The sequence below is a fragment of the Sinorhizobium sp. CCBAU 05631 genome (genome assembly GCF_002288505.1).
Lineage (GTDB): Bacteria > Pseudomonadota > Alphaproteobacteria > Rhizobiales > Rhizobiaceae > Sinorhizobium > Sinorhizobium fredii_C.
The window spans coordinates 572822-627735 of sequence record NZ_CP023063.1 but is presented as its reverse complement, the minus strand read 5'-3'; the positions used below and the strand labels follow the sequence as shown (position 1 = coordinate 627735).

57 protein-coding genes and 1 riboswitch (2 of these 58 running past the window's edge) are annotated in these 54914 nt (G+C 63.3%); of the genes, 25 read left to right on the top strand and 32 right to left on the bottom strand.

All coding sequences use genetic code 11. The features are described 5' to 3' along the window. Window positions 1–288: the 3' portion of a sensor domain-containing phosphodiesterase gene (locus tag SS05631_RS02970; RefSeq protein WP_037413414.1), read on the top strand. 2625 nt of this gene lie to the left of the window's left edge; only the last 288 of its 2913 coding nucleotides appear in the window; its start codon lies beyond the left edge, outside the window; it ends in the stop codon at window positions 286–288. Between the two features lie 32 nt (window positions 289–320). Here SS05631_RS02970 and SS05631_RS02965 read toward each other — a convergent pair whose 3' ends face one another. Next, on the bottom strand, window positions 321–926 hold the full coding sequence (locus tag SS05631_RS02965; RefSeq protein WP_037413412.1) for a YqgE/AlgH family protein: 606 nt from the start codon (window positions 924–926) through the stop codon (window positions 321–323). Between the two features lie 272 nt (window positions 927–1198). Here SS05631_RS02965 and SS05631_RS02960 point away from each other — a divergent pair, with 272 nt between their 5' ends. After that, on the top strand, window positions 1199–2014 hold the full coding sequence (locus SS05631_RS02960; RefSeq protein ID WP_083853837.1) for a protein-disulfide reductase DsbD domain-containing protein: 816 nt from the start codon (window positions 1199–1201) through the stop codon (window positions 2012–2014). Window positions 2015–2086: 72 nt separating this feature from the next. Beyond that, on the top strand, window positions 2087–2572 hold the full coding sequence (locus SS05631_RS02955) for a peroxiredoxin (protein ID WP_037413410.1): 486 nt from the start codon (window positions 2087–2089) through the stop codon (window positions 2570–2572). A 184-nt stretch (window positions 2573–2756) separates the two neighbouring features. Here the strand turns inward: SS05631_RS02955 and rnhA are convergent, their stop codons facing one another. The 13 genes from rnhA to coxB form a co-directional block, all read right to left on the bottom strand. Next, entirely contained in the window at window positions 2757–3218 is a 462-nt protein-coding gene (gene rnhA, locus SS05631_RS02950; protein ID WP_037413409.1) for a ribonuclease HI, read from the bottom strand. Next, entirely contained in the window at window positions 3215–4195 is a 981-nt protein-coding gene (locus tag SS05631_RS02945) for a homoserine kinase (protein ID WP_037413408.1), read from the bottom strand. Before SS05631_RS02945 ends, rnhA begins: the two co-directional genes overlap by 4 nt. 61 nt (window positions 4196–4256) lie before the next feature. After that, window positions 4257–5267: a 4-hydroxy-3-methylbut-2-enyl diphosphate reductase gene (gene ispH, locus SS05631_RS02940; RefSeq protein WP_037413407.1), complete on the bottom strand. Its 1011-nt coding sequence runs from the start codon at window positions 5265–5267 to the stop codon at window positions 4257–4259. Between the two features lie 3 nt (window positions 5268–5270). Then, entirely contained in the window at window positions 5271–5636 is a 366-nt protein-coding gene (locus SS05631_RS02935; protein WP_037413405.1) for a DUF1304 domain-containing protein, read from the bottom strand. 13 nt (window positions 5637–5649) lie between these two features. Next, window positions 5650–6435 carry an SURF1 family protein gene (locus SS05631_RS02930; RefSeq protein WP_037413404.1) on the bottom strand — a complete coding sequence of 262 codons (786 nt, stop codon included), beginning with the start codon at window positions 6433–6435 and terminating at the stop codon, window positions 5650–5652. Continuing rightward, entirely contained in the window at window positions 6395–6787 is a 393-nt protein-coding gene (locus SS05631_RS02925) for a DUF983 domain-containing protein (RefSeq protein ID WP_037413742.1), read from the bottom strand. Before SS05631_RS02925 ends, SS05631_RS02930 begins: the two co-directional genes overlap by 41 nt. Further along, window positions 6784–7275, bottom strand: a complete 492-nt coding sequence (locus tag SS05631_RS02920) for a L,D-transpeptidase family protein (protein WP_037413403.1) — start codon at window positions 7273–7275, stop codon at window positions 6784–6786. The genes SS05631_RS02925 and SS05631_RS02920 overlap by 4 nt, the downstream gene beginning before the upstream one ends. 79 nt (window positions 7276–7354) lie before the next feature. Then, complete coding sequence (locus tag SS05631_RS02915) at window positions 7355–8233, bottom strand: cytochrome c oxidase subunit 3 (protein WP_037413402.1); 879 nt, start codon at window positions 8231–8233, stop codon at window positions 7355–7357. 62 nt (window positions 8234–8295) lie between these two features. Further along, the gene (locus SS05631_RS02910) at window positions 8296–8895 is read right to left on the bottom strand and encodes a cytochrome c oxidase assembly protein (RefSeq protein WP_037413401.1); all 600 of its coding nucleotides are present in this window, start codon (window positions 8893–8895) and stop codon (window positions 8296–8298) included. A 10-nt stretch (window positions 8896–8905) separates the two neighbouring features. Continuing rightward, window positions 8906–9046, bottom strand: a complete 141-nt coding sequence (locus SS05631_RS02905) for a hypothetical protein (RefSeq protein ID WP_037413400.1) — start codon at window positions 9044–9046, stop codon at window positions 8906–8908. After that, on the bottom strand, window positions 9046–10002 hold the full coding sequence (locus SS05631_RS02900) for a heme o synthase (protein ID WP_037413399.1): 957 nt from the start codon (window positions 10000–10002) through the stop codon (window positions 9046–9048). The genes SS05631_RS02905 and SS05631_RS02900 overlap by 1 nt, the downstream gene beginning before the upstream one ends. Window positions 10003–10100: 98 nt before the next feature. Beyond that, window positions 10101–11792 (bottom strand): cytochrome c oxidase subunit I, encoded by a 1692-nt coding sequence (ctaD, locus tag SS05631_RS02895; protein WP_037379304.1) that lies wholly within the window; start codon window positions 11790–11792, stop codon window positions 10101–10103. Between the two features lie 20 nt (window positions 11793–11812). After that, window positions 11813–12697 (bottom strand): cytochrome c oxidase subunit II, encoded by an 885-nt coding sequence (gene coxB / locus SS05631_RS02890; RefSeq protein ID WP_037413396.1) that lies wholly within the window; start codon window positions 12695–12697, stop codon window positions 11813–11815. Between the two features lie 369 nt (window positions 12698–13066). On the opposite strand from coxB, the gene SS05631_RS02885 reads away from it, so the two are divergent. Beyond that, complete coding sequence (locus SS05631_RS02885; RefSeq protein ID WP_037413395.1) at window positions 13067–13597, top strand: invasion associated locus B family protein; 531 nt, start codon at window positions 13067–13069, stop codon at window positions 13595–13597. 84 nt (window positions 13598–13681) lie between these two features. Here SS05631_RS02885 and ribB read toward each other — a convergent pair whose 3' ends face one another. Together ribB and aroC are read right to left on the bottom strand one after the other, a co-directional pair. Beyond that, window positions 13682–14782: a 3,4-dihydroxy-2-butanone-4-phosphate synthase gene (gene ribB / locus SS05631_RS02880; RefSeq protein WP_037413393.1), complete on the bottom strand. Its 1101-nt coding sequence runs from the start codon at window positions 14780–14782 to the stop codon at window positions 13682–13684. 19 nt (window positions 14783–14801) lie between these two features. Beyond that, window positions 14802–15899, bottom strand: coding sequence for a chorismate synthase (gene aroC / locus SS05631_RS02875; protein WP_037413392.1), 1098 nt, complete (start codon window positions 15897–15899; stop codon window positions 14802–14804). A 515-nt stretch (window positions 15900–16414) separates the two neighbouring features. Here aroC and SS05631_RS02870 point away from each other — a divergent pair. Beyond that, entirely contained in the window at window positions 16415–16675 is a 261-nt protein-coding gene (locus SS05631_RS02870; RefSeq protein WP_012707100.1) for a DUF1344 domain-containing protein, read from the top strand. Between the two features lie 45 nt (window positions 16676–16720). Here SS05631_RS02870 and SS05631_RS02865 read toward each other — a convergent pair whose 3' ends face one another. The 4 genes from SS05631_RS02865 to SS05631_RS02850 form a co-directional block, all read right to left on the bottom strand. Continuing rightward, window positions 16721–17305: a histidine phosphatase family protein gene (locus tag SS05631_RS02865; protein WP_037413391.1), complete on the bottom strand. Its 585-nt coding sequence runs from the start codon at window positions 17303–17305 to the stop codon at window positions 16721–16723. A gap of 142 nt (window positions 17306–17447) precedes the next feature. Continuing rightward, window positions 17448–18266, bottom strand: a complete 819-nt coding sequence (gene fabI, locus SS05631_RS02860; protein ID WP_037379294.1) for an enoyl-ACP reductase FabI — start codon at window positions 18264–18266, stop codon at window positions 17448–17450. A gap of 204 nt (window positions 18267–18470) precedes the next feature. After that, window positions 18471–19520, bottom strand: a complete 1050-nt coding sequence (locus SS05631_RS02855) for a DnaJ C-terminal domain-containing protein (RefSeq protein WP_037413390.1) — start codon at window positions 19518–19520, stop codon at window positions 18471–18473. 210 nt (window positions 19521–19730) lie between these two features. Continuing rightward, window positions 19731–20183, bottom strand: a complete 453-nt coding sequence (locus tag SS05631_RS02850) for an RT0821/Lpp0805 family surface protein (protein ID WP_037413388.1) — start codon at window positions 20181–20183, stop codon at window positions 19731–19733. Between the two features lie 138 nt (window positions 20184–20321). Here SS05631_RS02850 and pdxH point away from each other — a divergent pair, with 138 nt between their 5' ends. Continuing rightward, entirely contained in the window at window positions 20322–20942 is a 621-nt protein-coding gene (gene pdxH / locus SS05631_RS02845) for a pyridoxamine 5'-phosphate oxidase (protein WP_037413386.1), read from the top strand. A gap of 110 nt (window positions 20943–21052) precedes the next feature. On the opposite strand, the gene SS05631_RS02840 is transcribed toward pdxH, so the two are convergent. Next, window positions 21053–22105: a polysaccharide deacetylase family protein gene (locus SS05631_RS02840; RefSeq protein WP_095677921.1), complete on the bottom strand. Its 1053-nt coding sequence runs from the start codon at window positions 22103–22105 to the stop codon at window positions 21053–21055. A 244-nt stretch (window positions 22106–22349) separates the two neighbouring features. Here SS05631_RS02840 and SS05631_RS02835 point away from each other — a divergent pair, with 244 nt between their 5' ends. Continuing rightward, a complete protein-coding gene (locus SS05631_RS02835) occupies window positions 22350–23603 on the top strand; it encodes a D-alanyl-D-alanine carboxypeptidase family protein (RefSeq protein WP_050988152.1) in 1254 nt (417 codons plus the stop codon). On the opposite strand, the gene SS05631_RS02830 is transcribed toward SS05631_RS02835, so the two are convergent. Next, window positions 23600–24241, bottom strand: a complete 642-nt coding sequence (locus SS05631_RS02830) for a TetR/AcrR family transcriptional regulator (protein WP_037413381.1) — start codon at window positions 24239–24241, stop codon at window positions 23600–23602. The two genes, SS05631_RS02835 and SS05631_RS02830, sit on opposite strands and share 4 nt — an antisense overlap. Window positions 24242–24398: 157 nt before the next feature. On the opposite strand from SS05631_RS02830, the gene SS05631_RS02825 reads away from it, so the two are divergent. Then, a complete protein-coding gene (locus tag SS05631_RS02825; RefSeq protein ID WP_037413380.1) occupies window positions 24399–24797 on the top strand; it encodes a RidA family protein in 399 nt (132 codons plus the stop codon). Window positions 24798–24825: 28 nt separating this feature from the next. Here SS05631_RS02825 and SS05631_RS02820 read toward each other — a convergent pair whose 3' ends face one another. The 3 genes from SS05631_RS02820 to SS05631_RS02810 all read right to left on the bottom strand — a co-directional run bounded on the left by SS05631_RS02820 (window position 24826) and on the right by SS05631_RS02810 (window position 28025). Continuing rightward, on the bottom strand, window positions 24826–25329 hold the full coding sequence (locus SS05631_RS02820) for a GNAT family N-acetyltransferase (RefSeq protein ID WP_037413379.1): 504 nt from the start codon (window positions 25327–25329) through the stop codon (window positions 24826–24828). A 10-nt stretch (window positions 25330–25339) separates the two neighbouring features. Then, window positions 25340–26755 carry a metalloprotease TldD gene (tldD, locus tag SS05631_RS02815; RefSeq protein WP_037413378.1) on the bottom strand — a complete coding sequence of 472 codons (1416 nt, stop codon included), beginning with the start codon at window positions 26753–26755 and terminating at the stop codon, window positions 25340–25342. 70 nt (window positions 26756–26825) lie between these two features. Next, window positions 26826–28025: a winged helix-turn-helix domain-containing protein gene (locus SS05631_RS02810; protein WP_095677920.1), complete on the bottom strand. Its 1200-nt coding sequence runs from the start codon at window positions 28023–28025 to the stop codon at window positions 26826–26828. A gap of 236 nt (window positions 28026–28261) precedes the next feature. Between SS05631_RS02810 and SS05631_RS02805 the strand changes: the two genes are divergently transcribed. The 5 genes from SS05631_RS02805 to SS05631_RS02785 are packed head-to-tail and all read left to right on the top strand — an operon-like array spanning window position 28262 to window position 32814. Beyond that, entirely contained in the window at window positions 28262–28942 is a 681-nt protein-coding gene (locus tag SS05631_RS02805) for an energy-coupling factor ABC transporter ATP-binding protein (protein WP_037413363.1), read from the top strand. Beyond that, a complete protein-coding gene (locus SS05631_RS02800) occupies window positions 28936–29541 on the top strand; it encodes an energy-coupling factor transporter transmembrane protein EcfT (protein ID WP_037413362.1) in 606 nt (201 codons plus the stop codon). The genes SS05631_RS02805 and SS05631_RS02800 overlap by 7 nt, the downstream gene beginning before the upstream one ends. A 31-nt stretch (window positions 29542–29572) precedes the next feature. Beyond that, the gene (locus SS05631_RS02795; protein WP_037413361.1) at window positions 29573–30136 is read left to right on the top strand and encodes a biotin transporter BioY; all 564 of its coding nucleotides are present in this window, start codon (window positions 29573–29575) and stop codon (window positions 30134–30136) included. Window positions 30137–30140: 4 nt separating this feature from the next. Beyond that, window positions 30141–31637 carry a class I adenylate-forming enzyme family protein gene (locus SS05631_RS02790; RefSeq protein WP_037413360.1) on the top strand — a complete coding sequence of 499 codons (1497 nt, stop codon included), beginning with the start codon at window positions 30141–30143 and terminating at the stop codon, window positions 31635–31637. After that, on the top strand, window positions 31621–32814 hold the full coding sequence (locus tag SS05631_RS02785; RefSeq protein WP_037413359.1) for a thiolase family protein: 1194 nt from the start codon (window positions 31621–31623) through the stop codon (window positions 32812–32814). The genes SS05631_RS02790 and SS05631_RS02785 overlap by 17 nt, the downstream gene beginning before the upstream one ends. Here the strand turns inward: SS05631_RS02785 and SS05631_RS02780 are convergent. Next, entirely contained in the window at window positions 32802–33203 is a 402-nt protein-coding gene (locus SS05631_RS02780; RefSeq protein ID WP_095677919.1) for a thioesterase family protein, read from the bottom strand. The genes SS05631_RS02785 and SS05631_RS02780 overlap by 13 nt on opposite strands. Before the next feature lie 14 nt (window positions 33204–33217). Between SS05631_RS02780 and SS05631_RS02775 the strand changes: the two genes are divergently transcribed. From SS05631_RS02775 to SS05631_RS02745, 7 genes are all read left to right on the top strand, one after another. Beyond that, window positions 33218–34186 (top strand): zinc-dependent alcohol dehydrogenase family protein, encoded by a 969-nt coding sequence (locus SS05631_RS02775; protein WP_037413357.1) that lies wholly within the window; start codon window positions 33218–33220, stop codon window positions 34184–34186. A 62-nt stretch (window positions 34187–34248) separates the two neighbouring features. Further along, window positions 34249–35178, top strand: coding sequence for a histone deacetylase family protein (locus tag SS05631_RS02770; RefSeq protein ID WP_037413356.1), 930 nt, complete (start codon window positions 34249–34251; stop codon window positions 35176–35178). 3 nt (window positions 35179–35181) lie between these two features. Continuing rightward, on the top strand, window positions 35182–35436 hold the full coding sequence (locus SS05631_RS02765; protein ID WP_037413353.1) for an exodeoxyribonuclease VII small subunit: 255 nt from the start codon (window positions 35182–35184) through the stop codon (window positions 35434–35436). Between the two features lie 248 nt (window positions 35437–35684). Then, entirely contained in the window at window positions 35685–36608 is a 924-nt protein-coding gene (locus tag SS05631_RS02760) for a pirin family protein (protein WP_037413351.1), read from the top strand. 137 nt (window positions 36609–36745) lie between these two features. Next, window positions 36746–38683 carry a 1-deoxy-D-xylulose-5-phosphate synthase gene (gene dxs, locus SS05631_RS02755; RefSeq protein ID WP_083853830.1) on the top strand — a complete coding sequence of 646 codons (1938 nt, stop codon included), beginning with the start codon at window positions 36746–36748 and terminating at the stop codon, window positions 38681–38683. A gap of 68 nt (window positions 38684–38751) precedes the next feature. Then, window positions 38752–39507 (top strand): TlyA family RNA methyltransferase, encoded by a 756-nt coding sequence (locus SS05631_RS02750; protein WP_037413348.1) that lies wholly within the window; start codon window positions 38752–38754, stop codon window positions 39505–39507. Next, the gene (locus SS05631_RS02745; RefSeq protein WP_037413347.1) at window positions 39504–40751 is read left to right on the top strand and encodes a class I SAM-dependent RNA methyltransferase; all 1248 of its coding nucleotides are present in this window, start codon (window positions 39504–39506) and stop codon (window positions 40749–40751) included. Before SS05631_RS02750 ends, SS05631_RS02745 begins: the two co-directional genes overlap by 4 nt. A gap of 54 nt (window positions 40752–40805) precedes the next feature. Here SS05631_RS02745 and SS05631_RS02740 read toward each other — a convergent pair whose 3' ends face one another. The 3 genes from SS05631_RS02740 to SS05631_RS02730 form a co-directional block, all read right to left on the bottom strand. Continuing rightward, entirely contained in the window at window positions 40806–41897 is a 1092-nt protein-coding gene (locus SS05631_RS02740) for a mechanosensitive ion channel family protein (protein ID WP_037413346.1), read from the bottom strand. A 342-nt stretch (window positions 41898–42239) separates the two neighbouring features. After that, complete coding sequence (locus SS05631_RS02735) at window positions 42240–42992, bottom strand: crotonase/enoyl-CoA hydratase family protein (RefSeq protein WP_037413345.1); 753 nt, start codon at window positions 42990–42992, stop codon at window positions 42240–42242. A gap of 21 nt (window positions 42993–43013) precedes the next feature. Continuing rightward, window positions 43014–44795: an acyl-CoA dehydrogenase gene (locus SS05631_RS02730; protein ID WP_095677918.1), complete on the bottom strand. Its 1782-nt coding sequence runs from the start codon at window positions 44793–44795 to the stop codon at window positions 43014–43016. Between the two features lie 181 nt (window positions 44796–44976). On the opposite strand from SS05631_RS02730, the gene SS05631_RS02725 reads away from it, so the two are divergent. Both SS05631_RS02725 and SS05631_RS02720 read left to right on the top strand, forming a co-directional pair. Beyond that, complete coding sequence (locus tag SS05631_RS02725) at window positions 44977–45966, top strand: transporter (RefSeq protein WP_037413342.1); 990 nt, start codon at window positions 44977–44979, stop codon at window positions 45964–45966. Between the two features lie 160 nt (window positions 45967–46126). Further along, entirely contained in the window at window positions 46127–47188 is a 1062-nt protein-coding gene (locus SS05631_RS02720; RefSeq protein ID WP_037413341.1) for a glycoside hydrolase family 25 protein, read from the top strand. Window positions 47189–47214: 26 nt separating this feature from the next. On the opposite strand, the gene SS05631_RS02715 is transcribed toward SS05631_RS02720, so the two are convergent. After that, window positions 47215–48315, bottom strand: coding sequence for a hybrid-cluster NAD(P)-dependent oxidoreductase (locus tag SS05631_RS02715; protein WP_037413340.1), 1101 nt, complete (start codon window positions 48313–48315; stop codon window positions 47215–47217). Next, a complete protein-coding gene (locus SS05631_RS02710) occupies window positions 48312–49556 on the bottom strand; it encodes an aromatic ring-hydroxylating dioxygenase subunit alpha (protein WP_037413339.1) in 1245 nt (414 codons plus the stop codon). Before SS05631_RS02710 ends, SS05631_RS02715 begins: the two co-directional genes overlap by 4 nt. Window positions 49557–49658: 102 nt before the next feature. After that, window positions 49659–49861, bottom strand: a riboswitch (cobalamin riboswitch). A 295-nt stretch (window positions 49862–50156) separates the two neighbouring features. On the opposite strand from SS05631_RS02710, the gene SS05631_RS02705 reads away from it, so the two are divergent. From SS05631_RS02705 to SS05631_RS02695, 3 genes are all read left to right on the top strand, one after another. After that, window positions 50157–50759: a DUF6656 family protein gene (locus tag SS05631_RS02705; protein WP_037413338.1), complete on the top strand. Its 603-nt coding sequence runs from the start codon at window positions 50157–50159 to the stop codon at window positions 50757–50759. 79 nt (window positions 50760–50838) lie between these two features. After that, a complete protein-coding gene (locus tag SS05631_RS02700; protein ID WP_037413337.1) occupies window positions 50839–51813 on the top strand; it encodes an L-threonylcarbamoyladenylate synthase in 975 nt (324 codons plus the stop codon). Between the two features lie 59 nt (window positions 51814–51872). After that, complete coding sequence (locus tag SS05631_RS02695) at window positions 51873–53306, top strand: FAD-binding oxidoreductase (protein WP_037413374.1); 1434 nt, start codon at window positions 51873–51875, stop codon at window positions 53304–53306. An 11-nt stretch (window positions 53307–53317) separates the two neighbouring features. Here the strand turns inward: SS05631_RS02695 and SS05631_RS02690 are convergent, their stop codons facing one another. After that, window positions 53318–54914, bottom strand: partial view of a DUF1217 domain-containing protein gene (locus SS05631_RS02690; RefSeq protein WP_037413335.1) — the 3' portion only. It continues 713 nt past the right edge of the window; the window shows 1597 of its 2310 coding nt (coding positions 714–2310); its start codon lies beyond the right edge, outside the window — the gene reads right to left on this strand; its stop codon occupies window positions 53318–53320.

The window sequence follows — 54914 nt, the reverse complement described above, 5'->3', positions numbered from 1 at the left end:
TCGCTTTCCTATCTAACCCGCTTCCCCTTCGACACGATCAAGATCGACAAGGCGCTGGTGCGCGATCCGAGCGATAAGCGCGGCGTCGTGCTGCGCTCGGTGATCGCCATGGCGCGCGAACTCGACATGCGGGTCGTCGCCGAAGGCATAGAATCGGAGGAGGATGCGATCCAGCTCGCGCAGATGGGCTGCGATTATGGCCAGAGCTTCCTGTTCGGCCCGCCCGTCGGCTCGGAATCGATCCTGCGGCTCCTGAAGGAGCGCTTTCCGCTCATGAAGAGAGCGTAATCGGGGAAAGAAGCAGGATACCGAGCCTTCGATTAGGCGTGGCCGGCATCGGGGGAAAGCATCGCCGAAGAGACGCCGATCAGCGCAAGCGCCTGATCGTATTTCTCGTCGAGGTCACGGCTGAAGATCAGCTCTTCACGCGCCGGGCATGTCAGCCAGCCGTTGTTGGCGATTTCGCTTTCGAGCTGCCCCGGTCCCCAGCCGGCATAGCCGAGCAGCATGGTGGCCTTGACGGGCCCCTCGCCGCGCGAAATGGCCTTGACGATGTCGAGCGTCGCCGTCAGGCAGATATCGTCGCTGACCGGAATGCTCGAGTCGCTCAGGTAATCGTCCGAATGCAGGACGAAACCACGACCGGTCTCGACCGGCCCGCCAGCCTGGATCTGGAACTCACGTGCCGCCGAAGGCAGCCGGATCGCTTCGTCCGGGTCGAGCAGTTGCAGATGCAGGAGCACGTCCGGGAAGGTCAGCCGCTGGGGCCGGTTCAACACGAAGCCCATCGCGCCGTCTTCCGAATGGGCGCAGACGAAGATCACCGTGCGGGCGAAATTGGCATCGAACATGCTGGGCATGGCGATCAGGAACTGACCGTCAAGGAAACCACGTTCGCGTATCTTTGGCTGCGCCGTTGTTGCCATAATGAAAGATAGCCTATCAATTCGGCACGAAATGAAAAGCGCCTCTACGTGGCGCGGGCCGAAATTTGCACGCACGACGCTCCTTCGCGTCGATCTCCAGCTCCAACGATGCAAAGACAAGCGAATTCCACAGTTGGAGCCCAGTACGGGCGAACCATTTACCCGGCATCGTCGATCAAGCAGATATGATCGGCGGCCTTTCGCGGCGGCTGGAGACGAATGCGGAAACGCGCTAGTGCTAGGTCATGACCAGATGCCGAACCAGGAAGAAGATGGCTCAGCGCCTCGCGAAGGCAAGCCTGCTCGTCGCTCTTTTTTTGCCGTACCAGTCCGAGGCCGCCAGCAGCGACTGGTTGGCCTCCCCCGGCGGGGCGATCCGCCTTGTCGCCTCGCAGCCAAGACCGGACGGCTCCATTCCAGCGGTGCTCGAAATCAAGCTCGAGCCCGGCTGGAAAACCTACTGGCGCGACCCCGGCGCGAGCGGAATACCGCCGCAGATCACCCTCGATCCGGAAGGCGGCGTCGCTCTGGAGGCGATCCGGTTTCCCGCACCGAAAACCTTCGGCGAGGGACCGGGACGCTATGTCGGTTACGACAGCTCGGTTGCCTTCCCGCTCACGCTGAAACGGGTAAGCGGCGAAAAGGACCTGACCGTCCGGGCTTCCGTTTTCCTGGGCGTTTGCGAAGACATCTGCATCCCGGTCCAAGGCACACTGGATCTGGCGCTGAAGGCCGGTGTCTTCGACAATCCACTGGACGGCGCGCGCATCGAGGAGGCCGTGGCGGCACTTCCGAAGCCGCCATCCGATCACTTCAGGGTCACGATGACAGACTTCGAAGAGGATGCCGGCATCATGCACCTCGATCTCCGGCTTCCGCAAGACGCGGGCGAACCGGAGATTTTCCTCGCCGCGCCGGCGGGTCTCTCCTTCGGAGCACCGGTCGTGGGCGACCTCTCCGGCGCCGAGCGCCGCGTGGACATTCCCGTGAAGTTCTCCGGCAAGGACCGAAAGATGGGCGGCAAGGCGATTGCGATTACCGTGCGTGCCGGCGATCTGAGCATGGAAACCACGCTTGCCTTTGACTGACGCGTTCCTATAGTCGCTCGCAGGCTCGGCAACCCCTTTGCCGGACCGCGAGTTGAATTCGAGGAGAGAACCGTGACCATTGCTGTCGGAGACAAGCTGCCCAACGCAACCTTCAAGGAAAAGACCGCCGACGGCCCGGTCGAGATCACCACCGACCAGCTCTTCAAGGGCAAGCGCGTCGTCCTTTTCGCCGTCCCGGGGGCGTTCACCCCGACCTGCTCGCTCAATCATCTTCCCGGCTATCTGGAGAACCGCGACGCGATCCTCGCGCGTGGCATCGACGATATCGCCGTCGTCGCCGTCAATGACCTGCATGTGATGAGCGCCTGGGCAACGGCATCCGGCGGCATGGGCAAGATCCATTTCCTATCCGACTGGAACGCTGCCTTCACCAAGGCGCTCGGCCTCGATATCGATCTGTCGGCCGGCACACTCGGCATCCGCTCGAAGCGCTACTCGATGCTCGTCGACGACGGCGTGGTCAAGTCGCTGAACGTCGAAGACTCCCCGGGCCAGGCGACCGTTTCCGGCGCGGCGGCAATGCTGGAACAGCTTTGATCGATAGGGATTGGCCTTAGTCTCAGCCCCTCATCCGCCTGCCGGCACCTTCTCCCCGCAAGCGGGGCGGGGGGACTCGCGGCGCACTCTGAAGTCCCCTCTCCACGCGGGCGGGGAGAGGGCTAGGGTGAGGGGCAATTGCCCGTCAATCAGGTATTCGAAAAGTGATACTGGGCGTGTGGCGCTACTTCGCCGCAGCCAGGCGGCCCGGCTTCTTAAACGGCTCCATTCCCTTGCGTGCCAGCTCGTCGGCGCGCTCGTTTTCCGGATGGCCGGCGTGGCCCTTGACCCAGTGCCAGGTCACTTGATGCCGGCCCCGCGCCTCATCGAGCGCCTGCCAGAGTTCGCCGTTCTTCACCGGTTTCCTGTCACCGGTCTTCCAGCCGTTGCGTTTCCAGCCGTGGATCCACTTCGAAATACCGTCCATGACATATTTGCTGTCGGTGTGCAGATCGACCTCGCAGGGCTGCTTCAGGGCGTTGAGCGCCGAGATAGCGGCCGTAAGTTCCATGCGATTGTTGGTCGTCTCCGCCTCGCCCCCGCACATCTCCTTTTCCACTTCGCCATAGCGCAGCACCGCTCCCCAGCCGCCCGGCCCCGGATTGCCCGAGCAGGCGCCGTCGGTAAAGATGTCGACATGCTTCATTGCAAAGCCTCGCCGCGCCGCAGGCCATATTCGGCGCTCGATACGACGGCGCGGTGGAAGCGGAGTTTCGTCAGATATTCGAGCGGGTCCTTCTTGACCACGAGGGCGCCAACCGGCGTCGTCAGCCAGTCGTAGAGGCGCGTCAGGAAGAAGCGCAGCGCCGAGCCTCGCGCCAACAACGGCAGCGCCGCTACCTCCTCCGCGGTCAGACTCCGTACGCTTTCGTAACCGGAGAGCAAGGCCATTCCCTTGGTGATGTTATAGGAGCCGTTCTTCTCGAAGCACCAGGAGTTCAGACAAACGGCGATGTCATAGGCGAGGAAGTCGTTGCAGGCGAAATAGAAATCGATCAATCCGGAAAGGCGATCGCCTAGGAAGAAGACGTTGTCGGGGAAGAGGTCGGCATGGATCACGCCGCCCGGCAGGCCCTTCGGCCAGTGCTCTTCGAGAAAAGCGAGTTCCGCCGCGATCTCGTCCTTCAAGCCGTCCTGCACCTCGTCGGCGCGCGCCTCGGAATTCCGCCAGAGCGGCCGCCAGCCACCCACCGAGAGCGCATTGGTTCGTTTCAACGGGAACCCTTCGCCCGCTTCGTGCATCGATGCCAGCGCCCGGCCAACTTCGCGGCAATGCTGCGCCTCGGGCTTCCTCAGCCACATGCCTTCGAGGAAGGAGATGACGGCGGCCGGCCGGCCGGACAGCGTGCCGAGCAGTTCGCCATCGGCACGCGGCAAGGGGAGCGGGCAGGAAAGCCCCCTTTCCGCGAGATGGTGCATCAGCCCCAGGAAGAACGGCAGGTCATCGGCATTCACCCGCTTTTCGTAGAGCGTGAGGATATAGGAGCCCTTGGTCGTATGGAGAAGGAAGTTCGAATTCTCGACGCCTTCGGCGATGCCCTTGTAGGAGGTCAGAACGCCCACGTCATAGGCGGCCAGAAAGCGGATTAGGTCGTCTTCCGTGATATCGGTGTAAACTGCCAAGGGTCGCTACTTTCGGAAAAGAATTCCATGGGATCGAAGCGGAAGCTTTATCGTCCCGCACCTATTCTCCATTGACGAAGGCCATGTCGGCGGCGGTCAACTCGACATGGCGGAGTTCGCGATTGACGAGGAAGTTCTCGTTCTCCTCGACCGTGTCGGCCAGTTCGACCGTCGCATCATAGCGCTCACGGAACGCCTCGATGATCTCGTTGACGATCACCTCCGGCGCCGAGGCGCCGGCCGAGAGGCCGACGGTTGAGATGTCGCCGATCGTTTCCCAGTCGATCTCCGAGGCACGCTGGACAAGCACAGATTTCTTTGCCCCCGCTCTCAGCGCCACTTCGACGAGCCGCTTGGAATTGGATGAGTTGGGGGCGCCGACGATCAGGAAGAGGTCGCAGCCGGGCGCCGCCTGCTTGACTGCCTCCTGCCGGTTGGTCGTAGCGTAGCAGATCGAATCGGCGGCCGGTGCCGTCAGGTTCGGGAAGCGCTCGTGCAGGCGCTTGATGACCCCCGCGGTGTCGTCGACCGACAACGTCGTCTGCGTCACGAAGCCGAGATTGTCGGGATCGGGCGGCAGATACAAATCTGCGTCCTCCACCGTCTCTATGAGCGAGACGGACCCTTCCGGCAATTGCCCCATCGTGCCGATGACCTCCGGATGCCCCGCATGGCCGATCAGCACCACATGCCGCCCCAGCCGGTGGTGCCGCATCGCCTGCTTGTGCACCTTCGAGACCAGCGGACAGGTGGCGTCGAGATAAAAGAGGTTGCGTTGATCGGCATCGGCGGGCACCGATTTCGGCACGCCATGGGCGGAGAAGACCACAGGCTGCTTGCGATGCTCCGGCGGAATTTCGTCGAGCTCCTCGACGAAGATCGCGCCCTTGGCCTCCAGCCCTTCGACGACATAGCGGTTATGCACGATCTCGTGGCGGACATAGACCGGAGCGCCGAACTCCTTGAGCGCCAGTACGACGATCTGGATCGCCCTGTCGACGCCGGCGCAGAAGCCGCGCGGTCCGCAAAGACGTATGGTGATCTGGGATTTTGCCGCCGTGGATGAGGCCATGAATCAGGACGCCAGTAGAACGAACAGGAGGGCGAGCATGGCCGGGCCGCCCTGCACGAGAAGAATGCGGGGCTTGACCGACCATGCGCCATATATAGCGGCAACGATCACGCACACAAGAAAGAACACCTTCAACTCAAAGGCAAAGGTCGGTTCGGGCTGGAGCAGCGACCAGAGGAGACCTGCGGCCAGGAAGCCGTTGTAGAGCCCCTGGTTGGCCGCCAGCACCCGCGTCGTCTCGGCCCGCTCCGCCGTCATGTGGAAGACCGCCCGCCCCTGCGGCTTCGTCCATAGAAACATCTCGAGCACCAGGAAGCCGACATGCAGCAATGCGGTGAGCGCAATCAGGATGGCGGCGAGAATAGCCATACGTTTCCCCGTTTCATTCGCCGGAATGATCTCTGCGTCGCTGACGATAGAGGTAAGCGCCACTCACCACGACCAGCGCCCCCGCAAGACCGTACCAGGTGAGCGCATATTGAAGATGGTTGTTCCGCAGGTCGAACCGGGTGACGCCGCCGACCGGCAAGCCGCCCGGGTTTTTTGCGGCATCCGCGTCGACGAAGAAGGGAACGACACGATCAGCGGCGATGCCGGCTGTCTGTGTCATCGCGCCAAGATCCTTCCAGTAGAAGATGTTCTTGGCGATATCGTTGTCAGGCACCAGCGACGAAGGCTTTTCGGAAAGCCGCGGCCGTGCCAGACCATTGATGGTCACGTTGCCGCCAACCTGCCCCTCGGCCCGCGTTGCGGCGTCCTTCTTCTCGAAGGGCACGAAGCCGCGGTTGACGAAAAGAGCGCGACCGTCCGCGAGCATGAGCGGCGTGAAGACGTAGTAACCGGTGCGGCCATCGTGCGTGGCAAAGAAATGCCGCTCCTTGCCGTGGTCGTACACGCCGGACACACTGATGGATCGATAGTCGATGTCCTCGCCGGCCGCAGCCAGCGCCTCTATCTCTCCGAGCGGCGCCGGCGGCGCCGAACGGCGCTCGGAGATCGCGGCGATCAGCGCCTCCTTCCAGTGCAGCCGCTCCAGCTGCCATGTACCGAGCGAGAGGAGCACGGCGAAGGCGATCGCGACGAGCACGATACCGCCAATCCGGCCGAGGCGCCCATGCGAGGCCGCCTTATGCATCTCGGCCACGGTCGATTTCACCCGGACGTGCATTGTTGCGGTACTGGATATTGATCAGCACGCCTTTCAACGTCCTCGTCAGCGCGAGGCTGAAAACCGTTGCCAGGGGTATCCACATCAGGAAATGCAGCCATAGCGGCGGATTGACATTGACCTCCATCCAGAGCGCCGCCCCAAGCACGACGAAGCCGACGATGAGGATGACGAAAACGACGGGACCGTCGCCGGAATCGGCAAAGCGATAGTCGAGCTCGCAGCTCTCGCAGGCCGGTCGAACTTTCAGGAAGCCGTCGAACAACCGGCCCTGGCCGCAGCGCGGGCAAAGCCCCTTGACGCCTGTCATGATCGGGTCAACCGGCGGGTACAACGCCTTGTCGTCGTTCATGGATTGATCTCGATCGCCGTGTTGTTCGGGACCATGTCCCAGATTTCGTCCATCTCGGCATTGGTAACGGCAATGCAGCCATCCGTCCAATCGAACATCTGCGTCAAAAAGGCCAGCCAGCCGAAATAGTTGGGCTGACCATGGATCATGATCATGCCGCCGGGATCGAGGCCCTTGGCAGCCGCGGCCCGCACATCCTCGGGTGCCGGATAGGAGATGTGGATGGAACGGTAGAAGCTGCTCGCGTCGTTGCGCCAGTCGAGTACGTAGCGCCCCTCCGGCGTCCGCCGGTCGCCTTCCTGCATCTTGTCTCCCACGGGATTGGCGCCGAGCGCGACCGAATATTCGCGCAGGAGGCGCTCGCCGGCAAACAATTGCAGCACGCGTCGTTCCTTGTAGACGACCACCTTGTCCGCAGTTTCGGCGGCGTTGACAGGCGGCTTTACGAAAACAGCTGCAGCCAGCAGCCACAAATACGCGTATTTCATCGCCCGATCATTGCTCCCAAACGAAATAGGGCGGCTGCATCGCCGCAGCCGCCCTTTGTCCTTCGTACCGCCCCCAGCCTCAGCCGTGAGCGATCGGCGCACCCCATCCGCCCCAAATATAGATGGAGAAGAACAGGAACAGCCAGACCACGTCAACGAAGTGCCAGTACCAGGCTGCCGCTTCGAAGCCGAAATGATGCTGCTGGCTGAAGCCGCCACCGAGCGCCCGGAAAAGGCAGACCAGCAGGAAGATGGTGCCGACGAGAACATGGAAGCCGTGGAAGCCGGTCGCCATGAAGAAGGTGGCGCCATAGATCGAATCGCGGAAGGCGAACGGCGCGTGCGCATATTCATAGCCCTGGACGAAGGAGAACAGAACGCCGAGGAGCACGGTAAGCGTCAGGCCGTAGATCAGGCCCTTGCGGTCGTCGTGCAGCAGCGCGTGGTGCGCCCAGGTGACGGTCGTGCCGGAGAGCAGCAGGATCACCGTGTTGTAGAGCGGCAGGTGCCAGGGGTCGAGGACCTCGATGCCCTTGGGCGGCCAGACGCCGCCGGTATAGGCGGCGCGAGCGGCCTGAATGGGCTCGCCGGCAAACAGGCTGGCATCGAAGAAGGCCCAGAACCAGGCGGCGAAGAACATCACCTCGGAAGCGATGAACATGATCATGCCGTAGCGCAGGTGCAGCGACACGACGCGTGTGTGGTGTCCCTCGCGGCCTTCCTTGATCGTATCCGACCACCAGCCGAACATCGTGTAGAAAACGATCGCCAGGCCGATCAGGAAGAGCCACGGGTTGGCAAGTTCCAGGCCGAACAGCTTGAACGAGCCGCCGGCGGCATAGCGCATGAGACCGACGCCGCCGAACGCCATGACGAAGGCGCCAATGGAGGCGAGCAAAGGCCACGGGCTCGGATCGATGATGTGGTAGTCGTGATTCTTCTGATGCGCTCCGGCCATGTCAGTAATCCCCGATAGTCCTCTCTTGTCGCCCGCACGGCATAGCCGAAACGGGCGTCCTGTCAAAGTCTGTTCTCAGTTTGCCCGTCCCTTGCCGCGGCGACCGGCTTGGACGGCTCGCGCGGATAGAAGGTGTAGGACAGCGTCAAGGTCTTGATGTCCTTGGTCTCGACCGGCCTGACGATCTCCGGATCGACGAAGAAGACGACAGGCATCTCCATTTCCTCGCCGGGCTTGAGCGTCGTTTCGGTGAAGCAGAAGCATTGCACCTTGTTGAAATAGGCGCCCGCCGCCATCGGCGTCACATTGAACGTCGCCTGGCCGGTCGTCGGCTTCGACGAGAGGTTCTTCGCGCGGTACATCACCTGCACCGTCTCGCCGATCCTGACGTCGATGTCCCGGTGAACCGGCTTGAAATCCCATGGCAGGCCGGGGCCGACATTGGCGTCGAAGGTCACCTTGACCGTCTCGTCGAGAATGACGTCGGACGCCTGCTCGACGCGCTGCGTCGTGCCGTTATAGCCCGTCACCCGGCAGAACATGTCGTAGAGCGGAACGGCCGCATAGGCCATACCGACCATGCCCGCCACGAAGGCGAGGCAGGCGCCGACGATGACGCCGTTGGCGCGTTGCTTCCCGGGTGTTTGCGGCGTATCCGTCATCGCATCACCTTCAATGGGCCATGCCGCCGCCGAACTTGATCAGCGTGACGACATAGAACAGCCCGACAAGACCGGCGAGCACGAGGCCAAGTGCGATATTGCGGCCGCGGCGGGATTTCTTCTGGGCTTCGCTGAGCTTCACGGTTTCCATCAGATGACACCCCCGGCCTTGAGCCAGACATTCACGATCACATAGTCCACAAGCAGGGCCGAGAAGATCGCGAAGAGATAGGCGATCGAAAAGGCGAAGAGCTTCTTGGCCGGCAGCATCCTGAGGTCGCTTTCCGGCATGCGCAGCACGGCGAGCGAATACCAGACGAAGCCCAAGCCAAGAGCAGTCGCGAAGGCTCCGTATCCAAGGCTCGCAAAACCGAGCAGCGTGGGACAGATGCCGCTCAGCGCGGTCAGGAGCGCGTACACCACGATCTGCCGCTTGGTCGTCGCCTGGCCGCAGACATTCGGCATCATCGGCACGCCGACGGCGCCGTAGTCGCCCATCTTGAAGAGCGCCAGCGCCCAGAAATGCGCCGGTGTCCAAAGGAAGATGATGAGGAAGAGCACGATGCTCTCGACCGACACGCCCCCGGTCACGCAGGCCCAGCCGATCATCGGCGGGAAGGCCCCGGCGGCACCACCGATCACGATGTTCTGCGGCGTCGAGCGCTTCAGCCACATCGTGTAGATCACTACATAGAAGAAGATCGTGAAGGCGAGCAACCCGGCTGCGAGCCAGTGAACGGCGAGCCCAAGGATGATCACGGAAAATGCCGACAGGGTGAGGCCGAAGGCGAGCGCTTCCTGCGGCAGGATCTTGCCGGCGGGGATGGGGCGCTTGGCGGTGCGGCTCATCACCGCATCGATATCGGCGTCGTACCACATGTTCAGCGCACCGGAGGCGCCGGCGCCGATGGCGATGCAGAGAATGGCGATGAAGCCGATGACCGGATTGATTTGTCCCGGCGCAAGGACAAGCCCGGCAAAGGCAGTAAAGACGACAAGCGACATGACGCGCGGCTTCAAGAGCTCGAAGTAATCGCGCGCAGAGGCTTCGGACAGGCGCGGTGCGCCTTCCATGCCGACTGCCTCGTGATTGTCGATGAGCGTCATGTCTCTTTCCTGAACTAGCTGCGACCGGATAGGCCGCATCATACCGGAAGGCCGGCGGGGAGAAGCCGCCGTCACCGGCGGCTTCTGTTCGTTGTCCGTCACTTGATCCGCGGGAGCTGCTCCCACTGGTGGAACGGCGGCGGAGAGGACAGCTGCCATTCGAGCGTGTTGGCGCCCTCGCCCCACGGATTGTCGCCCGCGACGCGCTTCTTCGAGAAAGCTTCGGCGACGCCGAAGAGGAAGATCAGCACACCGACGGCGGCGACATAGGAGCCGTAGGACGATACCATGTTCCAGCCGGCGAAGGCATCCGGATAGTCGATATAGCGGCGCGGCATGCCGGCGAGACCCAGGAAGTGCTGCGGGAAGAAGATGAGGTTCACGCCGACGAACATCACCCAGAAATGCAGCTTGCCGAGGAACTCGGAGTACATGTAGCCGCTCATCTTCGGGAACCAGTAGTACCAGGCCGCAAAGATCGCGAAGACGGCGCCGAGCGACAGAACGTAGTGGAAGTGAGCAACCACATAGTAGGTGTCGTGAAGCGCCCGGTCGAGGCCGGCATTAGCGAGCTGAACGCCCGTGACGCCGCCGACGGTGAAGAGGAAGATGAAGCCGATCGCCCAGACCATCGGCGTGGTAAAGCGGATCGAGCCGCCCCACATCGTGGCGATCCAGGAAAAGATCTTCACGCCCGTCGGAACCGCGATGACCATCGTCGCGAAGACGAAGTAACGCTGCGTCTCGAGCGACATGCCGACAGTATACATGTGGTGCGCCCACACGATGAAGCCGACGGCGCCGATCGCGACCATGGCATAGGCCATGCCGAGATAGCCGAAGATCGGCTTGCGCGAGAAGGTTGAGATGATGTGGCTGACGATGCCGAAGCCCGGCAGGATCAGGATGTACACTTCCGGATGGCCGAAGAACCAGAACAGGTGCTGGAACAGGATCGGATCGCCGCCGCCGTCAGGCGCGAAGAAGGTCGTACCGAAGTTGCGGTCGGTGAGCAGCATGGTGATGGCGCCCGCCAGAACCGGCAGCGACAGCAACAGCAGGAAGGCGGTGATCAGCACCGACCACGCGAAGAGCGGCATCTTGTGCAGCGTCATGCCCGGCGCGCGCATGTTGAGGATCGTCGTGATGAAGTTGATGGCGCCGAGGATCGACGAGGCACCGGCAATGTGCAGGCCGAGGATCGCCAGATCCATGGCCGGCCCCGGCATGCCGGAGGTCGAGAACGGCGGATAGATCGTCCAGCCGCCGCCGGCCCCGTAGGCGCCCGCCGGGCCTTCGACGAACATCGAAAGCAGCACCAGCAGGAAGGCCGGCACGATCAGCCAGAACGAGATGTTGTTCATGCGCGGGAAGGCCATGTCCGGCGCGCCGATCATGATCGGCACCATCCAGTTGGCGAAACCGCCGATCAGGGCCGGCATGACCATGAAGAAGATCATGATCAGCGCGTGGGCGGTGGTGAAGACGTTGAACATGTGCTTGCCGCCGTCGATGGCAGCATCGCCTTCGAAGCCGTAGACCATCTGCGCCAGACCGTGGAAGATCTGGATGCCGGGCTCCTGCAGTTCGGCGCGCATGAAGACCGACAGCGTACCGCCGATGATGCCGGCAATGATCGCGAAGATCAGGTAGAGCGTGCCGATATCCTTGTGGTTGGTCGACAGGAACCAGCGCTGAAAGAAGGTCAGCGGCTGGTGAGCGTGGTCTGCATCATGGGCATGATCGGAATGATCATGACGGTGATCGTGGTGAACGGCTGTTCCAGCCATGGGTCGAGCTCCCCTTCCGATTACTGTGCGGCGTTTGCGGCGACGTCAACGGTCTTGACCGCGCCGTCGGTGGACGCCATGAGCGCCTTGTTCGCTTCGCCGAGATTGGTTGAGGCGGCGGCGAGCCAGGCGTCGTATTTCTCCTGCGCAACCACGCGGATGGCGATCGGCATATAGGCGTGATCCTTGCCGCAGAGCTCGGAACACTGGCCATAATAGAGACCTTCGCGGTCGGCCTTGAACCAGGTCTCGTTGAGGCGGCCCGGAACGGCGTCGATCTTCACGCCGAAGGCCGGCATGGCGAAGGCATGAATGACGTCGGCAGCCGTGACCAGAAGGCGGACGGTCTTGCCGACCGGCACGACGACTTCGTTGTCGACGGCGAGCAGACGCGGATAAGCGGCCTTGTCTTCCTTGCCGAGACCCGCGCGGTCTTCGTCCTTCAAAAGCAGGCTGTCGAAGGAGAGCGGATTCTCGCCGACCTCATATTCATACGACCAGTACCACTGATTGCCGGTCGCCTTGACAGTCAGGTCCGGGTTCTGCGGCGGCGTGAGCTGCGCGGTGAGAAGCTGGAAGGACGGAACGGCCAGGAACAGCAGAATGATCACCGGACCGACGGTCCAGATCACTTCGATCGCGGTGTTGTGGCTGGTCCGCGACGGAACGGGATTGGCGCCCTCGCGGAATTTCACGACGACGATGATCAGCAGCAGGAGGACCAGGAGGGTAATCGGAATGATGAACCACAGGGTATATTGTTCAAACCACGTGATTTCTTCCATGATGCCCGTTGCGGCCGGCTGAAAGGTGGTCTGCCAGTCGACAGGCTTGTCAGCAAAGGCGCTCGAAGCAAAGAGCAGACAGGCAAGCGCTGCCAGAACTGCATAGGCCTTGTTTTTCACAATTACGTCTCCCCAATGCGCTTGATCAGGATCAAACCCGGAACGCAGAATCCCTGCGATACTGGAAGCGCTTCAAACCACAGTTTGACCAGCGCCGCAACATCTGTGCAATGAACCTCATGCGGCATTTTTGCACAAAGCCAAGATTTCCCGCCGCCGCCCTTCGCGCCGGATCAGAGATTGCGTCAGGGCGGCGATCCTCGCCTTGCCTACGCGCGCCCCGTCACGGCGGAAACGTCCGGCGCGCCCGATGCGCTCGATATAGGCCCAATTTCGGCCATATGCCGCTGGAATGTAAGTGGCGGGGCTTTTCATTTATATCTCTGCGCATCAAGAATAGCCCGAATGATTCGACGTTTTGAGGTTTACATGGGCCTGTCCCTCTTCTCCCGGCTGCCCGCTTTGATCGCGCTCGGAATTGCCGCCTTCGTCTTTCCCGCCGCAAGCTTGGCCCAGCAGTCTGCTGCCACACCCGGGACCGTCAAGTCGAACCACGGCGCCTGGTCGATCGTCTGCGATCAGCCGGCCGGCGCCTCTGCCGAACAATGCGCGCTGATGCAGAACGTCATCGCCGAGGACCGGCCTGAAGTCGGGCTCTCGGTCGTCGTTCTCAAAACCGCCGACCGCAAGGCGAAGATCCTTCGCGTTCTGGCACCGCTCGGCGTGCTTCTGCCCAACGGCCTTGGCCTCAATGTCGACGGCAAGGACATTGGCCGCGCCTATTTCGTCCGCTGCTTTTCGGACGGCTGCTATGCCGAGGTGGTGCTCGAGGACGAGCTCCTGAAGACGATGCGCGCCGGCGGGACGGCAACCTTCATCGTCTTCCAGTCGCCGGAGGAAGGGATCGGCATTCCGGTCGACCTGAAGGGCTTCGGCGAAGGCTACGACGCGCTTCCGTAAAATCGCGAGTGCTTATCGAAATGAAAGGCCGCGCTCTTCCCGAGGCGCGGCTTTCTTGTGAACTCGGCCGTCCGCCTGTGCGCGCTACAGGATCTCTGTCGCTGCGATCTTGATGCCGAAGCCTTCGAGGCCGACATAGTGGCGCTCGCGAGAGGACAGCAGTCGGATCGACGTGATGCCGAGATCCTTGAGGATCTGGGCGCCAAGGCCGATTTCCAGCCATTCGCTTTCGCGCGCCTGCGCTTCGGAATGGCCCTCGCGGTCATGCTTGCCCTTGCGCGCGGTCTGGGAGACGCCGACGCCGACCGAGCCCTCGCGCAGGTAGACGATGACGCCCCTCCCCTCGCCCGCGATGCGCTTCATGACCTCGTCGATCTGGCGGCCATTGCCGAAGACGTCCGCGCCGACATTTTCGAGGTGAAGACGGACGGGAATGTCGACGCCGTCGCGAACGTCGCCGAAAACGACGGCAAGATGCTGCATCGGATCCCATGGCAGCGCATAGGTGTGCGCCTTCGCCTTGCCGTAGGCCGTCTCGATCTCGAAGCTATGGGCCTTTTCGATCAAGGTCTCCTTGCGCTGGCGGTAGGCGATGAGATCCGCAACGGAGACCTGCTTCAGGCCGTGCGTTTCGGCGAAGGTCTCCACCTGCGGGCCGCGCATCACCGTGCCGTCGTCGTTGACCAGTTCGCAAATGACGCCGATCGGCGGCAAACTGGCGAGCTTGCAGAGGTCGACTGCCGCCTCGGTATGGCCGGAGCGCATCAACACGCCGCCCTCACGCGCCACCAGCGGGAAGATATGGCCGGGCCGCACGAAATCCGTCGCTCCGACATTCGGATTGGCAAGGTTCCTGACCGTCAGGGTGCGGTCATCGGCCGAAATGCCAGTCGTCGTCCCGTGCTTGAAGTCGACGGAAACCGTAAAGGCGGTGGTGTGGGCGGAGTCGTTCTCGGCGACCATCGCATTCAGGTTGAGGCGTTTCGCCTCGTCGCGCGGCATGGGCGCACAGACGATGCCCGAGGTGTGCCTGACGATGAAGGCCATCTTTTCAGGGGTGCAGTGCACGGCCGCGACGATCAGATCGCCTTCGTTTTCGCGCCCGCCGTCATCGGTAACGACGACGATCTCGCCGGCCTCGAAGGCGCGAATGGCCTCGACGACGCGCTTCTGGTCATAGGACATCTTTATTCTCTCCAGCAGATTATTTCAGCCGGCCGGTCTGGCCCCGGTCGCGCAGATAGTGATCGGCGATCGTGCAGGCAAGCATGGCCTCGCCGATCGGCACCGCCCTGATCCCGACACAAGGATCGTGCCGGCCCTTGGTGCGCACGTCCACCTCGTTGCCGTCGCTGTCGATCGAGCGGCGTTCGGTCAGGATGGAGGAGGTCGGCTTGATCGCGAAGCGAGCGACGATCGGCTGGCCGGTCGCGATACCGCCCAGAATGCCGCCGGCATGGTTGGAGAGATAGACGGGCTTGCCGTCGGAGCCGATGCGCATCTCGTCGGCGTTCTCCTCGCCGCTGAGCTCGGCGGTGGCAAAACCATCGCCGATCTCGACGGCCTTGACGGCGTTGATCGACATCAGGTTCGAGGCGATGTCCTGGTCCAGCTTGCCATAGATCGGCGCACCGATGCCGGACGGCACGCCTTCGGCGACGACCTCGACGACCGCGCCGATCGACGAGCCAGCCTTGCGGATGCCGTCGAGATATTCCTCCCAGACGGGAACGATGGCCGGATCCGGCGCGAAGAACGGATTGTTGTTGACCTCGGCCCAGTCCCAATTGGCCCGGTCGATCCGGTGCTTGCCGATCTGCACGAGCGCAGCGCGCACGACGAGGCCGGGCACGACCTTGCGGGCGATGCCGCCGGCCGCCACGCGCGCCGCCGTCTCGCGCGCCGAGGACCGGCCGCCGCCCCGATAGTCGCGAATGCCGTATTTGACGTCGTAGGTGTAATCGGCATGGCCGGGGCGGTAGCGCTTGGCGATCTCCGAGTAATCCTTCGAGCGCTGATCGGTGTTCTCGATCATCATCGAGATCGGCGTACCCGTCGAGATCATCGTCTCGCCGTCCTCGTCGAGCATCACGCCGGACAGGACCTTAACCAGATCATCTTCGCGGCGCTGGGTCACGAACCGGGACTGGCCGGGTTTCCGCTTGTCAAGCCAGGCCTGAATTTCGGCGAGCGTGAAGCGAATGCCGGGCGGGCATCCGTCGACGACGCAGCCGAGCGCCGCTCCGTGGCTCTCGCCCCAGGTGGTGACGCGGAAGAGATGACCGAAGGTATTGTGCGACATGACGGCTACCGTGCTCAGGACCCGAGAGATCGGACCGACCGACCCAATCCCTCCGGATCGATTCTAATCGAGTGAGAGCAGAACGCGAAAGACTTCGTATTTCCGTCCTGCTCAGACCGCGCGAAAGCGCGCGCCCTCTCTTAGTGTAAAGCACTCATTGGGGAAAGGGCTTCCGCTGTTGCGGGAGGACTTGCCGCAAGCCCGGATTTTCGGCTCCGATTCGCTTGGATTACGGTCTACGGTTGTCGCGGCCTGCCTGCCGCCCTGGAGTTCTCCGCGATCTTTCTTTGGAAAACCCGCTGCGACATCCTTCGGCAGGGCGTACAGCACCCGCGTTCCGGCCTTAGCGGCTTGAAATTCCCGTGGCCGGCGTTCACTCTTTCAGCCGCCGAAAACACTGTTCGGAATCTGCAGCTAAATCCTAAAAAACCATGGCAAAAAGAACTTTTGCCACAATCGGGGATCACAGGGTGATGACGAGGAAATTCGCAGTTTCATGGAAGAGGGCAGGAAAGATGCGATTTGTCATTGCGACGCTCATGGCTACCGCAAGCTTGCTATCGCCGCTCTCGGTCCACGCGGAAAGCGCCGACGTCGAAGCCGTGATCACCAATATCGACACCGAGCAGCTGAGCCTCTCGCTCGACGACGGCAAGAGCTACCAGGCGCCCGAGGAATTCAACTTCGAGGGACTTGAGGCCGGCGTCAAGGTTCTCGTCTTCTACACCGAAGTGGACGGCAAACGCGTCATCAACGATCTGGAAATCGTTCAGTAGGCTGGTCCCAAGGGTCCGGCATGAACATTTGTGCGCGCATCCCGCCTAAAGCCAGTTGATCGAGCCGTCGACGATCTTCAGCAGCCGGTCCTGTGGAATCGCTGCTGCCGCTGCTTCATCCGGCTCCATTTCTCCGAGCAGCTTGAACAGGGTACGGATCACGCCTCCGTGGCTGACGCAGACGGTGGGCTTCCTCACATCCTTCAGCCAGGCACCGACGCGCCAGGAGAGGATTTCATAGCTTTCGGCATCCGCGCCGGGCGGGATGAAGTCCCATTTCGCCACCCGGCGTGCGGCAATGCGCTCCGGCACCCGGCGTTTCAATTCCGAAAGCGTGAAGCCCTCCCAGGCTCCGAAGGAAACCTCCTTCAGCCGCTCGTCGGTGCGGTAGATGAAAGGGTCGAGCCCCATGGCCCGCCTGAGGCGCTCCATGGTCTCACGCGTCCGGCCAAGCGGGCTGCTGACGAAATCGAAGCTGGCGGCATTCCGCCCGAGGATCTCTCCGAGGGCCACGCCATTGCCGGTCGCCTGCTGGCGGCCGGTCTCGTTGAGGGGAATATCCTTCTGCCCCTGTAGACGACTCTCGGCGTTCCAGTCCGTCTGGCCGTGGCGAACCATGTAGATCAGCACAGTGTTCACTCCGGATGAGGCCGCCGCCCGCCGCGTTGCGTGTCTTGCCAGGCGCGCGAAGGCCGCTCGCGCAACCGGACAGCTGCTCAAATCTTAGACCGAACTCGGTCCGAGGATTCAAGCAGTTGCACGCAAGAAGCGATCAGTCCTTCAGGACGGAAATGTCCGGAGCGTCGACCGCTTTCATGCCGACCGTATGATAACCGGAATCGACATGGTGCACCTCGCCGGTGACGCCGGTAGACAGGTTGGACAGGAGGTAGAGTGCCGAATTGCCAACCTCCTCGATTGAAACGGTGCGCTTCAGCGGCGCGTTGTATTCGTTCCACTTGAGGATATAGCGGAAGTCGCCGATGCCGGAGGCGGCGAGCGTCTTGATCGGGCCGGCCGAGATCGCATTGACGCGGATGCCGCGGTTGCCGAGATCGACGGCGAGATAACGCACGCTTGCCTCGAGCGCCGCCTTGGCGACGCCCATGACGTTGTAATGCGGCATCACCTTTTCGGCGCCGTAATAGGTCAGCGTCAGCATCGAGCCGCCATCGTTCATGATGCGCTCGGCACGCGCCGCAACGGCCGTGAAGGAGTAGACGGAAATATCCATCGTGCGGGCGAAGTTGTCGCGGCTCGTATCGAGGTAGCGGCCCGTCAGCTCGTCCTTGTCGGAGAAGGCGATCGCGTGCACGACGAAATCGATCTTGCCCCATTTCTCCTCAAGCGCCGAGAATACGCCGTCGATCGTGGCAAGGTCCGTCACGTCGCAATGACCGGCCATGAAGGCGCCGAGTTCCTGCGCCAGCGGCTCGACGCGCTTCTTCAGCGCGTCGCCCTGCCAGGTCAGCGCGATGTCAGCGCCCGCTTCCGACAGAGCCTTGGCGATGCCCCACGCAATCGAGCGATTGTTTGCGACGCCCATGATGACGCCGCGCTTGCCATTCATCAGACCCGATGCCTGAGCCATGGAATGTCCCCAATACTGTCTGCCTGGACCGGCCGGAGCCGATGCCAGATTCCCGAATGTCGATGGCGCCGCACTATGCCACCAATGGTGGATGCGGCAAAATGTCGAGAATTGCCTATGGCATAGCCGCCAGACCGGTTCAAGCGCGGTGCGGATCAGGAACTGTTAGTCCCCGTAATATTGGTTCAGCTTGTCATTGAACCGTTACAAATAGAGGCCGTCGCGCTGCGCCCGCATCAGGTCGGTGACCTTGTCGTCGGGCTTTTCATGCAGCACCAGCCGCAACTCGACAAGGAGGTCGCCGCTTTCGCCGTCGGCTCCCTTCAAACCCCTACCGGCTATCCGGATGACACGGTCGGATCCCGACCATGCCGGAACCGTGACGGTCACGGCTCCGCTCGGCGTTTCGATTGCGGCCTCGCAGCCGAGGACCGCATCCTGGAGGTCGACCGGCAGGGTGGTCACGAGATCGAGGCCCTGGGTGCGGAAGGCGCCGTCCTGACGGATGCGCAGGGTCGCGACGACGTCGCCACGGGTCATGCCGGCGACCCGGTAGCCCTGCTCCTTCAGGCGAACCACCTGGCCGTCGACCGCGCCAGGCGGAACTGCCAGCTTCACCGTTTCGCCGTCGGGAAGCTCCAGGGAGACACGCGCCCGGTTGATCACCTCGTCGATGCTGACCGGCAATTCGACAGCCAGATCCGGCACTTTCTCGGCCGTCTTCGTGATGCGGTCGCGGATGCGCCGGACGATCGCCGCAACCAGTTCCGTCCCGGGCGCCGCAAGCCGCCGGACCGCTGTATCCGTCCTTGCCGGCTCCTGTGTCGTTTCGACGGGCGGCTCCGGCTTTGCCTCGGCGGCGGGAGCGACCTTCTCGGCGGGGCGCTGCGCCGAGGCCCTCGGCCTGTTGCCGGATGCCGGTTGTGGGGCGACGCCGAAAATGCGCGATACCGCCTCCTCGGCGCTCTCCGCGCCGACCGGTTCCTCGACCTGCTCCGGACCGCGCATCTTCTCCTTCATCGCTTCCATGCGACGCAGTTCCGCCTCCCGCCGCGCGTGGTCGTAGCGGCTCCTGCGCGCCGGGTCCCGCAGCAGTTCGTAAGCCCGGCCGGCTTCGGCAAAGCGTTCGGTCGCCAGCGGATCGTCCTGGTTGTGATCCGGATGGATCGCTTTCGCGACCGACCGCCAGGCGGCCTTGATTTCGTCCTGTCCAGCGCCGCGACGCACGCCGAGGATTGCATAGGGATCACGCATGGCTTGTCACCACATTCTTTGAACGGCCAGCCCTTGGCGGCGGCGCGTCTACGCACTACGACGGCAGCTCAAGATGGGCCGCTCTTCTCGGAAGCGATGATCCGGGGAAGTTGCTAAATATCGGTTAGCCGAGCTATCGCCCCGCAGGCGGTTGCGGGCCGCTCGGGCCGCAGTCCCGCGTCTTTGCGGGGATGTGGTTAACCGAGGATTTCAGCCCTGCGGGCCGAAGCTCGTCAGATACCACTCGCCATTGTCGAGCTGGCAGGTCCGCCCATCGAACTTGGCAATGCCTTCGAAGGAGTGGCGCGTGGTGGTGAAGCGGCGGCAGAGCACGCCGGAGGCGCGGTCTTCCTCGATGCTGCTGATGACCCCGGCGCTGCCCGACGAGGCATTCGCCCAGGGAATGGCGTTGCTGCTCGCAGTAATATCGGCCGAGGAAACCGCATTGCGCACGGCGACCGCGTCCGAGAGACCGTCGGACGTCTTGGCGACCGGCACGGTCCCGGTCGCGACCGAACGATCGACGCTCGAACTTCCGAAGAGATCAAGACCACCGCCCATGCAGCCCGGAAGCGCCAAGACGGTCAGGCACAAAGCCGCACTGCGCAGCAGCGCAATGGAAAAACCCTTCTTGCCATCGATCCACTTTGCTATGTCTTGCACGGCAATCCTGTCTGACTCGCCAGAGCCGAGCGCAGCCCGAGGAAGCGCTGGCGGGCTCCGACATTTTTCGATGCGGAAACGACAATCGGGCTCATCCCGACGCGCTCCCGCGCCAGATACACGGCATAGGAAGGCAATATGACGGCGAATGAGTTAACAACCGGTGACTTCACGGAGGCAGACGAGCCCTTTTCCCTCTTTGGCACATGGCTGAAGGACGCCGAGAAGAGCGAGGTGAATGACCCCAACGCGGTCGCCCTTGCGACCGTCGATCCCGATGGACTGCCCAATGTCCGCATGGTGCTGCTCAAGGGGTTCGACGAACGCGGCTTTGTCTTTTACACGAATTTCGAGAGTCAGAAAGGCCGCGAATTGCTGGCGACCCGCAAGGCCGCCATGTGTTTCCACTGGAAATCGCTGCGCCGCCAGGTGCGCCTGCGCGGGCCGGTGGAAATCGTCACCGATGAAGAGGCGGACGAATATTTCAGGAGTCGGCCGCGCGGCAGCCGCATCGGCGCCTGGGCCTCGAAGCAGTCCCGACCGCTCGAGAGCCGCCTCGCGCTCGAGAAGGCCGTCGCCGAATTCACCGCCCGTCACGCCATCGGCGAAATCCCGCGTCCGGATTACTGGTCGGGTTTCCGCATCCGGCCGACCTCGATCGAGTTCTGGCATGACCGTCCATTCCGACTGCACGACCGCATGGAGTTCCGCCGCCCCCTCCCGGAAGGAGGGTGGGAAAAGCTTCGGATGTATCCCTGACGGGAAGCCGCGACCTGTCGCCAGGCTACAGCGCCGCGCGTCCAAGTGGACGCGCCAAGATCGCTGTAGCACTTTGAACTGCTGCATGAGTCCTGAAATCGATTCCGATTTCAGGACTCATGCAGCAGCCGGAACAGAATGCCGGAGGCGAGCGCAGCGACATAGCGTTCGCTCTGGAAGTGACCGTTCAGCGAGATCCGCGGCATGGCATGACGATTGACGCCGGCAAAGAGCGTGCCCGGTTCGGTCGTCACGCCAACGGTGAAGCCTAGATCCGCGGCCAGCCGGTGATCCCGCTTCGAAACGGTCGGCCCGTAGCCATAGGGATAGGCGACGGTCAGCGGCGGCCTGCCGGTGATCGCCTCGACCCGTGCGGCGGATGTGGCGATTTCCCGGCGGGCCTCCTCGTCATCGAGCCGCGCCAGCGCGCGATGGCTGACCGTGTGCGCGCCGAGGCTGGCGAGCGGGCTTGCGACCAAGGCGCGAAGACCGCTCTCGTCGAGCGTCAGTCGCTCGGTGATGGCGAGGGGATCGATGCCCTGCGCCAGCGCAGCTCGGTTCAGCGCCGCCACGGCGCTCGCCTCGTCGGTTCTATGGATAAAGGCGGCGATGCGATCGAAAGCCGCTTGCTTCTGCACAAGCGTGCCGCTCGAGAGCGGCACCGCACCATCGCCGAAGTCGAAGCGGAACTCGCGGCTGGGCGACAGCAGCTCGGCGAGCGTTTCCCACCACAGCGTGTGGCTGCGATCGACATAGCCTGCCGTGACGAAGACGGTGAAGGGAACGGCGTGCCGTTCGAATACGGGCAGCGCCCATTCGAGATTGTTGCGGTAGCCGTCGTCGAGCGTGAAGCAAGCGAAGGGCCGATCGCCGGTCGAGGCGAGACATGCCGGCAGATCTTCGAGAGCGACGAAACGGTAACCGCCGCGCTTCAATGTCACGATCGTCTTTTCGAGGAACGCCGGGGTGATTTCCAGATGCGCGTTGGGATCAAAGTTTCGATGTTCCCTGGGGCGGACATGATGCAAGGTAAAGACGGCACCGCGGCCGCGGGCCTCGCCCATCAGACCGGCGCGCGCAAGGAGATGTGCGGCCTCGAGCCCGCCGGCAATTGCGGCCCGCCGCAATTGGTTGCGGACGATCTTCGCGACCAACTGTCTCATCCTTCTCCGCTGTGCCGCACCGGCTTCGCGAGACGCCGCTGAACCCGCCCCGCAGCACTTTGCCGAAGCTTTACGCCACCTCTGTTAAGCCTTGCTGAATCGGCCGGCGCTGCCATTGAAAGTCGGGGCAAACCTTAAAAAGGGGCTGCGCTTATTGATTTTCGGCCTTAATGTTACGACAAATCCACGTCGGCCACGTCCTGACACTTCGCGCGCCAGAAGCCACGCGGTTCAAGGGGGAATCATGAAGAACTTGCAATTTGCCTTGACGGCGATCGTTGCATTCGTCGCTGCCACCGGATCGGCTTTCGCGGGTAGCGCGTCCCTCGTCATCGACGCCCGCAGCGGCAGGGTTCTTTCCGCCGAAAATGCGGATGAGTTGAACTATCCGGCATCGCTGACGAAGATGATGACGCTGTACATGACCTTCGAGGCATTGCATCGGGGGGAGATCGGTTGGCAGACCCCGGTACCGATGTCGAAGGAAGCGGCGCGCAAGCCGCCGACCAAGCTTGGCCTCAAGCCCGGCGACGCCATCACCGTCGAGCAGGCCGTCTACGGCATGATCGTCCATTCCGCCAATGATGCCGCTGCGGCGATGGCGGAGAAACTCGGCGGCTCCGAAGCCGCCTTTGCCCAGATGATGACGGCGAAGGCGCGCCGGCTCGGCATGACGCGCACCGTCTTCGTCAACGCATCCGGCCTGCCTGCGAGCCAGCAGGTGACGACGGCGCGCGACATGGCAAGACTCGGCATGGCGCTGATCCGGGACTTTCCGCAGGAGTATCGGCTCTTCTCGGCGCAGAGCTTCAATTTCCGCGGCCGGGTGATCCGGGGCCACAACAGGCTGATGTATCGTTACGACGGCATGGACGGAATCAAGACCGGCTATACCAACGCTTCCGGATTCAATCTGGTCAGCGCCGTCAGAGACGGCAACCGCCGTGTCATCGGCGTCGTGCTCGGCGGACGCACGGCGAAAAGCCGCGACAACAAGATGGCGGCGCTGCTCGATCAACACCTGGGCAGGGCGTCCCAGTCTGGCAGCGGATCGGCGATGGCCGCGGCTAAGCCGCTCGACACGGTCGAGGTCGCGACCTTGCCCGGCGTGTCTCTCTATTCCGAACCCACTCGGGCCGGAAAGAAAGCGAGCGCAGCTCTCATGGCGGCCTCGCCCGCAGCTGTGGTTCCGGCTGATCGGCCAACCGAAATCGAGGTGGTCGCGCGCAGCGAGGCGAAGGCGGCTGCCTACTGGCAGATCCAGATTTCGACGTCACCCACGGCAGAAGCCGCGCGCAGAATTCTCGTCGAGGCACAGTCGGCCGGCGGTGCGGCCCTGCTCGGCGCCTCGCCGCATACGGATGTGGACGGCAGCGGCTCCGGGAAGCGCTACCGCTCCCGCTTCATCGGCTTCCCCAGCCGGGAGGCGGCCGACTCGGCCTGCACCATCCTCAAGAAACGGTCCTACGACTGCCTGCTGCTTCCCGGCCGCAGCTAAGATCGGGACGCGTTTTCCAGGCGATGCGCACAGCCATCGGCAGCGCTCGAGGGCTGCAAAAGCAGCCCCGCCGCAAGGGAACGGAAAGCCTCCACGGCTTTCGGCAGCACATCCGGTGGGTTGTCGCTTGCCGCGACCCAGAGAGCAGCATTGAGCGCGGCACCACTGAGAAGCCGGGCTGATGCTTCCGCGTCAAGCGGCTTGACGATGCCCCGCGCAATGAGGAGTTCCACAGCTCTTTTCGTTACTTGCAGGCAACTGTTCTGGCTGGGCCATTGCGAGGGATCACCCAACACCGCGGGTCCATCGAGAAGAACAATGCGTTGCACTTCTGGATCAAGCGCCATCTCTATATAGGCCGCGCCCTCGGCCAATAGTCTCAGCCAATCGTTGCCCTCGCGTGCGCCGATCTCCTGCGCGCGCGACGCCATCTCCGAGTCGATTTGCTCGACAACCGCCGCAAGCAGCCCTCGCTTGTCCCCGAAGTTGTGGTAGAGCGCACCGCGCGTCAAACCTGCCTCGGCGGTCAAATCGTCCATCGATGCCGCGGAATATCCCTTTTCCGCGAAGGCCTTTCTTGCAGCCCCGATCAACTTGACCCGGTTCTCCTCCATCGTTTCGCTGCGTCGTTTCGCCATTTCAAACTCACAATTTCACATACGACTCGTACATAGACTTGACATACGGTGCGTATTTGGATATTTCACATACGTACCGTATACCAATGTGGCGCCGGCTTGTGAAGCATGAACCGCGCTCATCGGTTCTCTCTAGATCATCCCAAAGGAAATCAGAATGACCCAGCGCGAAGCAATCTTTCCTGCAGACAGGCACGCACTCTATGAGGAGCACGGCTATTCCGCCGCCATTCGATCCGGCGATCTCGTGTTCGTTTCCGGGCAGGTCGGCAGCCGTCCTGATGGAACTCCCGAACCCGACTTCAGGCGCCAGGTCCAACTGGCATTCGAAAATCTCAAGGCAACACTGAGCGCAGCGGGTTGCACGATGGATGATATCGTCGACGTGACGACCTTCCACACCGATCCCGAAAACCAGTTCGGAACCATCATGGAGGTCAAGCAACAGGTTTTCAGCAAGCCGCCGTACCCAAATTGGACTGCGCTCGGGGTGACCTGGCTCGCAGGCTTCGACTTCGAGATAAAGGTCATCGCCCGTATTCCCGCAAATACCTGACAGATATCCGCGCTCTTCTGTCGGGCCCTCAAAATCGGCGAACGTAGAATATCGTATCGACGCCCATCACCGGAAAGCTCGCCGGCAGATCTTGCCTGGCGATTTCGACAAAGCCGTTCCTTTCGTAGAACCGATGGGCGGCGAGGAACTTCTCGGTCGTGCCGAGATAGATCGCCGTTAACTGCCGCCGTTCGGCATGGGCGAGGAGGGTATCGAGCAGGCGAGTGGCGGTGCCGTATTCGCGCCCGCGAAATTCGGACGCGACGAACATCTTCCGCAGGGCCGCCTCGGCGCCTCCGATATCCTTGAGCGCAATCGTGCCGACGATCCGCTCGCCGACGGCTGCAACCCAGAAGTCTCCGTCGCCGCTCTGGTAGAATGCGGGAATTGCCCGAAGATCGGGCTGATCTTCGGCGGTGATGGCAATGCCGAATTCCTCGCGCCGGATCGGTAGGATGACGTCGATGACGCCCTGCTCGTCTGCCGCCAAAAAACGCCGGACTTCCAGAACATCTCCCGACTGATCCGCCATCTCGACTTGCCTATGCCTGAGTGCCGCCGACGGTGATCTGATCCATCCTGAGATGCGGCTGGCCGACGCCGACGGGCACCCATTGGCCCGCCTTGCCGCAGTTGCCGATACCGGTGTCGAGCTTCGTGTCGTTGCCGACCATTGTTACCCGCTTCATCGCATCCGGTCCATTACCGATCAGCATGGCGCCCTTGACCGGCGCGCCGACCTTGCCGTTCTCGATCAAATAGGCCTCGGTGCAGCCGAACACGAACTTGCCCGAGGTGATGTCCACCTGGCCGCCGCCGAAGGAAACGGCATAGATACCCTTCTTCACCGAGGCGATGATTTCAGCGGGCGTGCGATCGCCGGCAAGCATATAGGTGTTGGTCATGCGCGGCATCGGCACATGGGCGTAGCCCTGGCGGCGGCCGTTGCCGGTCGGTTTCATGCCCATCAGCCGGGCATTCTGCCGGTCCTGCATGTAGCCGACCAGCTTGCCGTCCTCGATCAGCACGTTGTAGCCGGAGGGCGTGCCCTCGTCGTCGATCGAGATCGAGCCGCGCCGCGCCTCGATCGTGCCGTCATCGACGACGGTGACGCCCTTGGCCGCCACCTGCTCGCCGAGCAGCCCGGCGAAGGCGGAGGTCTTCTTCCGGTTGAAATCGCCTTCCAGGCCGTGGCCGACCGCTTCGTGCAGCATCACGCCCGGCCAGCCGGAAGCGAGCACCACGTCCATAGTTCCTGCCGGCGCATCGATTGCCTCGAGGTTGACGAGCGCCTGCCGCAACGCCTCGTCGGCACCCTTTTTCCAGTTCTCTTCGGTGATGAAGTCGCCGAAGCCGCGCCTGCCGCCGATGCCGAAGCTACCGGATTCCTGCCTTTCGCCCTCGCCGACCACGACCGAGATGTTGATGCGGGTCATCGGCCGCACGTCGTGAACACGATGCCCGTCCGACCTCAAGATGTCCACCACTTGCCAGCTTGCGGCGACCGTCGCCGTCACCTGCCTGACCTTGGGGTCCTTGGCTCGCAGATAGGCGTCGATGTCCTGGAGCAGGCTCACCTTCGTCTCGAAACTCGGTTCGCCGATCGGATTTTCATCGCCATAGAGCTTCTTGTTGGTGCGCTGCGGGGCAGCGGCGTAGGAGCCGGAATAGCCGCGGGTCACCTGCCCGACCGCGTCCGCGGCCCTTTTCAACGCGGCAAGCGACAATTCCCCGGCATGGGCGTAACCGACCGCTTCGCCGGCGACGGCGCGCAGGCCGAAACCCTGGTCGGTGTTGAAGCTGCCACCCTTCAGGCGGCCATTGTCGAAGGAGAGCACCTCCGCCTGCGCATGCTCGAGGAAGAGTTCGCCGTCGTCGGCGCCGGCAAGCGTCTCGGAGAGAACCTTGCGGACCGCCGCCTCGTCCGCATCGAAGAGGCTTATGAGGTTGGTGTCCATCGTTCTGCTCCGCGTCGTGAAGGGTTCCTTCCATTTAGGAAGCCCGGCGCCGCAAGCCAAGAAAAATCGGTCAGGAGAGATCGGCGTTCCAGCCTTCCAGCAGATTGACCTCTGCCACGCCAGTGAAACGGGCGATCCGGTCGAGTTCGGCCATCAGCTTGTCAATGCGGCCCGACGCCGGCTTGACGCCTTGTTCGAGCCACAGGCGCTTGACGTCGAGGCTGCCGCGCTTGCGGTCGGCCTTCATGTCGATCCGGCCGATCAGCCGATCGCCTTCGAGAAGCGGAAAGACATAATAGCCATATTCGCGCTTCGCCTCGGGAACGAAGACTTCGATGCGGTAGAAGAAGCCGAAAAGTCGCTCGGTGCGGTTCCGGTCGCGCAGCAAGGGGTCGAAGGGGCTCAACACGCGAATGCGCGCCGGCGGATCGGGCACATCGGCGAGATTGTCCGGAAAGCCGGCAAAGGCATAGGACAGCCGCGGCTTGCCGCCATTGGCAGGCTCGATGACGATTTCGTCAAGCTCGCCGCGATGCTCGGCGACCCAGGCCTTCGCTTCCTCGGGCGAGACGAGATCCCAAAAGGCGGCAATCTCCCCGTGCGTGGCAAAACCGAGGCGTTCGAGGGCGCTGCGGCAGGCCCAGTCGACGAACTCCGGATGGCTCACATCGCCGTCGTAGTGATGCGCCGGGATCACCCGCTCGGTGAGATCATAGACCTTCTGGAAATTGACGCGGCGGGCGATCGCCAGCCGGCCCTGGCGCCAGAGCACCTCGAGCGCTGTCTTCGACGGGTGCCAGTTCCACCAGCCGCCCGATTCGTGATGATCCTCCTTCAGCTCGCGCGCCATGACGGCGCCGCCGCTGGCGATCCGCTCATAGGTTTCGTCGCAACCCGCATCGAAGCCGTCGCCGCGCCATTTGCGCCAACGCTCGCTGAGCGTTTCGCTCTCCCATTTGAAGCGATGCTTCCAATAGACAAAGAAGGCGCTCGGAATGATCGAAGCATCATGAGTCCAGTGCTCAAAGAGCTCGCCATCCTCTTCCAGCAATTCGCTCAGATGCTCGCGGCGATAGGTCTGGTTGCGTGAAAACAGGATCTGATGATGGGCGCGCTCGACGGTGCCGATGCTATCAACCTGCACGAAGCCGATATCGCGGATCAGCCGCAGGAGACCGTCCTTGCCGAGCGCGCGATGCGGCGCGGCAGAGAGGCGCTGCTTGAAAAGGAAGATGCGCCGGGCATCGCGGTTGGAGAGGCGAATCGTCATGGGCAAGAGGATAGGCTTTTATTCCCATAATTCAAATACAGTTCCACCATAAAGCAATCGGGCAAAGGCTGCATTGCCCTTGCCGATCGAGTTGCCCTATACAGCGCCGCACGTCTTTTCAGACGCGCAAAGGACGCTGTAACACTTTAAACCTACGCATCGTGCTTCCCGAAAAATCGATGCCGATTTTCGGGCGATGCGCTAGAGCCACCACGACAACTGGACGAGGATCAAGATTGGACATCCGCTTCACCGATTGCTCGGTCCGGTTCGGCGAGCGGGTAGCGCTTCACCCGCTGACGCTTGCCCTCGACGAACGGCGGATCGGCATCATCGGCCTCAACGGTTCCGGCAAGACGACCTTCGCGCGACTGATCAACGGGCTCGTCAAGCCGACGACGGGTCACGTTTTGGTCAATGGCCTCGATACGGTGAAGGATGACAGGGACGTGCTTGCCGAGGCGGGCTTCATTTTCCAGAACCCACAGCACCAGCTGATCATGCCGATCGTTTCGGACGACATCGCCTTCGGACTCAAGAATCGCGGACTGCCAACGCACGAGATTTCCTCGCGAACGGAGGCGGTGCTGGCCCGTTTCGGCGTCAGCCATCTTGCGAGACGGCGCGTGCATGAGCTTTCGGGCGGGGAAACGCAGCTTGTCGCCATGGCGAGCGTCGTCGTCACCGGACCGAAAATCCTGATCCTTGACGAGCCGACCAACCAGCTCGACCTGCGCAACCGCCGCATGGTCGCGGCAACGATCGATGCGCTCGACGAGGACACGATCGTCATCACCCATGATCTCGGGCTTGTCGAAGGGGTCGAGCGCCTGCTGCTCTTTCACGAAGGTCGCCTCGTTGCCGACGGAACCCCCGAGGAGACAATCGGGCGCTATCACGAGGTGGCCGGATGCTGACGAGCCTCTATGTGGAAGGACAGAGCTGGTTCCACCGGGTGCCGGTGCGCCTGAAGCTCGCCGCTCTCATCGTCCTGAGCGTGGCTCTTTTTGCGACGAACGCGCCGCTCCTGCTGCTGCCGGCCTTTCTCCTCTGCGGTGCGCTCTATCTTTCCCTCGGCATGTCGGCGCGCCAGGCCTTTTCGCGGGTCGGCTTCGTCCTGTTCACCATCCTCGTGCTGGCGGGGATCAACCTCTTCCTCGTTCCACTCCCCCAGGTGATCGCACTCATATTGCGGCTGACGACCCTCGTGCTCTTCGCCGCCGCCGTTACGGCGACGACGACAATCGGCGCCTTCATGGATGAAATCACCATCCTCCTGAAGCCGCTGGAGCGCGTCGGGCTCCTGCGGGCGGCCGATGTCAGCCTGGCGCTTGGCCTCGTGCTACGCTTCGTCCCGGATATCCTCGCCAGATATCAGGCAATCAGCGAGGCGCACCGTGCACGAGGACTGCCGATCCGGCCGATGACGATCATCGGCCCGCTGATCATCCTGACGCTGAAAGATGCGGATACGATCGCGGCGGCCATTGACGCGCGCGGATTCCGCCGCCAATAAATTCGCGCCTTCTAATAAAGGATAGGACCACATGAACACCAGAGACCTCGTCCTCATCGCGCTCTTCGCCGCAATCGTCGTCGTGCTCGGCCTCATCCCGCCGATCACGCTCGGCTTCATCCCCGTTCCGATTACGGCGCAATCGATGGGCGTCATGCTCGCCGGCTGCATCATCGGCGCCAAGCGCGGCGCGCTTTCCTTCCTGCTGTTCATCCTGCTGGTCGCGATCGGCCTCCCGGTGCTGTCGGGCGGTCGCGGCGGACTTGCCGTCTTCGCCGGCCCCTCGGGCGGTTTCATTCTTGGGTGGGCGGTTGCCGCTTATGTCACCGGTCTCATTGCCGAACGCTTCGTGCATCCGGGAAATTCGGAAGCGCGTCAGTTCGTCGGATTCTTCCTCGCCTCCTTGATCGGCGGCATCGTCGTCCTCTATGCGATCGGCGTTCCGTGGCTCTCGGCAGTCACCGGCACGCCGCTGATGACCGCCGCGACCGGTTCGCTGGTGTTCATTCCGGGCGATCTCCTCAAGGTGGCGATCGCCACGCTCGCGGCCCGCGCCGTCTACGCCGGCTATCCGCTGCTGCCGGCCCGCGCCTGACGCAATGCCGCTTGCAGGCGCCATAGCGCGACATGCGGGCGAGCGCCCGCACGCCCGGGCCTTCCACATGGAGGGCGGGGTTTTCACCTATGGCGAGCTTGCCGCGGATGCGTACTGGATTCTCCACGCGATCGAACAAGCGGCCCTGCAGGCGACGGAGCAAAGTGTCCTTTCCGGCCGCGTCCGGCTGATTGCCCTTGAAACCGGCAATCACCCGCTCTTTGCCGCAGCCTTCATCGCCGCGACATCGGGCGGCAATTGTGCCGCGCTCATCGATCCGCACCTCCCCGACTCGACCCGCCAGCGAATGAAGGAAAAGCTGAAACCGGAGATCGTCATCCGCGCCGCCGGCGATCTCCTGCATCTGGAGGTTCCGTCAGCGGGACAAACGCATTCGCTCGATACGTTCGACGGCTCCTCCCCGATCCGCGTCGGCGACGAGGCGGAACCGTTCCTCGTGGTCTTCACTTCGGGTACCACCGGGGAACCGAAAGCGATCATCCGCGACCGCCGATCCTGGCGCCTCAGCCTCGAAATTGGCCAGGATTTCTTCGGCCTAAGGCCGGAAACGACGACCTATGCCCCCGGACCGTTGGCGCACGGGCTGGCCCTTTATGCCCTCGTCGAAAGCCTTGCGGCCGGAGCCGAATTCATCGGCGCCCGCCACTTCGAGGCGCGCCAGGCACTCGACATCATCGGCGCCGCCAGGGCGAAACGCCTGGTGCTGGTGCCGACAATGCTGCGGCGGCTTTGCGATGAGGCGGAAGGTGCTCATTTGCGCTGCGTCGAAAAGATCACCGTCGCCGGTGCCAAGCTGACGCCGGCGGACCGCAGCGCTGCAGCGCGCACCTTCCCCGCGGCAGAGGTGATCGAATATTTCGGCGCGTCGGAACTCGGCTTCATCACAGTTGCCGGCGCGGACGAGCATCACGCAGCGACTGCCGTGGGCAAGGCATTTCCGGGCGTCCGGCTGGCCATCCTGGACGATCGCGGAAATCGCCTGCCGCCGGGGGAAGCCGGGACGATCTTCGTCGACAGCGCACTGATATCAGATGGCTACATAGCCGGCGGCGACAATGTCGGATTTCGACGCCATGGGCGGCTCGCCACCGTCGGCGACCTCGGATCTCTCGACGAGGACGGCACCTTGCATCTCATCGGCCGCGCCGGCGGCATGGTGCTTTCCGGCGGCAACAATATCTATCCCTCGGAAGTCGAGAGCGCGATCATGGCTGCGGCCAGCGTCCAGTCGGTGCTGGCCTTCGGCCTGGATCATCCGGATCTCGGCAGCGAGCTTGTCGCGGTCGTCCAGCCGAGCGATGATAGGTTCGAGCGTGAAGCGCTGGAGCGTCATCTTGCTGATGCCCTGCCGCGCTATAAGCATCCACGCAAGGTCTGGCTGTGCCGGGAAATGCCGATGACCGCCTCCGGCAAGATCGCGGCCGGACAATTGCGGCAATGGATCGCGGAGGAGAACGGTGCCCTTGAACGCCTCTTCTGATCCCACCCGCACACCGGTCGTCATCGCGGCGCTACGCACGCCGATCGGTCGCGTCAACGGCAGTCTCGCCGCGATCGAGCCCGCAAACCTTGCCGCCCTGCTGATCGATCGCATCGTCTCGGACGTTGGTATCAATCGGAACGAGATCGACGACGTGCTTGTCGGCAATGCCGCAAACAGCGCCGGCAATCTCGCGCGTCTCGCCGCACTCGAGGCCGGCCTGCCCGTTTCCATCCCCGGCGTCACCATCGACCGCCAATGCGGCTCCGGGCTCGAGGCGATCGTCCTGGCGGCGCGGCAGATCCAGGCCGGCGCCGGGCAATATTATCTTGCCGGAGGCACCGAAAGCGCCAGCCGCGCCCATATCCGACTTCGCCCGCCGCTGGCGCGTGGCGAGGAACTGCAGCCGGTGAAGCGCGCGCGGATGGCGCCCGATGCCATCGGCGACCCGGATATGGGCGTTGCGGCGGAGAACGTCGCCGCGGCCTGCGGGATTTCGCGCGAGCGCCAGGACCAGTTTGCGCTCGAAAGTCATTGCCGTGCCGTGGCTGCCCAGACTGCGGGCCGCTTCGGTCGCGAGATCGTGCCCGTCGAGACGCCGGCCGGCCTCGTTGCCAGCGACGAGTGCCCCCGCGCCAACGCCTCGGCCGAGACGCTCGCCCGGCTGAAGCCCGTCTTCGTCAGGGACGGCACCGTCACCGCCGGCAATGCCTGTCCGATCAATGACGGCGCGGCGATCGTTCTGATGACGTCGCTCGCCGAGGCTAGGCGGCTTGGCGTGTCCTTTGCCCTCGAATTCATCGCCGCGGCGACGGCGGGCGTCGACCCCAACCTCCTGGGCCTCGGCCCGGTGCCGGCAATGGCGAGGCTTCGTGCCCGCAATCCGGCGCTCGACGTCGCCAAGGTCGACTTCATCGAGTTCAACGAGGCTTTTGCCTCTCAGGTTCTCGGAAGTCTCTATCCCCTCGGCATTTCGCCGGAGCGCGTCAATCGCGATGGCGGTGCGATCGCGCTCGGCCATCCCTATGGCGCCTCCGGCGCGATTCTCGTCGTCAGGCTGTTTTCCCAGATGCTCGCCGCAGCGAGCGACAGCGAGGGTCTGGCAATGATGGGGGTCGGCGGCGGCATGGGCGTCGTCGCCCATTTTCGCTCGCTGAGACCGGGTCACACCGCATAGCCGGCGAGCCAGTCGCGCGTCGCGGCCGGCAGCGGCACCGGCTGATGCCGAGTCGGATCGACGGCGACCCACACGATTTCCACCTCCGCCGCCAGATGGGCGCCAGCCTCGATGCGCACCGCAAAGCTCACCGAACTGCCGCCGATCTTCGCCACGGTGACGGTGAAGCGGGCCGGCTCATCGAAACGCAAGCCGCGATGAAAGAGGCAGGCAGAGCGGCGCACCAGATAGGCCGGCTCGTTCTTCGTCGGCGGGCGATGCCGCCAGAGATTGGCCAGTGCCGCCTCGGCATGCGCATAGTAGGCCGCATTGTGCATGTGGCCATGCATGTCTATATCGCGAAACGGAATACGGATTTCCGTGACATTTTCCCGCTCTGTGCCGTCCATGCGAGGCCCCTTACATGCGCTCCACTCTCGTTAGACAGTTTGGCGATCCCGAACAAGTCATCGAGATCGTCGACGCCGCCCGCGTCGAGCCGGGGTCCGGCGAGGTCGAGGTCGAGATCTCGCTTGCGGCGATCAACCCATCGGACCTGATCCCGGTGACCGGCGCCTATCGCGCCCGCACCGAACTGCCCTTCGTGCCCGGCTTCGAGGGCGTCGGCATCGTCCGTCGCGTCGGAACGGGCGTGCACCAGCTGAAACCCGGAGACCGGGTGGTTCCGATCGGCGCCAGCGGGCTGTGGCAGCAAATCCTCGTCCGCCCGGCCGAATGGTGCTTTGCCGTGCCGGACGATGTGAGCGACACGCAAGCGGCAATGAGCTACGTCAACCCCTTGACGGCGCTGCGGCTCGTCGAGGCGCTGCGCCTGCATTTCGGCTCTCTCCAGGGCCGCAGCGTCGGCGTGACGGCCGCGGGTTCGGCGATCGGCGGCATGCTGATGAAGTTGCTGACGTTGGAAGGCGTTGTGCCAACAGCGGTCCTTCGCAGCGACAAGAGCCGCACCTGTGTCGGCGAGGGATATTCGATTGTCGTGACCGACGGCAGCGACCTTCCGGCAGGGGCAAGGTTTGACGCGGTGCTCGATGCGGTTGGCGGGACGTTGGCCGCCGAGCTGATCAGCCGGACCATCCATCGAGGCGGGGCCTTCATCCAGTATGGCGCGCTCAGCGGCATTCCGGTCCCGCAGGCAGCGATCGCCGGCCGCCCCGACGTTCGCTTCGCCTTCCTCTGGCTGCGAACCTGGGTCCACTCCGCCGGGCGCGACGCCCTCGAGGCAGCCTTTGCCCGAAGCTTTGCGGGCCTTCGCGACGGGCTGTTCGCGAGCCCGGTCGCCGCAACCTATCCGTTGAGCCGGCTTCGCGAAGCCTTGGCACACCAGTCCGATCCGCTCCGCAACGGCAAGATCCTGCTCGATCCGCGCTGTTGAAAATCGGACTTTTGCTGTCGCGGCCATGGATTTTGACAGGCACGCGCACTAGCTTTGCGCGGATGACCACGCATCTCTATGAAAATGCCCTCTTCCAGGAACACAAAGTTCCGGAGGGGCACCCGGAGCGACCGGATCGGCTGAGGGCGCTGAACCTCGCGCTGGAGCATCCGAATTTCGCGCCGCTCACGCGTATCGAGGCGTCGAAGGGCAGCGAGGACCTGGTGCTGCTTGCCCATTCCGAGGAGCACCTCAGGTCGATCACCCGGGCGATGCCGGACGAGGACATCAACCAGATCGAAGCCGATACCTATGCGAGCCCGTCAAGCTTCGTGGCGGCGCTGACCGGCATCGGCGGCGCCGTCGCCGCCATCGACGCGGTATTCGCCGGCGAGGCCGACAACGCCTTCGTCGCGGCCCGCCCGCCGGGCCACCATGCCGAGAAGAACAAGGCGATGGGCTTCTGCTTCTTCAACACGATCGCGATCGCCGCGCGCCATGCACAGAAGGCGCACGGCGTCGAGCGGGTCGCCATCGTCGACTGGGACGTGCACCATGGCAACGGCACGCAGGACATTTTCTGGAACGACCCGTCGGTGTTGTTCTGCTCTACCCACCAGATGCCGCTCTATCCGGGCACCGGCGCCAAGGAAGAAACCGGCGTCAAGCACAATATCGTCAATGCGCCGCTCTCCCCCAATAGCGGCAGCGAGCACTTCCGCGATGCGTTCCGAAGCCGCGTTCTTGCTGCTCTCGACAATTTCCGGCCGGACCTCGTCTTGATCTCCGCCGGTTTCGACGCGCACTACCGCGATCCTCTGGCGCAGATCAATCTTGTGGCGGAGGACTTCGACTGGGCGACCGGACGCCTCATGGAGGCCGCCGGCAGGAGCGCCGGCAACCGAGTGGTGAGCATGCTCGAGGGCGGCTATGACCTGCAGGGGCTCGCCGAATCGGCCGGCATGCACATACTGAGACTGATGAGAGGGTAATTGATGAACAACGACAATACGCAGGCGGACGTCTCCGCCCTCTCCTTCGAGCAGGCCGTCGAGGAGCTGGAGCGGATCGTCTCCGCGCTCGAACGCGGCGATGTGGCGCTCGACAAATCGATCGAAATCTATGAGCGCGGCGAGGCGCTGAAGAAGCATTGCGAGACGCTGCTGAAGGCGGCCGAGGACCGCATCGAGAAAATCCGCCTCGATCGCAACGGCAAGCCGCAAGCTGTGGAGCCGCTCGACGCGGAATAGCCATCGGCTTTCGTCCGAGAATTTGCCCCTCATCCGCCTACCGGCACCTTCTCCCCGCAGGCCGGGCGAAGGGACTTGTGGCGCCAACTCGGTCCCCTCTCCCCGTCAGAACGGAGGGGAAGGGTGAGGGGCCAGGCCTGTCGTCACCATTGTAGCTTGGGAAACACTTCGTTCGCCGACATCCGCTATCGAGCGAGAAGGATCGGCGCTAGTTTCAAGCTGAAACGCCACCAACCGGAGCAAGCGCCATGTCCTTTTTTCCCGGTCCCGATCCGCTCGCCGGCGACAAGCCGGCCTGCGACGCCATAGAACATCTGATCATCCCGCGCACCAGCGACATCGGCGGCCTAGAAGTGCGTCGGGCGCTTCCGACGGCGCGGCGGCGGCTCGTCGGCCCGTTCATCTTCTTCGACCGCATGGGACCGGCGCTGCTGCGGGCCGGCCAGGCGATCGACGTGCGTCCGCATCCGCATATCGGCCTGTCGACGGTCACCTATCTCTTCGACGGCGAGATCAAGCACCGCGACAGCCTCGGCACCGAAATGGTCATTCGCCCCGGCGACGTGAACCTGATGACTGCAGGGCGCGGCATTGTCCATTCGGAACGCTCGCCGGAAAACCAGCGCGGCCGTGAGCGCTCGCTTTCCGGTTTGCAGACCTGGCTGGCGCTGCCCGATGACAAGGAAGAAGTCGATCCAGTCTTCGCCCATACCGAGGAACACATGCTGCCGCATCTTGCCGACGGAGGCGTTCGCGCGCGCGTGGTCATCGGCAATTTCGAAGGGGCTGCTTCGCCCGTCTCGACCTTCACGCACACTATTTATGTGGATCTGTCGATCGAGGCCGGCCGCAGCGCTCCCTTTGCCGCCCAATGGGAGGAACGCGCCATCTATATTCTCTCGGGCGAAGCGATAATTGCGGGCGACCATTTCGCCGACAACCAGCTTCTCGTCTTCCGGCCCGGCGACGAGATCACCATCACGGCGGGGCCGTCCGGCTGTCACGTGATGCTCTTCGGCGGAGCTGCACTCGGCTCGCCACGGCATATCTGGTGGAACTTCGTGTCCTCATCGAAGGAGCGCATCGACAAGGCGAAGGAAGAATGGGCGAGCGGCCGCTTCGACATCGTGCCGGGCGACGAGGAGGAGTTCATTCCCCTGCCGGCAAGCTAATTTTTCGTCGAGCCCTTGGTTGGCGACGCAGGAATGCCTAATTTTTGCATTCAACGACGATTGCGTCTAAACAGCCGATAAGACGGAAATCACCAACAGTTCGCGCGTCGCCCGGCGGCGCGCACGAGGCACGCAGCGTGACACAACTGCCCACCAATCCGATGCCGGCGACCCCGCTGCTCGACAAGGTCAATGTCCCCGACGATCTGAAGAGGATCGACGACAAGGACCTGCCGCAGCTGGCGAGCGAACTGCGTGCGGAAATGATCGATGCGGTGTCGCGCACCGGCGGCCATCTCGGCGCCGGCCTCGGCGTCGTCGAACTGACGATCGCCATCCACAAGGTTTTCGACACGCCGCACGACCGGCTGATCTTCGACGTCGGCCACCAGTGCTACCCCCACAAGATCCTGACCGGGCGGCGCGACCGCATCCGCACGCTGCGTCAAGAAGGCGGTCTTTCCGGCTTCACCCGGCGCGCCGAGAGCGAATACGACCCGTTCGGCGCGGCGCATTCGTCGACCTCGATCTCCGCCGGCCTCGGCATGGCGGTCGCTGCCGATCTCGACGGCAAGAGCCGCAATGTCATCGCCGTCATCGGCGACGGCGCGCTGTCGGCCGGGATGGCCTATGAGGCGCTCAACAATGCCGGCGCGCTCGATGCCCGGCTGATCGTCATCCTCAACGACAACGACATGTCGATCGCCCCGCCGACCGGCGCCATGAGCGCCTATCTGGCACGGCTTGCCTCCGGTCGGACCTATATGGGCATCCGCGAGGTCGGCAAGAAGCTGACCGCCTATCTCGGCAAGACGGTCGACCGGGCGATCACCCGCGCCGTCGAGCATGCGCGCGGCTATGTCACCGGCGGCACCCTCTTCGAGGAGATGGGCTTCTACCATATCGGCCCGATCGACGGTCACTCCTTCGACCATCTGCTGCCGGTCTTGCGCAACGTCCGCGACAATGCGCGCGGACCGGTGCTGATTCATGTGGTAACGCAGAAGGGCAAGGGCTATCCGCCGGCCGAGGCCGCCGCCGACAAATATCATGGCGTCAACAAGTTCGACGTGATCACCGGCGCCCAGGCGAAGGCCAAGCCGAACGCGCCGGCCTACACGTCCGTCTTCGCCGATGCGCTGGTGCAGGAGGCTAGCCTCGACGACAAGATCGTGGCGATCACCGCCGCCATGCCGTCCGGCACCGGGCTCGACCGGTTTGCGGCCGTGCATCCGTCGCGCTGCTTCGACGTCGGCATCGCCGAGCAGCACGCGGTGACCTTCGCCGCCGGCCTTGCCGCGGAAGGATACAAGCCCTTTGCGGCGCTCTATTCGACCTTCCTGCAGCGCGCCTACGACCAAGTCGTGCACGACGTGGCGATCCAGGGCCTGCCGGTGCGCTTCCCGATCGACCGGGCCGGTTTCGTCGGCGCCGACGGGCCGACCCATGCCGGCTCCTTCGACACGACCTATCTCGCCTCGCTGCCGGGCTTCGTGGTGATGGCGGCCGCCGACGAGGCGGAACTGAAGCACATGGTACGCACCGCCGCGGGCTATGACGACGGCCCGATCTCGTTCCGCTATCCGCGCGGCGAAGGCGTCGGCGTCGAGCTTCCTGAACGGGGTGAGATTCTTCAGATCGGCAAGGGGCGGATCATCAAAGAGGGCACCAAGGTGGCGCTGCTTTCCTTCGGAACGCGGCTCGCGGACTGTCTGCTGGCGGCCGAGGACCTGGATGCCGCCGGCCTTTCGACAACGGTTGCCGATGCGCGCTTCGCCAAGCCGCTCGACCAGGAACTGATCCGCCAGCTTGCCCGTCACCACGAGGTACTGATCACCATCGAGGAAGGCGCCATCGGCGGCTTCGCCAGCCATGTGCTGCACTTCCTGGCGGAGGAAGGCCTGCTCGACGGCGGCCTCAAAGTCCGGCCGATGGTGCTGCCGGACATCTGGATGGAGCAGGCAAAGCCCGAATCCATGTATGCCCAGGCCGGCCTCGACCGGGCCGGCATCGTATCGACCGTTTTCAAGGCGCTCGGCCAGAAGCAGTCGGTGGATCTCGGCGCGGCCGGCTAGAAATCTTAGAACCGCGCGGCTCAACGGAACACGCTTGCAATATACCTCTCGACGGGCGATGACGGCCCATGTTCGATAGCAAGCAAAGCATCCTCCGCCTCGACCAGTTGCTCCTGAACAAGGGCCTGGTCGCCAGCCGCGCCCGCGCGCGGGACGCGATCCAGCGCGGCACCGTCAAGGTCGACGGGCGCACCGTGACCAAGCCCGCCGCCGCCTTTACGGAAAACGCAGCGATCACCATCGATGACCCGGCGCAGGCCTATGTCTCCCGGGCCGCATTGAAGCTCGTTGCCGCGCTCGCCCATTTCGGCTTCGATCCGGCAGGTCGGACCTGCCTCGATGTCGGCGCCTCGACGGGCGGCTTTACCGAGGTGCTGTTGAAGCGCGGCGCCGCGCATGTGGTAGCGGTCGATGTCGGCCACGGGCAGATGCACTCGCGCATCGCGGAAGATCCGCGCGTCACCAATATCGAAGGGCTGAATGCCCGCGCGATGACAGCGGACGACATCGGTAACCGGGCGATTGGCTTCGTCGTCTCCGACGTCTCATTCATTTCGATCAAGCTGGCACTGCCGCCGGCGCTGTCTTTGGCCGAGCCGGGCTCCAATTGTATCCTGCTCGTGAAGCCGCAATTCGAGGCCGGACGCGACGCAATCAGCAAGGCCGGGCTCCTCAAGGCCCCGGAGAGCGCCCCGGCCGTGGCGGCCGAACTCGAACGCTGGCTCGTGGAGGACATGGGCTGGCAAAGCCTTGGCCTCGTCCCCTCGCCCATTGCCGGCGGCGACGGCAACAGGGAGTTTCTGCTTGCGGGGCTGAAGCGATGAGCACAGAGATCGTCACCATCAGCCGTCTCGGGGCCCAGGGCGACGGCATTGCGCAGACCGAAGCGGGCCCCGTCTACGCGCCCTTCACCCTGCCCGGCGAAACCGTCGCGCTGGCCGTCAACAAGGCACATGGCACGCTGATTTCGCTGAAAGAGGCTTCCCCGGAGCGGACCGAACCGAAGTGTCGGCATTTCGGCCCGGACGGCATCAACGGCACCTGCGGCGGCTGCACCCTGCAGCACGCCTCCGACCCGCTCTACCACGCCTTCAAGCGCAATCTCGTCATCGACGCCTTGAAGTCGAAAGGCCTGACGCCCGAGGTCGCTCCATTGATCGTCGCCCGGCCCGGCGAGCGCCGGCGCGCCGTGTTCACGGCCCGGCGGACCGAAAAGGAACTGCTGCTAGGCTTCAACCAGGCGCAAAGCCATCATATCGTCGCGATCGGCGAATGTCCCATCACCAGCCCGGGCATCGTCTCGCGGCTCGCGACCATCCGCAAGATCGCGGCGGCTATGGCGTCGAGCACCGAACCGTTCCGGATCACCGTGCTCGAGACCGATACCGGCCTCGACCTCGCCTTCGAAGACATCAAGCTCGGCGACCGTCAGCGACGTTCGACCGTGGAAGCCGTTCTCGGCGAGCGGGGCATCGCGCGCGTCAGCCTGAACGGCGAGATCATCATCGAACCGGTCAAGCCACTGATCGATTTCGGCGGCGTATCGGTTTCGCCGCCGCCCGGCGCCTTCACCCAGGCCACACGGCCGGCGGAGGAGGCGATGGCGAAGCTCGTGCTCGGGCATGTCGGCAAGGCGAAGCGCGTGGCCGATCTCTTCGCCGGCATCGGCACCTTTGCGCTTCGGATCGCCCGGACCAGCCGAGTGCAGGCCGTCGAGGGTGAGGACAAGGCGCTGAAGGCGCTCGACTTCGCCGCACGCAACACACAAGGGCTGAAGCCGGTGACGGTCGAGAAGCGCGACCTTTTCCGCCGGCCGATGATGGCGCAGGAACTGAAGGTCTTCGACGCCGTCGTCTTCGACCCGCCCCGGGCCGGCGGCGAGGCGCAATGCCACGAACTCGCCCGCTCGGGCGTGAAGAAAATCGCCGCGGTCTCCTGCAACCCGGTGACGCTTGCGCGGGATCTCTCGATCCTCGTTGCCGCCGGCTACCGCATTACATCGGTGACCCCCATCGACCAATTCCTCTGGTCGGCGCATGTCGAGACGGTTGCGACTCTGGAGAAGTGATCTCTTATGGGCCGCTGTTCATCCGGCCAGATGCGACTCGTGGCGTGAGGAGGCTCACCTCAAATTGCTCTTCGGAAACAGCACGCGATCAGGTTTCGCATTCATTCGTGCCAGCATTTCCTTGATCAAGCGTGTTTTGGTACGCCCCGCTTCCTTCGGCGGCACCAGGTAACGTACGATGGCCTCCAGCCAGGTGTTTTCGCTGACGCGAAAATGAACCACGGGATGCTCCTTCACGTCGAGTTCGTCCACCGGCGTTTCCGACAGGATATGCTTATAGACCTTCACCTTCTGGCTCATGATGTCGCCGATCTGCTCTTCCACGACCTCTCTCATGGTTCGCGCCACAAATTCCAGATCGCTTTCATAGGCGAGCTGGAACTTGATTTCGTTCCAGACATAGGGAAACAGCGGCCAGGAATAGTTGAAGACCGGTGTGTCAAACACGGTGGAATTCGGAAACTTGATAATGCGTCCGCTCGGATGATCGGTCCAAAGATACTCGCCGCCGAATTCCCATAACGTCGTGTCGAGATAGCTGACATCGATGACATCGCCGTGGGCATCGCCGATGCGAATTCGGTCGCCGACGCGATAAGGCGCCCTGGCCAGAATATAGATCCACGCCATGAAACTGGAGATCGGCATTTGCAGCGCAAAACCGAGAATCAGAGAAATCAGGCCCAGCGAAACGACCGCGCCGTACCAGTTCACAAACAAAACTGAAATGGCGACGAATACGATGGCGACGACGACCACCAATCGAAAAATACGTTTCAGATTGAAACGCGCAACACGATTGGGAATTCGGCCAATGAGAAAGACTTCAACGACCTTCGCCGCGGTCAGCATGGTGAAAATGAGAAGGCCGCCCCTGACGTAATTCAGCACGCGAAGGCGCATAGGCGCGTCAAGCCATTCTAAGCGCCAGTTGATCAGCACTTGAATGCCAAAAAGCAGCAAGGCAGCGCCGGCGAAGCCTACCGTCCACCAGATGTCTTCCTTGCGAAGGCTGAAGCGAAATTCTTCCTCGGGCTTCTTCGCCTTCTGTTGCATGGTTCTTGGATCAGCAGTTTGTTGCGCGGCCCGTTCGAGCCGGGAAAGGTTTTCCTGTTCCTTGTCGCTTTCCTTGTCCCGTCTTTCCATGGGTTTACCCCGCGGTGGCCATCCACGCCCAGCCAATGCCCTCTCGTTCCTCGACGGCGGCATTCCGGTGATGCCTCGCCATATGGCGAAGTTCAAATGGGCAGTCCGGGCACACCCGTCGTCGTTTCGCAGACCTGTGCTTGATCACATGCGTCTATACGGTAACTCCACCATTAAACAACAAATATGGGCAGTTGCCTCTAGGCATTCCATCCATGTGGAGTATTACCGAGCCGATGGCTGTCGTCCGCGACAGGCCGGGTGCAGACCGATTGATGTGGCATGACGAAGTTGCTGCAGCGGTTCAACATCTCCCGCGAAGCAAGTTCCGGCGCTCGGACCTCACCGCCGCATGAAGGCTTCGAATGCCGCGCGCGCCTCGGCACTCTTCAATTGCGCGGCGAAGTGCTCGGCTTCCTCGTCGATCCGTGCGAGGACGTCATTCCGGTCGCCGCGGATCAGATCGCGGGCGATGCGCAGCGCCTCGGGCGGTTTCTTCGCCAGACGACCTGCAAGCGACAGCGTTTCTTCCTCGACGGCGTTCTCGTCGACCACCTTCCAGATCAATCCGGCCTGAAGGGCAGCGGCCGCTTCGAGCGGCTCGCCGGCGGCAAGCAGGGCGAAGGCTCGCTGGTGGCCCATGATGCGCGGCGCGATCAGGCTCGAGGCGGCTTCCGGGACGAGCGCCAGATCGACGAAGGGCGTCCTGAACACCGATCGGGCTGAGGCGACCGTCAGGTCGCAATGGAGATGGATCGTCGTGCCGATGCCGATCGCCAGGCCGTCGACTCCGGAAACGACCGGCTTCGTCGCGCTCGCCAGGGCGCGGAGAAAGTCGAGAACTTCGCCTCCCATGCTGCCGCCCATGGCGAAAGCCATGAAATCATTCATGTCGTTGCCGGCTGAAAAGCACCCTTGCGTGCCGAGAAACGCGGTGGCGCGGATCGCGGGATCCGATCCGGCGACCGTCAGCGCGGTTGTCATCTTCGCGTACATGTCGCGCGTGATGGCGTTCTTCTTATCCGGGCGGTTGAAGCGGATCACCTGTACGCCGGGATAGGCGTCCGGACGTTCGACAAGCACATGATCGGTCATAAGGATTTTCCTGTTTCTGCTTCAGTCGAGAATGAAGCGGGCGGCGGCGAGGCTCTGCGCCCCAGTGACCACACGATCCTTGAGCGCCGCCGTTTCGGCGAGCAGGTTCTCCGCGGCGAAGCGGCAGAGGGCGACGCGCGCCTCCTCTTTCCCGTCACCGGCGCCCGCCAGGCCGCCTTTGGCAAGATAGGCCCCCGTCAGCACGAGGCCGAAGAGGCGCTGATAGGCGGTCGCGCCGGCAAGCGCTTCGGCGGTTCGTCCGTCGCCGAGCGCTGCAAGTAGCCAGTCGGTTGCCTCTTCAAGATCGGCAATCGACGTCTCGAGGCGCGCTGCGGTCTCGCCGAACTCCTGCCTGTTCGAAGCCGCCACCGCCTGGGCGACGTCGCGGAGCTCGCCGATGAAGCCGCGCACCTGGCTACCTTCGGAAAGCGGCAGCTTGCGGGTGACGAGATCGATCGCCTGGATGCCGTTGGTGCCTTCGTAGATCGGCGCAATGCGGGCGTCGCGCAGATAGCGGGCCGCACCGGTTTCCTCGATGAATCCCATGCCGCCATGCACCTGAATGCCCATGGAGGCGACGTCAACGCCGGCGTCGGTGGCGAAGGACTTGGCGATCGGCGTCAAGAGGCTCGAGCGCTCCTGCCACTGGCGGGCCACTTCGCCTTCGCTCGCATGCGCCATGTCGACGGCGTGCGCGCAGGCATAGGCGATGGCGCGCGAGCCCTGCGTCAGCGCCTTCATCGTCAAGAGCGTGCGGGCGACATCCGGATGCTCGATGATCGGGCTCATGCCTTGGCCGCTCCAGCCGGGCGCCCGGCCCTGGGTGCGTTCCTTGGCATAGGCGATGGCCTTTTGCGTCGCTGCCTCGGCAATCGCCACGCCCTGCATACCGACGGCAAGCCGGGCGTTGTTCATCATCGTGAACATGCAGGCAAGGCCGCGGTTTTCCTCGCCGACCAGATAGCCGATCGCGCCCTTCTCGTCGCCGAACCTGCCGTCGCCATAGATCATCGTGCAGGTCGGCGACCCATGGATGCCCAGCTTGTGTTCGAGCGAGTGGCAGAAGAGATCGTTGCGGGCGCCGAGCGAACCGTCCTCATTGACGAGGAACTTCGGCACAAGAAACAGCGAGATGCCCTTCGTACCCGCAGGCGCGTCCGGCAGGCGCGCCAGCACGAGATGGACGATGTTGTCGGTGAAATCGTGCTCGCCCCAGGTGATGAAGATCTTCTGGCCGAAGATGCGGTAGCTGCCGTCGCCGCAGCGCTCGGCACGGGTCTTCAGCACGCCGAGGTCGGAGCCGGCGTGCGGCTCGGTCAGGTTCATCGACCCCATCCACTCGCCGGAGACCATCTTCGACAGGAAGGTCGCCTTCAGGAAATCGGAACCGTGCCTGTCCAGTGCCTCGATCGCGCCCATGGTGAGGGTCGGGCCAAGCGCGAAGGCCATGGAGCCGCTGTTCCACATCTCCATGGCGGCGACATGCAGCATGTGCGGCAGTTCCTGGCCGCCGAAAACCTCTGGCGCCGTCAGGCCGTTCCAGCCTCCTTGAATCCATTTATGGTAGAGGTTGCGCCAACCTTCCGGCGTCTTGACCGCGCCGTCGATAAGCCGCGATCCCTGACGGTCCCCCACTTCGCCGAGCGGCGCCACCTCGTCGGTGGCGAAGCGGCCGGCTTCCGAAAGGATCGCGTCGACGAGATCTTCGCCGAGTTCGCCGAAGACGCCCGCGCTCAGGGCATCGGCCATACCGGCCACGTGCTTCAGGGTGAATGCGATCTCGTCCACCGGTGCCTTGTACATGGTGCTCCTCCCTTGCGGCCGCAGGCGCAGGTTCGCTTCGGCTTCCTACCGGCCGCACCCTATTTGTTTTTACGTAAACGTCAACGTCAATTCTGGACACCGCGGCCGGCGATGGACTGTAACAAAACTGTCATGGCGCGCGAATAGAAGCCACTTCGAACGACCTGGTCATGGCGCTCCGATGAATCTGATTTCTCCCGAAATACCCGGCCTCGTCTGGGCCTACCGGTTCCTGCCCGGAGAAAGCCGTTGCCTGCGAATCGCGACGGATTCACCCGTCGACAGCCTTCAAGGCGGCGAAGGCTGGGTCTGGCTGCATCTGGCGTTGAGCGATGCGCGCACGCCGGCACTGATCGAGCGCATCGGCACCCTCCCGCCGGCGGCGATGGCGACGCTCACCAGCCATGACACCCAAGCGGCGATCACCGTTGCCGAGGACGTCGTCTATGGCACGCTTGTCGATTTCGAACGGACCTTCGACACGATGACGAAGACGATCGGCTGGCTGCACTTCGCCGTCGGCGACCGGATGATCATCACCAGCCGCCTGCATCCTTTGAGAAGCATCGACCGCGTCAAGGCGGCGGTCGAGAAGAGCGCCAAATGCGGCCGACCGATCGATCTCTTCGAAATGCTCGTCACCGAGTTCCAGCGGACGCTGATCACGCTGGTGCTTGAATTGACCGAGGAACTGAACGTCATCGAGGACCGGGTCTATGGCGAGGCGGGGCACCGGCAGCAGCCGGGGTTGGCGCCCTTGCGCCGAACCGTCGTGCGGCTGCATCGGCATCTGAGAACGATCCTCGCGCTGCTGCGACGCGCCGGCGCGTCCGATGAGGACGAGGTGCCGCCGGGCTTCATCGACGTCACCGAACGGCTATCCGATCGGCTGGAGGCGGTCGATCGCGACGTGTTCGCGCTTCAGGAGCGCGCCAGGCTGCTGCACGAGGAGATCGACAGCAAGATTTCGTCGGAGACCAATCGTCACCTCTACATTCTCTCGCTGATGACCGCTTTCCTGCTGCCGCCGACGCTCGTCACCGGCTTCTTCGGCATGAACACGGGTGCCCTGCCCTTCGCCGACGGCAGCGGCACGCTCTATGCCGGGCTGATCATCGCCGCCTCCATGGGCCTGGCATGGCTGATCCTCAAACGCGTCGGCATCCTTTGACCGGATACGACCAACACGCCGCGTTTCGGGCCACAATCCAGAGCCGAGTCCCGCCGCACTTTACCGCCAAGAGTCAGTGTACAGGAGCGGCGCTCTCGCGCAGATTGGCTGAGGGGCTGAGATTTACGACCCTTTAACGCTAAGTCGGCAATCTCAGAGAATGGAAAAGCGGGGAATCTCGATCTCGGGGATGATCTTGCGCCTGGCGGCCTTGGTAGGCCTGGCCTTTGCGGCGGCGAACGCACGCGCCGCAGACGTCGAACCGTGGAAAGCGCGGCAGAACGCCATCATCGTCGACGCCTACGAGTTGAACAGCATCGACTGGGAAGCGATGCTGAAGGACAAGCGCATCGCCGGCTTCATCGCGAAGGCCTCCGACGGCCTTCCGGAAAGCTACAGCTGCACCGGCGATCACGGCGGAGACACGGTCGCCCATTGCAAGACGATGTGGCGAAAATATGCGGTCAGCCGGGAGCTCTATCAGACGCGCCGAATGATCGCCCGCTCCCATGGACTGCTCTGGGGCGCCTATCACCTGGCGCGCCCGGGCAATCCCGTCGATCAGGCCAACCACTTCCTCGATTATGCGGCGCCGCGCGAGGACGAATTGATGGTTCTCGACCTCGAGGGTATCGATCCCGAGAACTACATGTCACTCGAGGACGCCGCGATCTTTGCCGGCCATATCAAGGCCCGCACCGGGCGATACCCCATTCTCTACACCAACCACATCACCGCGAAGCAGATCGCCGCCAACCGCGCCCAGCATCGGCTGCTTTCCCGCCTGCCGCTCTGGTATGCCCGCTATAAGCCCGACATTCGCGACGTCTTTCCGATGGGCAACTGGGATCGCTATGCGCTGTGGCAGTTCTCGTCGTCGCATAATTGCGGAAAGAAGCGCTGCCCCTATCGCGTGCCCGGGACGCTCAACGACATCGACGTCAACGTCGCCGCGATGACCGTTTCAGAGTTGAAGAAGGTGTGGCCGCAGGGCGCGCTGCTCCCGGAGAAGCCGCCGATCGTCACCGTCATCGCCTCCGCGAAGATTGGCACGGCGCCGGCGGCGAGCGCCGCGGCCACCGTCCCGCTCGCAAAACCCCTGCTCATCAGCCGTGCCGAGGCCGAGAGCGGCTCGGGCGCCGGCGTCGACGGAACGGTCACCGGTGCGATCAGCGTGAAGGCCGCCGAGGCCCACCTGCCCAACCAGCCCGAGCGCCGCTGAAAAAGCCGGACGGCGCCTGTAGCTGTCTACGCTTCGATCTGAACGTCGCCGATAGGCCGCGAGCAGCAGGCGAGGATGTAGCCCTCGTCGACTTCGTCATCGAGAATACCGCCATTGTGGTTCATCTCGACTTCGCCGGCGATCTTCAAGACGCGGCACGTGCCGCAGATGCCGCCCTCGCAGGCCGCACCGATCCTGACCCCGTTGGCGCGTGCTGTCTGCAGGATCGTCTGGCCGGGGACGGTCGAGACTTCCTTGCCGCTCATGGTGAAGGTTACCCGGCCCGCCTCGCCTTGAGCGCCGGCCGCCGAGGCGGCGCGGATGGCGAGTTCCTCTGCCGCCGGCGCCGCCGCCGGCTGGAAGCTTTCCTGGTGGTAGCGGGCCATATAGAAACCGGCCCCCTCCAGCATCTCCCGAACCCCGCGCATGAAGGGTTCGGGGCCGCAACAGAAGACCGTTCGCTCCAGAAAGTCCGGTGCAAGCAGCGGCAGCTTCGTCGCATCGATACGGCCGCGCAGGCCGTGCCAGCCGTGACGCGCTTCGTGTCCTTCCACCAGGAAGCCGAGATTGAGACGCGGCATCTGGCGGGCGAGGATCTCCAGCTCCGGCTTGAACAGCAGATCCTCCGGCTGCCGGGCACAGGAAATGAAGGTCACATCCGTGTCCGGCGCGCAATCCGCCATCCAGCGCGTCATCGACATCATCGGCGTGATGCCGGAGCCGGCCGAGACGAACAGATATTTTTCGCCCGGATGGCGCACGAAGCTGAAATCGCCGAGCGGCCCCAGCGCCTTCAACGTCATGCCAGGCCTGAGATTGTCGAACATCCAGCGCGTGCCGATGCTGTTCGACTGCGCCTTGGCCGTGACCGCAACGGAAAGCGGGCGGGACGGCGAGGACGATAGCGTATAGGTGCGCATCACCGGTTCCTCGCCGACGGGGAGTTCCAGCGTCACGAACTGCCCGGGCAGGTAGCGGAACCAGGCCGGCCTGTCGGACCGGAAGGTGAAGGTCATCACGTCCGCGGTCTCGCCGACCGCGGAGATGCATTCGAGCAGGAACTGGCGATCTTTCCAGGGCTGCAGTTCGTCGAAGTGGTGAAAGGAGCGTGCCATTTCCATCGTCATGCCACCCGCGACAGAGGAGCGGCGCTGCCCTGCAGGCGATCCTGCATGAAGCGCGAATACCAGTCGACGAACTGCATGACCCCGCCCTCGTGTTCGGCCGAATAGGGACCCGGCTCATAGGCCGGCGAGCGGATGCCGAAGGCGTTTTCCTCGACGATCTGCCGGTCCTGGTCGTTGGTCTCGGTCCAGACATGGGTGAGGTCTTCGAGGGTATAGTCGACCCCTTCGACCGCATCCTTGCTGACGAGCCATTTCGTCGTGACCTGCGTCAGTTCCGGCCCGAGCGGCAGCACGCGGAAGGTGATCGCATGGTCGCCGAGGATGTGGTTCCACGTCGTCGGGTAATGGAAGAGCAGCAGCGTGCCGATGCGGTTCGCGCTTATGTCGCCGGAAAGCTGCTTGCGGACCGCCTTCTCGCCGGACATCGTATAGCTCTCCGCCCCGTTGATCAGCGGCATCCTCGTCATGCGGAACTGGCCGGTCGGCCCGATCTTGAAGGCGCTCGGCAGCCCCGCCGCCTCGCATCTCTCCCAATGGGCACCGATTTCCGGATCGTCCATGGCGCCCTGGACGCCCGTCACAGTCGGAGCCTCGGGATAGGTCCGGCAGAGTTCCGGATGGTTGGCGGCGCAATGGTAGCACTCGCGGTTGTTCTCCCAGACGAGCTTCCAATTGCCCTTCTCGACGATGGTGCTTTCATAGGCGACCTTGGTTTCGCCGAGGCGATGCGGCGCGAGATAGGCTGCAACCGTGTCGCGGAAGGGCTGGAAATCCATGGGCCGCTCGGCAAGGCTGATGAAGATATAGCCGCCGACCGTTTCGCAATTGACCGGCTTCAGGCTGTGCTGGGCCGGATCGAAATCCTCCGGCATCTGCCGGGCGAAGAGCAGCCTGCCATCGAGTTCGTAGGTCCACTGGTGATAGGGACAAACGAGCTTGGCCGAGGATCCCTTGTGCTGGGTGCAAACGCGCGAGCCGCGGTGGCGGCAGGAATTGTGCAGCGCTCGGACCGCCCCCTGGCGATCGCGCACGATGACGATCGGATAGTCGCCGACCTGCAGCGTGAAGTAATTGCCGGGACGCGGGATTTCGCAGTCGTGGCCGACGAATAGCCAGTCTTTGTACCAGATATTCTCCAGGTCCTGACGGTAATAGTCCGGGTCGATGTAGAAGGCCCGATCGAGGCTGTAGCCCTCGCGGCGGGTCTTCAGCTTGCGCAGCATTTCGTTCTGGATGTCCATGCCCATGTCCTCGTTAGCCCTGTTTCGGGCAGGCAAGACGGGAACCGCGCCGGAGAGATGTCGTGCGCCTTGGCTCCGATCCGGCTGCCCGCCGCAACCAGTTACGGTCGTTTTCCTCAAGGCTGGTTTCCGGGCTCTGGAGCGGCCCGAGGGCCCTGCCCGGCGCCTTCCCGGACGATTGTCCAGTGGCCTTATGCCGGGGGTTCACTCCACCACCGTTGCGGGGGCAGCGCCGGGATTTGACCGGCTTCCCAATTCTCCGCCCCTCCCTGCGAAGAAGCGGCACCTTGAGCAATTCGAATCTAAGCGGCCAGATAGGCTCGGCAATTGCCGGTGCGCGACATTCCATTCCAGAAAGACGACAAGGATTTTCGATGCGGGCGCGTTGGAAGTCCTGCGACATCTTCTATAATAAACAATGCGATAGATACATTTTTCGGCAAATGGCGCGTTTTTTCGCAGCGGCATCCAGGCCGCGAAGATCACGGGCCATTTTGCGACATTAAGCGATGCGCGGGCGCCCGAAATACTCTATTAACCATAGTGATTTAGCGTTCGCTGACGGTTCAGTCCGTTCAGCGACAGGTGACGCAGAGGTCGATGGCAAAAATCAGATACTACGACGCCTCAGGCAAAGCGCAGGCGCCGGCGCCGAAACCGGCGGGCGGCCATACAGAGTTCCTGCGCACGGGCCGAATCGACCGGCGCCGGCCGTGGTTGCCCGAACAGCGCCGCTACATGACGCATGAGGAAGTGGCAGAGAGAACCGGACAGAGATTACAGGCGGCGGGAGAGACGACACACGGGCGGATCAACGGCTTTCATGCCTCGATCCAGTTCCCGAAGATGATCTTCCACAGGACCCTCGCCGACAGTCCCCACCTCGGCTATTGCCATGTCACCGCGGCGCGGACTCATCTCGCTCGATCGCGAGACGTCACCTGGGCGTTCTACTTTGCCAACTTCTTCTCCGACCTCGGCGACGAGGCGCACTTCTTCGAACGCATACAGACAAGCTACTCGCGCATGTATTTCGCCGTGGCCATTCAACCCGGCACCGAAGAGGGGCGGATGGTCCTCGATCGAAATGTTCGGGGCAACGGCCTGATCTTCCGGACGCAGGACCCGAAGGTGGCGCTCAAGAACGTCCTGATGCTCGGCGCACGCGACGAAGCGCTGCGGCGGATCATTCGCAGCCTCTGACGCCGGTCATCGACAAAGAAAATCGTTCTGTTTTCCCTCCTCCTCCGTTAAGGAAGCGACGGAAAGGACCAGAACCGCCATGGCCGAAATCATCGATACGTGCAGCGAACCGGATCGGGCGATCGAAACGGCCTGCGCGGTGCTTTCCGAAGGTGAGCCCGTGGCGATCCCGACGGAAACCGTCTACGGCCTTGCAGCAGACGCAACGAGTGCCGATGCGATCAGCCGCATCTACGAGATGAAGGGCCGGCCGCGTTTCAATCCGCTGATCTGCCACGTCTCGGACATGGGAATGGCCGAAGCGCATGTGATATTCGACCCCATCTCCCGACGCCTCGCGGAAGCCTTCTGGCCGGGGCCGCTGACGCTGATTCTCACTCAGCGACCCGAAAGCACCGTGCACGCGCTTGCCTCAGCCGGCCTCGACAGGCTCGGGATCCGCATGCCTGAAGGTTTTTCCCGGCGGGTGATCTCACATTTTGGGCGCCCGCTGGCGGCGCCGAGCGCCAATACGTCGGGCAAGATCAGTCCGACCAGCGCGGCCCATGTGGAGGCGGATCTCGGTGCGAAGCTGAAGCTGATCCTCGATGCCGGCCCGGCGGAAATCGGCCTCGAATCGACGATCATCAAGGTCGAAGACGGCCGGCTGCGGCTGCTTCGGCCGGGGGGTCTCGATGCGGCCGAGATCGAGGCGCTCGCCGGCCTTCCCGTTGAGCGGCCGGAAGCGGCCGGCGCGACGATCGAAGCTCCCGGCATGCTCGCCTCGCATTATGCGCCGGGTGCCGCGGTGCGGCTCAATGCGACGGACGTCCACACGGGAGAGGCGCTGATCCGCTTCGGCGGCAAGGCGCTGCCTGGCGAAGGCAGCGCGGCGATCGTCCTCGACCTCAGCCCAACGGGCAATCTCAGGGAAGCGGCCGCCAATCTTTTCGACTATATGAAAAAGGCAGATGCGAGCGGCGCTCGAACCATCGCTTTCGGGCCGATCCCGGGCGAAGGCCTTGGCGAAGCGATCATCGACCGGCTCGAACGGGCCGCCGCCCCGAGGATCTGACCGGAAGCGCGAGACCTGTGTGGTCCGGCTGTTTCGGCAATATAAATCGCAGGCAGGTCATGAGCACAGCAATCCCTTCTCCCGAACTGATCGCCTCGTTCACCGACATCGTCGGCCCCGGCCATGCGCTGACCGGACCGGCGGAGACGGCGCCCTATCTCGTCGAATCGCGCGGGCTTTACCGCGGCACGACACCGCTCGTGCTGAAGCCCGCCTCGGTCGATGAAGTCTCGCGCATCCTGCGGCTCGCCAGCCAGAGCCAGACGGCGATCGTGCCCCAGGGCGGAAACACCGGCCACGTGGCCGGCCAGATCCCGCGCGAGGGAAAGGCCGATGTGGTGCTTTCCCTTGAGCGGCTGAACCGCATCCGCGACATCGACCCGGTCGGCAATGTGATCGTCGCCGACGCCGGCTGCATTCTCGCAGACATTCAGAAGGCGGCGGACGACGTCGACCGGCTGTTTCCGCTGTCGCTTGGCTCCGAAGGATCGGCGCGGATCGGCGGCAATCTTTCCACCAATGCCGGCGGCACCGCCGTGCTTGCCTATGGCAACATGCGACAGCTCTGCATGGGGCTGGAAGTCGTGCTCCCGACCGGCGAAATCTGGGACGGTCTCCGACGCCTCAAGAAGGACAATACCGGCTACGACCTACGCGATCTGTTCATCGGCGCCGAAGGGACGCTCGGGGTCATCACCGGCGCCGTCCTAAGGCTCTTCCCGAAGCCGCGCGGCCATCAGGTCGCCTTTGCCGGGCTCGCAAGCGTCGAAGACGCGCTCGGACTCTTCGAGCGGGCATCGAGCCTCTGCGGTCCCGCCTTGACCGGCTTCGAACTGATGCCGAGGCTCGGCATCGAGTTCACCACCCGCCACATACCGGGCGTTCGCGACCCGATGGAAACAAGTCATCCCTGGTATGCGCTGATCGATATCTCCACCTCCGACTCGGCCGAGAGTTCGGAGCAGATGGTGCAAAGCCTGCTCGAAGCAGGTGCAGAGGAGGGTCTCATCGAGAATGCCGTCATCGCCCAGAGCGAAGCGCAGCGAAAGGCGCTGTGGCACATGCGCGAGAGCATGTCTCCGGCGCAGAAACCCGAGGGCGGCTCGATCAAGCATGACGTGTCGGTACCGGTGTCGAGCATTCCCGCCTTCATGGCGGAAGCGGATGCGGCGGTCATCACGGCAATCCCCAACGCACGCATCTGCGCCTTCGGCCATATGGGCGACGGCAACATCCACTACAACATTACCCAGCCGGTCGGCGCGGACCGCGAGGCCTTTCTGGCCCGCTGGCACGAAGTGAACGCGATCGTTCACGCCATTGTGCTGAAATATAACGGATCGATCTCGGCCGAACACGGCATCGGCCAGTTGAAGCGCGACGAACTTGCGGCCATCCGCGCGCCGATCGAGATCGAGCTAATGCGGCGGATCAAGCATGCCTTCGATCCGGCCGGAATCATGAACCCGGACAAGGTGCTGCGGCAGGATTGATTGAGGCGGCGCTATCCGCCCATCCTGAGCTGCGACAAGGTATAGAGCGTGTCGGCGCTGATGCCGACGCTGCCGCCGCTGCTCGTGAGCACCGAGACGGCCGGATCGACCTCGGTGTTGTTTTCCAGATCGTAAAGCACGGCAAAGCGCGCCAGCAGCTTCTTCAGTTCGACCGGATCGCTGAGTTTCTCGAGATCGAGATTCTTTTCGACGATCTTCGCCTGCTGATCGATGTCCATGGTGCTGAACTCGTCGGGCAGGCTGAAGATCGTGCGGAACACCTCGGCGAGCGCGTCGTCGGCGAGGAGGTCGTAGGCGTCGACAATCGTGCCGGCCTTGCGCTCGAAATAGAGTGCCAGGCGAACGCCTTCATTGCTTTCGCCCGCCTGTTCTTCGAGCGTCTGGTGCAGATATTGATCAAGCGTTTCGTAAAGCCCGTGGCGTGTGACGATGCTTTCCCTTTCCTCGCGTAGCACGTCACCTTCGCTGTCGAAATTGAAGGAGGTCACGAGCGAGATATAGGCGGCGGAATTTTCCTGTTCGTTGATGAAGCTGCCCGGATCATCGATGTCGGAGGCGAAGATGTTGCGGAGGAAATCGGCCGTCACGCCCTCGGGGTCGATGCCGTTCGCCTCGAGCGCGATGGTGACGAGACGCTCGTCGGCCAGGAACGCGTCGAGGGAGGAAAGTTTGGCGACCCCGGCCGTATAATATTCGCTCTCCTCTTGGGCCTTGGTCTTGTCCTCATCCGACCCAAAACGGGACTTGATGACGATGTAGTTCTTCGCGGTTTCCTGGATTTGCGTTTCCGATTGAGCCAGTGCCGGTGCACCGACCTCGCCCTGTGTCGTAAAGTTGAACAGTTTGGCAAGGGTCACGTATCGCTCGTCCGTGAGCGTGTAGACAAAGCTCTTCGGATCGGTGAGGTCGCTGGTCAGGACGCGCTGGATGGTGCGGGTGCTCTCCGTGTCGGGATCGAGGCCGACGGCCTGCAAGGCGAAATCATAGATCGAGGCGGTTACGATGAAATCGTCGACGGACGTCATGCCGGAGACCGCGGCCTTGTAGGCACTGACCGCCTTCTCGTCCGCTTCGTCGTCCTTGTCATTATAGCGGGTCATGTAACGGTTGGAGGTGAGCGTCGTCTGGGTGGCGGTCTGCGCGCTGTCGCCGTCAGCCAGCGTGCCGTCCTCCTGGAAATTGAAGGCATTGGCGAGCGCCAGGTAGTTCTCGTCGCGGTCGCCGATCGTGTTGACATAGCTCTCCGGATCATCCGGATCACTCGTCAGGATGTTCTTGATGGTTGCGGAAACGATCGTCACCTCGTCGAGGTCGAAAGCGGTCCTGATGTAATTGTAAAGGCGTGTATCCGCGATGAGCTCATCGACGGACGTGATACTCGCGATCGTCTCCTCGAAATAGGCTTTGTTCAGCAGCGCCGCCTGTGAGGTAACGCGGGAATTGCTGGAGACATAGGGGTCGTTGACGGCAAGCTTGTTTTCGTCGGTCTGCGCCGCACCCGCGCTCACCGTGCCATCGGAACCAAAGTCGAAGGCAGCTGCAAGGTCGAGATAGTTGTTCAGCGTGGCAATGGAATTCGTGTAGGTC

Excerpts from the sequence above, each read along its gene's own strand:
- SS05631_RS02965 (WP_037413412.1), bottom strand. The coding sequence starts at position 926 with ATGGCAACAACGGCGCAGCCAAAGATACGCGAACGTGGTTTCCTTGAC.
- SS05631_RS02960 (WP_083853837.1), top strand. The coding sequence starts at position 1,199 with ATGGCTCAGCGCCTCGCGAAGGCAAGCCTGCTCGTCGCTCTTTTTTTG.
- rnhA (WP_037413409.1), bottom strand. The coding sequence starts at position 3,218 with ATGAAGCATGTCGACATCTTTACCGACGGCGCCTGCTCGGGCAATCCG.
- ispH (WP_037413407.1), bottom strand. The coding sequence starts at position 5,267 with ATGGCCTCATCCACGGCGGCAAAATCCCAGATCACCATACGTCTTTGC.
- SS05631_RS02935 (WP_037413405.1), bottom strand. The coding sequence starts at position 5,636 with ATGGCTATTCTCGCCGCCATCCTGATTGCGCTCACCGCATTGCTGCAT.
- SS05631_RS02930 (WP_037413404.1), bottom strand. The coding sequence starts at position 6,435 with ATGCACGTCCGGGTGAAATCGACCGTGGCCGAGATGCATAAGGCGGCC.
- SS05631_RS02925 (WP_037413742.1), bottom strand. The coding sequence starts at position 6,787 with ATGAACGACGACAAGGCGTTGTACCCGCCGGTTGACCCGATCATGACA.
- SS05631_RS02920 (WP_037413403.1), bottom strand. The coding sequence starts at position 7,275 with ATGAAATACGCGTATTTGTGGCTGCTGGCTGCAGCTGTTTTCGTAAAG.
- SS05631_RS02915 (WP_037413402.1), bottom strand. The coding sequence starts at position 8,233 with ATGGCCGGAGCGCATCAGAAGAATCACGACTACCACATCATCGATCCG.
- SS05631_RS02910 (WP_037413401.1), bottom strand. The coding sequence starts at position 8,895 with ATGACGGATACGCCGCAAACACCCGGGAAGCAACGCGCCAACGGCGTC.
- SS05631_RS02905 (WP_037413400.1), bottom strand. The coding sequence starts at position 9,046 with ATGGAAACCGTGAAGCTCAGCGAAGCCCAGAAGAAATCCCGCCGCGGC.
- SS05631_RS02900 (WP_037413399.1), bottom strand. The coding sequence starts at position 10,002 with ATGACGCTCATCGACAATCACGAGGCAGTCGGCATGGAAGGCGCACCG.
- ctaD (WP_037379304.1), bottom strand. The coding sequence starts at position 11,792 with ATGGCTGGAACAGCCGTTCACCACGATCACCGTCATGATCATTCCGAT.
- SS05631_RS02885 (WP_037413395.1), top strand. The coding sequence starts at position 13,067 with ATGGGCCTGTCCCTCTTCTCCCGGCTGCCCGCTTTGATCGCGCTCGGA.
- ribB (WP_037413393.1), bottom strand. The coding sequence starts at position 14,782 with ATGTCCTATGACCAGAAGCGCGTCGTCGAGGCCATTCGCGCCTTCGAG.
- aroC (WP_037413392.1), bottom strand. The coding sequence starts at position 15,899 with ATGTCGCACAATACCTTCGGTCATCTCTTCCGCGTCACCACCTGGGGC.
- SS05631_RS02870 (WP_012707100.1), top strand. The coding sequence starts at position 16,415 with ATGCGATTTGTCATTGCGACGCTCATGGCTACCGCAAGCTTGCTATCG.
- fabI (WP_037379294.1), bottom strand. The coding sequence starts at position 18,266 with ATGGCTCAGGCATCGGGTCTGATGAATGGCAAGCGCGGCGTCATCATG.
- SS05631_RS02855 (WP_037413390.1), bottom strand. The coding sequence starts at position 19,520 with ATGCGTGATCCCTATGCAATCCTCGGCGTGCGTCGCGGCGCTGGACAG.
- pdxH (WP_037413386.1), top strand. The coding sequence starts at position 20,322 with ATGACGGCGAATGAGTTAACAACCGGTGACTTCACGGAGGCAGACGAG.
- SS05631_RS02840 (WP_095677921.1), bottom strand. The coding sequence starts at position 22,105 with ATGAGACAGTTGGTCGCGAAGATCGTCCGCAACCAATTGCGGCGGGCC.
- SS05631_RS02835 (WP_050988152.1), top strand. The coding sequence starts at position 22,350 with ATGAAGAACTTGCAATTTGCCTTGACGGCGATCGTTGCATTCGTCGCT.
- SS05631_RS02830 (WP_037413381.1), bottom strand. The coding sequence starts at position 24,241 with ATGGCGAAACGACGCAGCGAAACGATGGAGGAGAACCGGGTCAAGTTG.
- SS05631_RS02825 (WP_037413380.1), top strand. The coding sequence starts at position 24,399 with ATGACCCAGCGCGAAGCAATCTTTCCTGCAGACAGGCACGCACTCTAT.
- SS05631_RS02820 (WP_037413379.1), bottom strand. The coding sequence starts at position 25,329 with ATGGCGGATCAGTCGGGAGATGTTCTGGAAGTCCGGCGTTTTTTGGCG.
- tldD (WP_037413378.1), bottom strand. The coding sequence starts at position 26,755 with ATGGACACCAACCTCATAAGCCTCTTCGATGCGGACGAGGCGGCGGTC.
- SS05631_RS02810 (WP_095677920.1), bottom strand. The coding sequence starts at position 28,025 with ATGACGATTCGCCTCTCCAACCGCGATGCCCGGCGCATCTTCCTTTTC.
- SS05631_RS02800 (WP_037413362.1), top strand. The coding sequence starts at position 28,936 with ATGCTGACGAGCCTCTATGTGGAAGGACAGAGCTGGTTCCACCGGGTG.
- SS05631_RS02795 (WP_037413361.1), top strand. The coding sequence starts at position 29,573 with ATGAACACCAGAGACCTCGTCCTCATCGCGCTCTTCGCCGCAATCGTC.
- SS05631_RS02790 (WP_037413360.1), top strand. The coding sequence starts at position 30,141 with ATGCCGCTTGCAGGCGCCATAGCGCGACATGCGGGCGAGCGCCCGCAC.
- SS05631_RS02780 (WP_095677919.1), bottom strand. The coding sequence starts at position 33,203 with ATGGACGGCACAGAGCGGGAAAATGTCACGGAAATCCGTATTCCGTTT.
- SS05631_RS02775 (WP_037413357.1), top strand. The coding sequence starts at position 33,218 with ATGCGCTCCACTCTCGTTAGACAGTTTGGCGATCCCGAACAAGTCATC.
- SS05631_RS02770 (WP_037413356.1), top strand. The coding sequence starts at position 34,249 with ATGACCACGCATCTCTATGAAAATGCCCTCTTCCAGGAACACAAAGTT.
- SS05631_RS02765 (WP_037413353.1), top strand. The coding sequence starts at position 35,182 with ATGAACAACGACAATACGCAGGCGGACGTCTCCGCCCTCTCCTTCGAG.
- SS05631_RS02760 (WP_037413351.1), top strand. The coding sequence starts at position 35,685 with ATGTCCTTTTTTCCCGGTCCCGATCCGCTCGCCGGCGACAAGCCGGCC.
- SS05631_RS02750 (WP_037413348.1), top strand. The coding sequence starts at position 38,752 with ATGTTCGATAGCAAGCAAAGCATCCTCCGCCTCGACCAGTTGCTCCTG.
- SS05631_RS02745 (WP_037413347.1), top strand. The coding sequence starts at position 39,504 with ATGAGCACAGAGATCGTCACCATCAGCCGTCTCGGGGCCCAGGGCGAC.
- SS05631_RS02740 (WP_037413346.1), bottom strand. The coding sequence starts at position 41,897 with ATGGAAAGACGGGACAAGGAAAGCGACAAGGAACAGGAAAACCTTTCC.
- SS05631_RS02735 (WP_037413345.1), bottom strand. The coding sequence starts at position 42,992 with ATGACCGATCATGTGCTTGTCGAACGTCCGGACGCCTATCCCGGCGTA.
- SS05631_RS02730 (WP_095677918.1), bottom strand. The coding sequence starts at position 44,795 with ATGTACAAGGCACCGGTGGACGAGATCGCATTCACCCTGAAGCACGTG.
- SS05631_RS02725 (WP_037413342.1), top strand. The coding sequence starts at position 44,977 with ATGAATCTGATTTCTCCCGAAATACCCGGCCTCGTCTGGGCCTACCGG.
- SS05631_RS02720 (WP_037413341.1), top strand. The coding sequence starts at position 46,127 with ATGGAAAAGCGGGGAATCTCGATCTCGGGGATGATCTTGCGCCTGGCG.
- SS05631_RS02715 (WP_037413340.1), bottom strand. The coding sequence starts at position 48,315 with ATGACGATGGAAATGGCACGCTCCTTTCACCACTTCGACGAACTGCAG.
- SS05631_RS02710 (WP_037413339.1), bottom strand. The coding sequence starts at position 49,556 with ATGGACATCCAGAACGAAATGCTGCGCAAGCTGAAGACCCGCCGCGAG.
- SS05631_RS02705 (WP_037413338.1), top strand. The coding sequence starts at position 50,157 with ATGGCAAAAATCAGATACTACGACGCCTCAGGCAAAGCGCAGGCGCCG.
- SS05631_RS02700 (WP_037413337.1), top strand. The coding sequence starts at position 50,839 with ATGGCCGAAATCATCGATACGTGCAGCGAACCGGATCGGGCGATCGAA.
- SS05631_RS02695 (WP_037413374.1), top strand. The coding sequence starts at position 51,873 with ATGAGCACAGCAATCCCTTCTCCCGAACTGATCGCCTCGTTCACCGAC.